Genomic DNA, 57,671 nt, shown 5'->3' on the forward strand with positions numbered 1-57,671 from the left:
GATGACGCCGCCAGTGCCTTCGATTTTCGAAATGACCGCTGTCCCATCGTGATCGATATCGGCAAAAGGAAAGCCCAGCTCTGCCAGTCCGGCCACCTCTTTTTTCCCCGGGTCAGCAAAATACCCGCCCGTGATTTGCCCCGCGCACTCTAGCAGATGACCTATTACCGTACCTTGCGCCAGCTTGTCCTTCTCCTCCCATGACCAGCCGTAATGATGCATCATGGGTGCCAAAAACAGCGAGGGGTCGGCCACCCGCCCTGCCACGATGATATCCGCACCTGTCTCAAGCGCCGGTAACAGGGCTGCGGCTCCGATGTACGCGTTGGCGGAAATCAGCGGACCGTACGAAGACAACGGTTCGTTCGATTCCAGGGTGCGCTGCTCTGGATGCAGCTTCTCCAGCACATCGTCCCCCGTCACCGCTGCCACTTTAATAGATAAACCTTGCCGCCGGGCGATCTCGATGATCTTTTCAGCAGCCGCTACGGGGTTGGCTGCCCCCATATTGGTCACGAGCCGCACGCGATTTTTCTTCAGGATCGGCAGCAGAAGCTCCATTCTTTTCTCCAACAAGGCATCGTAGCCGAGAGCAGGATTTTCCAGCTTCCTCCTCTGCGCCAATGCGATCGTGCGCTCCGCCAGACATTCCAGCACCAGGTAATCCAGCTTTCCTTGCTCCGCCAATAAGACAGCGGGCTCCAATCTGTCACCGGCGAAACCGGCTCCAGAGCCAATTCTCAACATGTCATCACCTCATCATGTAATAGCACCTGTGGCGAGGGCGACAATGGTCATGACGATCGTCGTGCCAAATGCCCATTTAAAAATAAAGCGTTGATGCTCGCCAAGCGTAACACCCGCGAGACCCACCAAAATAAACGTCGAAGCCGTCAATGGACTGAGTGGGAAGCCCGTGGTCATCTGGCCCAAAATCGCCGCCCGTCCTACCGCCAGCGGGTCCATTCCAAAATTGCTGGCTGTCTCACTGAGAATCGGCAAAACCCCAAAATAATAAGCATCCGGAGTAAAGACCAAGCTGAGCGGCATGCTCGTAATCGCCACGAGGATGGGTAAGGAACTTGCGAGCGAATCCGGAATAATGGAGACAAGCGCCGCAGCCATCGCTTCAATCATTTTCGTTCCCGTCAGAATTCCCGTGAAAATACCTGCTGCAAAGATCATGGTGATCACCATAACCACGTTTCCAGCGTGACTAACCAGACGCTCTTGCTGCTCCTGAGGCTTTGGGTAGTTGATCAGGAGAGCAATCGCAAAGGCAATCATGAACAGAACGGGAAGCGGCAGCAGCACTTTGACCAGCGAGACGACCAGCACAATCGTCAAAATCAGATTGAACCAGAAGAGCTGCGGTCGCTTCGTATGCTCCGCCCCCAGCTCGACTTTCCCCTCTGCCTCACTCAGCTGGATAATCCCGAGGCGGCTACGCTCCTTTTTACCGAGCCAGTAAGACGCGAACAGCACCCAGACCATCCCCGCAATCATCGCCGGAATGACTGGATTGAACAGCTGTGCCGAGTCGGTATGCAGGACGGTCATGGCTCTCGCAGTAGGTCCACCCCAGGGTGCGATATTCATCACACCTGCACCAAGACAGACAATCCCTGAAAGGACGAGCGGGCTCATATCCAATCGCTTGTAGAGCGGCAGCAGGGCCGAAATCGTAATCATGAACGTCGAAGCCCCATCCCCATCCAATGCCACGATCATCGTGAGGACGGCCGTACCGATCGCGACCTTGATCGGATCTCCCTTCACCAGCCGGATCATTTTTGAAATAAAGGGATCAAACAGACCCGTATCGATCATCAAGCCAAAGTACAGAACGGCAAAGCCTACCATGATGCCCGTCGGCGCTACTTTCGTTATTCCATCGAGCATCATCTTGCCCATCTCGGGAGCAAATCCGCCGATGATCGCGAACACAAGAGGAACGAGAATCAAGGAAACCATCACAGAAACACGCTTTGTCATAATCAATGCAAGAAAGAGTCCAACCGTCAGAAAACCAAACAAGGCTAACATTGCTACCCCCCTAACAAATTTGATCACACTCCTCGTTATGCAAGTCGTATACCAAAAAAGAAAACGCTTTTATAAAGCGCTTTCTTTTTTGCTGCCATTCTATTTTTTTAAAACGGTTCCTCGCGACACATGCCCGAAAGTGCGTAGCGGCCGTGCAGCCTTCACCATTACACCTTTTTAGAACGTTATTCTAAAGATTTAGAATCCTTGGAGGTGTGGAGCAGCCGATATTTGCGCATCTTGTTATAGAGTGTAGCCAAGGAAATGCCCAAGCGCTTTGCGGCCTTTTTCCGTTCTTCTACATCTTCACCGAACTGGCAGAGCGTCTCCCGTATCCACCTGCGCTCCGCATCATCCACTACCTCTCGCAGTGACGAATGCGATGCTGCGTGAGAAAAGTCCGGATAGGCCCGATTCATCTGTTGCAAATAAGCTGGCAAATGATTCAATTGGATATGCGTTCCTTCTGCCATGCACATGCTGTAATCAACCGTATTTTTCAGTTCGCGGATGTTCCCCGGCCAATCGTATTGCTGCAAAAGCTGGAGAGCTTCCTTCTCAATGGTGAAAGGATGATCAGCGGAGGTTCGCAGAAAAGAGGCAACGAGCTCAGGGATATCTCCCCGCCGTTCGCGCAAAGCGGGAATATGAATCGAAAGGACATGGAGCCGGTAGTACAAATCCTCGCGAAAAAGCTTCTTTTCTACCAGCTGCGTAAGATCTCTATTGGTAGCGGCAATCACACGGACATCGATCGTGCGCTCCCTGACTTCCCCTACCTTGCGAATGGAACGCTCCTGCAGGACACGCAGCAGCTTGGCCTGCAAATCGTACGGAAGCTCCCCGATTTCATCCAAAAAGAGAGTGCCCCCATGAGCAATTTCAAACAACCCCATTTTCCCGCCTTTTTTCGCATTGGTAAAAGAGCCTTCCTCGTAGCCAAACAGCTCACTTTCCAGCAATGCAGCCGGGATGGCAGCACAGTTCACCGGTATGAAGGGACGATTAGCCCTCTTACTCTCGTTGTGGATGGACTGAGCAAACAGCTCCTTTCCCGTCCCGCTCTCCCCGGTAATCAGCACGGGCAGCTGGGAGTCTGCCGCTTTTTTGGCAATATGAACGATGGCCCCCAGTCCATTCCCTGCTCCGACTACATGGCCAAAGGTATACTTGGTCTGGTAAAGAGAACCCATCGCCTTCTCTAGCTGAAGCAGCTTTTCTTTATTTTTCTCCAGCTCCAAAGAGAGCTTGTGGACTTCCGTCAATCCTTTGCAGATCGAAACAGCCCCTACGATCTCCCCATGCAGCAAGATCGGAGCCATATCCACGACGTATTCCGTGGTTCCTTCTTTGCGATAGATACCAGCTCGGGTCTTCCCATCCCGCAGGGTGTCTACCAACTGGGCTCCGGGCCGCACGGATCGCAGCGGCTGTCCCAAAATGACTTCAGGCCGAACTCCCGTGATTCTCGTATATTCCGGGTTGATCAGACGGACGATCTCATCCCGATCAATGACAAGAACGCCATCGTGGATAGAATGGATGATAGCTTGGAACCATTCCAGCTCTTGGTTGAGGTTGTGCTGCAGCATTCCATCCTCTCCTTTCTACTCTCTTACTCCCATTGTAGCCGATCCGGCAAAACCTTTCTTCTGCAAATAAAGTCTAGTATCGAAGGCAAAAACCACATACTATCATAGTAAGAGGATCGACCATATGCAGACAGCCAATCTGAAGGAGGAACCCGCCCATGAAAGAGTTAGTAATCGCAGGAGCCCTTGCTGCAGCTATTTCCTCGATTGTACTGGGGGCATCTTTAGCATCCCCGATGGACACTCCAGACGGCATGCTTGCGCTACACGACGAAGTAGACGGGGTATTCGTCAGCCACGGAATGCTGCTCGACTATCACTAAAAAGCACCGTTTCTGTTAGGCCGCACTTCTTCCATTCGATGTAAAAAAACAAGCTGGCATCGGTTCGCAGCTTGTTTTTCTTCTTTTCCTATGATCAGGACAATTCTATGAGGACATCTCCTTCATTGACGAAATCGGCTTCGGCTACTTTCACTTCCTTGACGATCCCGTCGCTTTCGGCTGCGATCGGAATTTCCATCTTCATGGATTCCAGGATGACGACATCCTGCCCCTCTACGACTGCGTCTCCCGGCTTCACCAGCACCTTCCACACACTTCCTGCCATACTCGCTACCACTTTACTCACAGGAATCCCTCCCCCAGTCTCGTCTCCTAGCTTTATCAGGGCATCGGCAATCTTTACATGCATATACATTTTCGTCGCCCATGATGATCTTTTCCTACTTTCTGTCGCACAATTGAGAAAGGACTTGCGCGATAGGGACGATAAAAAGGACTCCGACAGACTGGAGTCCTTTCCCATACGCCAAGCTATGCGGTTAAAATGATCGGCTGCCCACCCGTTACGACAACCGTATGCTCGTACTGGGCTACCAGGCTTTTGTCTGGCGTGATCAGCGCCCAGCCGTCCCGTCCGTCGTCTACGTACTCTGCGCCTGTCGAAATGAAAGTCTCGACTGCGATTACCATACCATCTGTGAGCAATCTTTTATCCCACTTGTCATAGTAATTCAGAATATGAGTAGGTTCCTCATGGAGGCTTCTCCCAATCCCATGGCCGGTCAGGTTTTTCACCACGGTAAAGCCGTTTCGACGCGCTTCATTCTGGACAATCCGCCCGATCTGGCTCAGTTTGGAGCCTGCCTTGGCGGATGCCAGCGCCTTGTACAGCGACTCCTCCGCACACTTGCACAGCGCCTGCTTGCGTTCATCACTTGCGCCGACCACGATCGATGCCCCCGTATCTGCATAATAGCCATCGAGCTCCGCAGATACGTCGACATTGATCAGATCACCGTCCTTCAGCTGATAATCATCGGGTATGCCATGTGCGACTACATGATTGACACTGATGCACGTGTATCCCGGAAATTCGTACTCTTTCTTCGGGGCAGATTGGGCGCCGTATTTCGTCAACACGGCCCTTCCGATCTCGTCCAGATCTTTTGTCGACACACCTCGCCTGACTGCCTGCAGCATGGCTTCTCTCGCCTCAGCCACGATCCTGCCGATTCGCTTCAGACCGATCAAATCTAATTCGTTTTGAATGGACATGCAACTATCCTCCTGCGTAAAAGAATACCTTCATTATATCCTATTTACGGAAAGCTCTCATGCGAATCGGCTGAGCGCAAATGGCGACAAATCAAAGTTCGTCTTTCCCTGCAAGGTCAACTGCGCAGATATCTCCCCCACCACGCTGGCAAATTTGAAGCCGTGCGCCGAGCAGGCCGATACGATCAGGACGTGATCGTGGCTGGGATGCCGGTCGATGATGAAATCGTGATCCGGCGTCCAGGTGACCAGGCAGACTTGGCCGCGTACCAGTTTGCCTCCGACATGCGGGAAGAACCGCTTTGCTACGGTAAACAAATCGCCGTCATCACCGGGTTCGCTGCCAAATTGGCGGTTCACCTCATCAGGATTCACATTCACCCCAGCATCATGACTGCCAAGCTTAAGTCCAGATCCCTGGATGCTCGGGAAGCCGTAGAAGCGGTCACCTGGCAAGTCCACGAAATATGATGGGAACTTCCCTAACCCGTACGCGGCTTCATCCGCTTCGTACCAGACGACGGTCTTGCGGAATGGCTGCAGCGGAATCTCCAGCTCCTGGAGAAGCTGACCTGTCCACGCCCCTGCTGTCACGATCAGCTTGTCCGCATGGTAATCTCCTTGGAGGGTGTGCACCGTGACGCCATCTGCATGATACGTGATAGACTTGGCTCGGGTATTCGTGAACAGGGCCGCGTCATGCTGCAAAGCCAGCTGCCGGTATGCACGAATGCACTCTTCGCTGTACAAAAGTCCCGAATTTGGCTCGAATGCGCCCATGATCTCTTCCGTCACGGCAATGCCCGGCCAGCGCTTTCTCACTTCCTCCGGCTGCAGGAGTTCCAACGGCAAGTCAAATTGTTTGGCGCTGTTGATTTCTTCCTCCAAAAAGGCGGAACCGATATTCGCCAGCCCGAGCACTCCGGTGCGTTCAAAAAGATGCTTCCCCGTTTCTCGCTCGAGGTCTTCCCACAGCTCCTGCGCGCGCAGCACCATCGGAACGTATTTTTTGCCTTCCCCGTAGGCGTGGCGGATCATTCGCGTATCTCCGTGATGACTCCCCTTCGTGTGCGGAGGATCGAAGGCATCGATCAGCAGTACCTTGGCATGCTGCTTCGCTAAAAAGGCTCCAGCAGCCATTCCCATGGAGCCCGCCCCCAAAACAATGACATCATAGGTGTTTTTCATACGCCACTTCCTTTCTCTAAATGCACGATTCTATGAGCAAGGTCCCCTCCTAAAAGGAAGAGACCTGTTCACCAGAGAATGCATCGATTTCGCTTACCAAGCAGGAACCATCGAATCTCCGTATTTATCCGTCACCAGTTTTTTCACTTCGTCAGAATGGAAGGCTTTGACCAGCTTCTGGAACACTGGCTTGTCTTTGTCTCCTGCACGAACTGCGATAATATTTACCCATGGTGAATCTTTCGGTTCCATGTAGATCGCATCTTTCGTAGGCACCAGACCGCTTTCGATGGCAAAGTTGCTGTTGATGACAGCAGCTGTCAAATCATCCAGCGCTTTTGTGAGGAAAGCGGCATCCATCTCTTTGAACTCGAGTTTCTTCGGATTGTCGATGATGTCACGCACAGTCGCTTTGACGCCGACGCCTTCTTTCAGTCTGATCAGGCCCGCTTGTTCAAACAGGATCAGCGCACGCGCCCCGTTGGTCGGGTCGTTTGGCAAGCCGATCAGGTCCCCTTCTTTCAGCTCGGAAACATCCTTGATCTTTTTGGAGTACATGCCGATCGGATAGTTGATCGTATCCGCGAGCTTGGCGATGTGGGTTCCTTGACCTGCATTGAATTCTTCGAGGTACGGCACGTGTTGGAATGCGTTCGCGTCCAGCTGCCCGTCTTCCAATACTTTGTTTGGCTGTACGTAGTCGCTGAATACAACCAGTTCCACATCCAGACCGTCTTTTGCCGCTACTTCCTTCACGACTTTCCAAATGTCTTCTTCCGGACCGGACATGATGCCGACCTTCAGATGTTCGGCTTGACCTGCCCCAGCATTTCCTGTGTTCGATTCTCCTCCTGCTTGCGGGGCTTGTCCCTGCCCTCCTCCGCAACCAGCTACCGCAAGTGCAACTACAAGCGAAAGGAATAGGGATACATACGACTTTTTCATGGTGACCTCCCTTTCAATACAAAGTTTTCCGATATAAATAATACGAATTAGATCGTACGCTTTTTTGTTCGTCCCGTCAAGTCTCTGTTTTCTCCCGTTCTCCTACAGCACGCAGGCAAATTGCTTGCGCGTGATGCTCTGGGGCTGTCGATCCAAATACAGGACGACCTCATCGCCCTCTTCCTTCACCTCGTACATCTTGATCGAAACCGCAGGCGAGAACATCGCTTTCCCCGTCTTCAGGCTGAATTCCCAGCCGTGCAGCGGGCAGCGAATGATTTCGTTGTGCAGCCCGTAGACGTATTCCTGCGGCTGTGAAGGCAGCATCGTGCCTACGACTGATCCGTACAGCATCGGGACGCCTTGATGGGGGCAGCTGTTGCGAAAAGCGTAGCATGTCCCCTCGGCACGCAGCAGTCCGATCTCTACTCCGTCCAACTCAATCAGCCTGCGATCTCCCTCCCGCAGCTCTTCGGCGGAACACACGACCAAACGATGTTTTTCCTGTGCGCTCATGATACTCGTGCTCCTTTCCTATGGCTGGATTCTGAACGAAGCCAGAGGGTTTTCGTAAAAGACTTTGTGCCGAAGCTCCCCCGGAAAATGCAGGAAGGCCCGCTCCAGCTCATCCCCGTCCCAATGCGGGTAATCGCTGCAGAACAAAAGCATGTGCTCGGCACCGATCATCTGGATCAGCTCGACCAGATCCTTGGGACGCGCAGGCTCCTCGATCGGCTGTGTGCCAAACCGGATGTTGCGGCGGATATACTCGCTCGGCAGCATCTTGACCCATGGGACTTCATGTCGGAGTGCCTTCCAGTTCTTATCCATGCGCCACATCGTCGGTGCGATCCAGGAGAAGCCGTACTCGATGAAATTGACTTTGAGGTTCGGGAACCGCTCAAAGACTCCCTCGCATACCAGGCTGATGACATTGCGCTGCCCGATCAATCCGAGAGAGGTATGCCACTCCATATAAGTAGAAGCCGGTCCTACTCCAAAGCTGGCAGCATATTCCCCTGTTCCCTCGGTATCAGGATGCAGCACGATGGGCAGATCATACGCTTCGGCGATTTCGTAGATCGGCCAGTAGTGACGCTTGCCAAGAGGAATGTTCACACAGTGCATGTTGATCCCGACGATTTCAGGCCGTTTGCCGATTCGCTCGATTTCCTGGACAGCCTGAGCCGGGTCGAGCGGGGTAATTTCCATCGTCATCCGATAACGCGGGTCGCTCTTCACCCATTTGCCGTACAGCCAGTCATTTGCTGCAGACGTGTACTTCGCTGCGACTTCGACATTGTGAAAGGCAGACATCGTTCCGTGCCCAATATTCAAAATCGCAAAATCGGTCTGGCAACGGTCGAGTAAATCGCTCGCCAGAAAAGCAGGGTCGCTTCCCGGAATATCTCCATTTGGCGGGAAAGCGTCTGCCCGCAAAGGAACAGGCAGCGGGTTTGCATAAGCAGAAGACGGAAATTTGAAAGAACCGCTGTTTTGCTTGGCCAAAGCTCCTTTGGCAAATTTGCCGATGTTCATGTACTGCTGGATCGATTCATCCAAATACGGAACCAATTCGTTAAAATCGCTCAAGACCGGATGCACATCGCAGTCGATCAGCCCGTTATGCTTGACTCTAGTTGTCATGCCAACCCCACCTTTATCAAAACGATATTGTTAATAAGTTCAATATATGAACGCGTTCATAATTCACGATAAACCTATTATGCGCCCATGAAAAACAGGGGTCAAGGCGAAAATGCTTGCTTGCTAGCTTGCCCCCTGTTCCATCGCTTTCATCAAATTGCGGATGTACTTCATCGTTTTTTCGGCTGCCTGCCCTGGATCCATGTCTCTTCGCTTGTTCAGGACGGTCGTCATCATCCCCTCCCAGATCAGCACCGACATTTCATTGACTTCCTCGATGGTCTGGTCATCGATGTCTTGTTCCCGTTTGGCCAGCTCCAGCAATGCTTTGCTGCGGGAAGTCAGGTCCGGGTTGTAGAGCATTGGCTTGATTTCATCCGTGAAGCCGATCAGGTCGCTCGAATATATGGAAAAGTAATGATTCACCATCTCGTCTGCCTTTTTCCCTAAATCGGCTATGTACAGAGCATGGTAGATCTGCGGTTTTTCAAAAGAATGCTTGCAAAAACACTCCCAGCTGAGGATGTACTTCTCCACGTACGTCTGCCCCCGCTCCAGATACTCCGGCAGCTCTTGCAAATATTCTTTCACAAAACGCATGGAAGCAAAGTAAATCAAATGGGACAGCTCGTCAAAGTAGTTGTAGATCGTCGAGCTGGTGTAGCCGGCTCTCTCCCCGATTTTGCGCGCGCTGACTTTTTCAATCCCTTCCTCCTCGATCAGTTGCACAGTCGCGTCCACAAAATATTGCAGCATTCGCTTCACTTGAATTTCTCTTCTTGCCATTCCCTTACCGTCCTTTGTTCATTTTCGCCTTCCCAAAAGCGAGCTGATGGATTCCTTTCCTATTATAACGAGATTCTCCAAAGAAAAAACCAACCTGTTCACGGTTGGTTTTTTCAAACGCTATGCTTTTCTCTTGCGGCGCAGCTGGTAGTACGTCACAGCCAGTGCGAGTGCCAGCACGACCCCTTTGATGATATCGTAGGCGTAGTACGGCAGGTTGAGCATGGTCATCCCGTTCAGCAGCACGCCGATCAGGATCGCCCCGACAAAAGTGCCAAAGACGTTCGGTTTCCCGGCACCAAAGACAGAAAAGCCCACAAATGCTGCAGCAACCGCATCCATCAGCATCGAGCTCCCGCTGCTGACCTGACCGGTGCCGATCCTTGCAGCGAGAAGCATTCCGCCCAGACCAGCAAACAGAGCGGAAAGTACATAAGCCAGCGTCCGATAACGGTTAACCGGGATACCGGAGAGTCGTGCCGCTTCCAGATTCCCACCCGTCATGTAGAGCATCCGCCCCTGACGCGTATAGGTCAGATAGATGTGGGTGATCACCACGAGCAGGAATGTCAAAATAACCGGCACGGGAACCGAAGCAATCTCGCCTTGGCCAAGCCAAAGGAACCACTCCTGGAATTTGCCCGGCGCTGTCGTTCCATCCTCCATCGGCATATTCGCGTAAATGGAGTACCCTTTGGAATACGTCATATGAATGCCGTTTACGATATAGAGCATCGCCAATGTCGCGAGCAGGTCCGGAATGCGAATCTTCACCACCAGGAACGCATTGATCAGCCCGACCAACAAACTGAGCGCGATTGGAACAATCAGCGTCAGCAAGGGACCTTGCTCATGCCAAACCATCATGGAAGCTGCCACGACAGTTGTCAAGGAAACGGTCGACCCTACGGACAGGTCAAAGCCGCCGACGATCAAGGAAAACGTCACACCGATCGCGACAAAGGTCACAATCGAGATGGAACGCAAAATATCGGTAATGTTGTCATAAGTAAAGAAATACGGGTTCGTCAAGCTGAAGATGAGCATGACAATGACGATGACCGCTACTGTACCGTACTTGTACACAAAATCAAACAGACTGAATTTCTTTCCTTCCACATTACTCACCTCCGCTTGCATAATACATGATTAATTCTTGGGTTGCCCCTTCAGGGCTCAATTCCTTCACGATCCTGCCCTCAAACATGACGAGAATCCGGTCCGATATCCCGATGACCTCCTGAAACTCGCAAGAGAAGTAGAGGATCCCTTTCTTTTGCTTGGCCAAGTTCCCGATTAATCGGTAAATATCGCTTTTCGCTCCGATGTCCACGCCCTTGGTCGGCTCATCGAACATGAAGATGCTCGCATCGGTATCCAGCCATTTTCCGATCGCCACCTTTTGCTGGTTTCCCCCGCTGAGATAACCGACCAGCTGGCTGATATCCGCCGTCTTGACCCCCAGACGTTGGACGAGCTCCTTTGCCTGTCCCGCTTCTACTCCTCTACGGATAAATCCGAGTGGTGACCACTTGGAAATCGTCGCCACAGAAAGGTTGTTTTTTACCGATTCTTCGACGAAAATGCCTTCCTTGCGTCGTTCTTCCGGCACGAGGACGATCCCGGCGTCAACCGCATCTTTCGGGTCGCGGATTCGCAGCGTTGACCCATTCAGCTTGATCTCCCCAGCTTCCGCCGCATCTGCTCCGAACAGCAAGCGCGCCAGCTCGGTTTTCCCAGCGCCGACCAGGCCAACGACTCCTACGATTTCCCCTTCATGCACCGTCAGATCGGCACTGCGCACCTTACCGCCCTTGGCCCCTTTTACTTCGAGGACCGGCTGACCGATAGGGACGATTTCTTTCGGAAATTCCTCCGCAAAGCTTTTCCCGAGCATATGGCCGATGACTTCATCCATGCTGGTCTGCGCTGTCTCTGTCGTAATCACATGCTGACCGTCTCGCATGATGGTGATGCGGTCACAGATTTCAAAGATTTCGGGCAGGCGGTGGGAAATGTAAATGATGCCGACCCCTGCTTTCTTCAACTGATCAATGATCTGAAACAGCCGCTCGCTTTCCTTGGTGCTGAGCGGCGCTGTCGGTTCGTCAAAGATCACGTACTTGGCTTTTTGCACAGTAGCACGCGCAATCAAAATCAGCTGTTTCTCCGACAGGGAGCATTCCTCGACGGTCATTTTGACGGGAATGGAAAATCCGAACCCGCGCAGCAGCTCCTCCGATTCGGTGTACAGTCGCTGCCAGTTGATCAGTCCCGAGCCTTTTGCCTGAACGAGCCGATCCAGCAAAATGTTTTCCGCCACGCTCAGATAGGGAATCAGTGCCGTATCGACTTCCTGATACACACATTGGATCCCGAGTGCCTTGGCATCCTGCGGAGATTCGATCGACACCTGCTGTCCATCGATTGTAATGGTTCCTCCGTCCAGCTGATAGGCTCCTGTGAGAATTTTCATCAAGGTGCTTTTCCCGGCCCCGTTTGCCCCCAGCAAGGCGTGTACCTCTCCAGCCTTCACTTCAAAATTCACCGTTCTCAGGGCAGGCACACCGGAAAATTGCTTCTCGATTCCTTGCATTTGTAAGGTTGCCAATCTTTACACCCCCTAGATAAGGAAGATTCCCGTTGAGCGTTCAACGGGAATCGCCTGCCATTCTATCCGATCTTACTTGCCCCACTCTTTCACGTATTGGGAAAGATCGCCCATCGTCACTTTTTTGTCCTTAGGCAGATCATCTTGTTTCACGAGAACAGGTGTCAGGTTGACGTTGTCCGGAACCTCTTCCCCTTTGATTTTCTTGAACACGGTCTCCGCCTGGATGCGGCCGATGTTGGACGGGTCAACTGCAGCAGTCGCTACCCAAGGAGAGTTTGGCTCCTGAATCATTTGCAGGTCCTCATCGCTCAGGTCGATGGAGTACACTTTGATTTCGGTGCGTCCTGCTTGCTGGATCGCACGTGTAGCACCTTTACCGAACTCATCCCATGCTGCCCATACTGCCGTGATGTCGCCTTTGTTCGGATATTTCTTCAGGATCGCTTCCATCTGAGATTGCGTATCCAGAGCGGTATTGTTGGTCGCGGAACCGAAAGCCGCTACTTCTTTGATATCCGGATATTTCTTCAAGAATGCATCGTACGTGATTTGACGTTTTTCCATAGGCGCAAAGCCTGCCACCCAAATCTTCACGATGTTTCCTTTGTTGCCATTGTCCGCAGCCAGCTTCTCGAGGCTCAGGTCAGCCAGCTTTTGGTCGTCCTGCGCTACAATCGGCACGCCCGGAATTTTGATGTCCGTGTCGAACAGGACGACAGGAATCTTCTTGTCTACCGCTTTTTGCGTTCCTTGCTGCAGCGCTTCTGCTGTACCGTGGTCGATCAGGATGCCGTCAAAGTGCTGGTTGACCGCTGCATCGAGATTGGAAGCCATTTTCGCCAGATCGGTGTCCGCATTGAATACCGTCAGCTCGCCGCCGTTTTTCTCCACTTCTTTTTTGACCCCGTTGATGTATTGCGCCGAAAAAGTCCCAACATTTTGACGCATAATCAACGCAATTTTCTTAGTTTTCTCGCCAGACGCGCCGTTTGGAGCAGCCGTGCCAGCTCCACCGCCGTTGCCGCACGCTGTCAAAGCGAGAGAAGCTGTCAGTGCCAGCGTGACCAGAAGACCCAATTTCTTTTTCATGGATGTTCCCCCTTGTGTATAGACTCGTCGCAGAAAAGGTCAAGCAGAAAAGCCTCTTTCAACAGAAAGAGGCTAAAATCAGCGATTTCCCGCCTCTCATCTGTCAGGTATCGTTACCTGTTGGAGTTAGCACCTTGGCGCGCAAGAGTCCTCTCGCGTGCTAGGTTGCCGGGCTTCATAGGGCCATTCCCTCAGCCTTCTCTGGATAAGAGTAGTTATTATTTTCGAAACGTTTGCTTTAATATATACAGACTATAATCAATGCATTCGCACCTGTCAACTGGGTCTTTTAAAAATTTGCGTTCATCTGACAAAAGACACCCACAATTTGGGAGGGATTATGCAAGGGCGTGTCGAAATATCGGGAAATGATAGTTAGTCAGTCTGCGGTGGAGATGCCCGATGAGCCTAATAAAAGAAGTCATCCTTCAATTTTTCTTTGTATTAATTCCCTTTGTGATGTTCAATATCTACTGCCGAGACAAGATGAGAAATTTCAGCAGGAGCTTCATCCTCTTCACCAGTTCGATCAGCTTGTTCCTCGCGATGACCTTTGCCTCCAGTGTCATTGACGGGGTCATTTTTGACACTCGGTATGTCATCATGTTTTTTGGGCTTGTTTACGGAGGTATCCAGACAGGTCTCATTTTGCTTGGAGAATTTGTCATTTATCGATTGTATTTGGGTGGCGAAGGATCGATCGTCGCCATGCTGATTGCCGTTTTTTCCTTCGTGGTGTCCCTGCTTATGTACAGATCGTATAAAACAACTCACCGGAAAACGATTTTCACCATTTCGGCAGGCATGGTGTTTTCCATTGTTGCCCTGACCCTTACCTATTTCTATTTCCCCCACTACTTTGTTGAAAATCTTACCTATCACTTTCTTGTGATTCCGCTGCAGAATTCACTCGGTATCTGGATATTGATGTCCCTTTTCAGCAAATCGGTATCGGACAAGGAAATTTTTATCAAGCATGCACAGAATGAAAAGATCGAGACAATGAGCCACGTGGCCGCTTCCCTTGCCCACGAGGTGCGCAATCCGCTTACGGCCGTCAAAGGATTTCTGCGATTAATGCAGGAAAACCCCACGGATTTGACCAAAAACGCCCAGTACATGAACATCTGTATGGACGAAATTCAACGGACGGAAATGATCCTCTCGGAATATCTCGCGATCTCAAAGCCGCTGACAAACCGGTATGAGCCCGTTAACGTCGCGGAAATGCTGAAGGTCATGCGCGCCGTGATGTCGCCCTTTGCGATCCTGCACAATGTGGAGTTGGAGGTCCGTACACCGGAAACGTCTGTCACCATCATGGCCAATCCGGATGAGATCAAGCAGGTGCTCGTCAACTTCATCAAAAATGCGATCGAGGCCTGCGCCAATGTGAGAAAAGGAAGAGTGTTCCTGTCCCTGATGGTGGAGGAAGGCAAAGCGATCCTGGTCATCAAGGACAACGGCGTGGGGATGGATGAAGGGCAAATGAAGCGGCTGGGGTCCATTTACTTTTCCACCAAATCCAGCGGCACCGGCTTGGGTCTTACGTATTCCTATCACGTCATCCATACGTTTGGCGGCACCGTCACCGTAAACAGCAAACCGAACGTAGGCACGAAATTCTCCATCACTTTTCCTTATCAAGAGTAAATCCCCAGATCCTTAGAGCGGATGTGGGGATTTTCACTTCGACACCGGCTTCATCAAATTTCGTTTCCAGCTGGGGGAATGCTCTGAGGGTAATGAAAAAAGTTAGTAGGGTCATATTTAGCTTTCACGCGTGTCAGTCGCTCGAAGTTACTGCCATAGTATTCTTCGGGCCAGTTCTTTATTGAGAGATCTGGGGTATTGACGTATATGCCCTCGGTAAAAGGACGTAACGCCAGACGCAAGCCCTCCACCCAGCGAATACCTTTAGCAGCCCCTTCCGGCTTACTCCAAGTAGAAAAAAGAGTCACGTTCGACAATGCCTTGCGGTAGAAGTACGCAGTAGCATGACTCGGTATTTCGGCTACTTCCCCGCCCACTCCATGGAAGAAGACGGAGGCTGTATTATCGGGAGGATGCTCATTAACAAATCGCTCAATCTTATCGATTCCTTTATCTGTAAGCAGACGGTAAACATAAGGTCCGACACTCTTGAATGGCAAAGGTGTCGCCGGCTGTCTAGCGTATACTAAGGCTGCAGCTTCTAGCCAAGGGATTTCATCGATGGTGACTTTCAGAGGAGTGCCAGCTTGTAGCAACGGTTTCAATAAGGTTCGCAGCTCTTTAGCCGGTCCGAGAAAGACCCCTTGCATTAAAACTGGCGGCTGTACTCCGGAAGACATGAAAAGGGTGGGTGTAAGTCGCCTGTCAGCGGAAAGAAGGGTATAGTTCTGCCAGACTCGCAGCACCGATTTCAGATCGCGTAAATCCCAGCTTATTTCGGCATACCCAACCGTCTCAATGCGATGTGTTCGAAAGCGGAAGGAAGTGCAGATGCCAAAGTTGCCGCCTCCCCCCCCACGCGAAGCCCAAAAGAGATCGGGATTGGTATCGGCATTAGCGCGCAGAACGCGACCATTTGCATCGACCATCTCTACCTCGAGCAGATGATCTTGCGTCAACCCCCATGGGCGAGTGAGAATGCTGTGACCTCCACCCAAAGTGACACCGGCAATGCCAGGGGTAGGACAGACCCCTGTTGGTACAACGAGTCCTTCTGATCCGAGTTTCTCGGTTAAAGCAACGTTCCTCCAGCCGGTCCCCACTGTAGCTATGCCTCGTTTGCGGTCTACTTCCAACTGGGTCATTTCGCTAACATCAATTACCATGCCACCATTCATGACCGATAAGCCTTCATAGTTATGGCGTCCGGACCGCATACGGATTGGCACTTTCTTTTTTGACGCCCATCGCACGGCGTTAACCACGTCTTGCGTTTTTTGAGCGAAAACAATGACCAACGGATATTTATTGAAGAATGTGTTAAATTCCTGACGTGCCGAATCATATTGCTGGTCCCCCGGCACAACAATACGCCCTGTCAGTTCCGTTTTTTATTTGCCATCCATCACCCTCCCACGGAAGAACTGAATGCCACCTGCTGCAAAGCGTGCCTTTTTACTTTCAGACTAACCAGACAAACTCCCCTGCAGCCTCGGCCGATGTCGATAGCCACCTACCGGAATTTGAATCAAGCTTCCCTTTCCTTTGTCACCCAGCAGATAGAGCTCATCGATGCTTCCTCCATCATATCCGAGCAGCGGATGTCCTCCCATCCCCAGGGCGCCCGCCGCCAAGAGCATGCGCTGCACGAGCATTCCTGCCTCCATCTGCTGCACGCGATAGCCCCGGTAGCCTAATGTCGAGAGGAGATGGCCGTGATCTCCCGCTACATGGAAGCACAGGGGAACCTGAGTCACATTCACGTTCCCAAGCGTCAGGGCATATTGCAGCCAGAGCCGATGATCTCCAGGCCGTATTGACTGCAAGCTGTGCGAAGCGCCGTCGTAGCGATAAGCCCCGTTTTCGATTCCCTCCACGTTGTACAAGCATCCGTACAAGGAAACGCGAGGATGGGGATTCGTTGTCTTACCATCCAGGTCATTGCGATAAGGGAAGGAGACTGCCGTTTCGTGCAAAAGAGCTGCTAGCTGTTCTTGATTCACTTTTCCCATCACGAAGTCGAGCTCCGGGGAATACCGCTTCTTGCAGACAGAAGCGAAGTCATAAGACAGCCTGCGAACCATAGGGAGAGCGATCGTCGCATCAGTCTCACTGTCCATGCTCTCTTTCCCAATCATCCGGAACTGCTGCACAGACTCCAGGCGGGACGCTTCGCTCATGCTGATCAAGAGCGGATACTCTTTGACCCTGCGCGACCGGATTTCGTGCTCATGGATAACAGCCGGGAGTTCTGCACATAACTGAGCGGCAGTGAGATTCCCCTCCCCTGGGGCGCAGTCTGCAAACCAGCTCATCTGCGGCTCCACCGACAGGGGGATGATCGCGTACACGCCCTCCTCTTTTTCTGGCACCCCTAGCAGATGGTGAACGGCGCGATCCAAAAACTGATAGTATACCCCTGCCTCATAACCAAACCGTTTGGCTACCTCCAGCAGCTGCCCGACCACGATCCCTGCGTCCAAGCCTTGCAGACGATACGCGAAGTTGTGGTATTTAAAAAAGTTTTTCCAATACATCGTCGATACGAAAACACAGGCAAAGCAGCTCGTCATTTCACACCGATGGCCCAGTGCGGCAGCCAGATAGGAATCAAAGTTTCCCCCTCGCAGAAGCACCAACCGATGATGAGCCACATCATAATGGTAAATGCCGCACGTCTGCTCTTCCGTCTTCAGATAGACGTACAATTCACTCGGGTACAGCCCGCCGCCGGAGGGGACAAACCTTCGTAACGACTGCAGAAGCATACTGCCTGTGTCACCGACTCCCAATTCTGTGACAGTCTGGCTGAATTGCGCCAGGCCGTACACGTACCAAAGGAAGTGCCCAATCTCTTCCAGGTCAGGCTTTTTGCTCCGAGCTCGATCTTCTAGCGTCAGCGGCACTTCCGAGGAAAGGGAAATGACAGGCAAGCCTTTGTAGAGCTTATACGGCAAGGGTGAATCGCCCCAGTCCACCTCGTGCTCCATTGGTTTTGTCTTATCGGTGTAATGCAATTCATGTAAAAATGCCTCCAGGCTCATCCTATCCCTCCTCGCCTCCTACGGAAATGGATGCGGGTGTGAATTGAGCTGATCGTACCTTAACGGCTTTGTCGTATAGCCCAGCTCCATAGGCACGCGCAATACCCGTTCCAGTCCGGAGACACGAGTCAGTTGTTGTCCAAATGTCATCGGCAGCATGCCGGGAATCAACACCTTCACGCAATGCAGTCCGTTCCGTAAAATTTCGGGCGTCGTCTGATCCACCACAATGACATCGAGATGCAATTGACGGAATTTCTGCAGGAACCCCCTGAGGTCATCCGTCAAATCGTGATTCCACTCTTGCTCTTTGAATTCTTCCGCAAATGTTCGCAGCGGCCGCGCATCATCGAGCAGAAAATGCAGGCGCTCCTCTGCTTCCGGCAGCCCGTACAGCATGGAATGGTCATCCATCTTCCGTACCTTGAACGGGTCATGGAACATTTGCAGGTACTCTTCCCGATTGGCTTCAAACTTATCGTTTAGCGTCAATAGCATGGCAGCTGCTTCGTAAATGGAGCTCTTCACTGCCCGGACCGGGTCTGGATGGGCACCTCCCGCACAAATCAGGTTAATCCCCTGTTCCTTGCGATTCTTCGCTATCGTCCAGACACTCGGAATCCCGTTTTCCATCGTCGCGTTAAACAAATGAATCTCATATCCTGCCACAGCCCGCAGCCTGTCGAGCATCAGCCGCAGCTCCCGATCTGGCGCGGAGTACGGATCCAGGCGTGGGAGCTGTAAATTCGCATACCAGGTCATCAGGAAGGAATCGCGCTCGACGACCTCCAGAATGCCGTAGAAAATAGCCTCTTCCAAGCTTCCGCCAAGTGCGCAGCCATTCGAAGTCTCAAAGACAAACCCATCTCCATAGCCCAGGCTGTAATAGGCCAGCAGCTCCGGCACCAGGATCGGGCGTTCCCGCAAAAAGGAGTAACCCCATACCCAGCTGAGGGTGCGGTCCGGATCAAAGGGCTTGAAAGGATAACCTGGCTGCTCATACTGCTCCTTTGCGTGCAGCCCGACGGTGACAGGATCAAGCGCCTGATCCCCCAGGTTGCGGAGCGTATCACGAACCACCGTCCGTTTTCCGCGAGGAGCCATTCCGCAATACCGCTCCAATCCCTCCAGGATCGCCGTCATTTCGCTGATTTCAAAGGAGCTCGTTCGTCCGGCTGTCGGCTCGTCTCCCCGAAACAGCGGCAGATTCACACTGACATCTGCAAACGGAGAGACCAGGTCCCGCATTTTTCCATTCAAAAAGCCGGTTCGGTAATCCAGATAGTCCGGGCTCAATACTTTTTTCAGGTCATCAACGGGAATGCACCGATAGCTGTTCGCGCCAGTCTTTGGACTCGGTTGCAGCGAAATCTGTGCTGCCTCTGCCGTGTCATCTGGATAATGACCGCACACTTTGCACGTAGGATCAGGCAGGATAAAATGCCGAGAGCTTTTCAAGGTCTTCAGGTTCATGATGTACACATGACCTTCCGTTTGCGCCTTGTCTCCCCCCAAGAATTTCCGGGTCTGTGCCACGATCAGATAGGACATTTGCAAAAATCCGCTCGGCGTGGCCCATGCGTCTTTCGTCATCTCGCCGTGTTCGATTCGCCTCGAATACAGCTCCACCATCTCTTTACGGTCATGTCCTGCCATGAGCATACGCAGGTCCGCACATTGCGAGCAACCCGGTTTTTCAGGAAGCACTAGCGGACCTATGACGCCTTCGCCAAAGGAAACAAACCCCCGGAGCCATGGAATGCCAGATGACTGCAATCTTTTTTCTGCCTCCAGGTGTGCAGCAGGCTGCCAGGAATCGTGCAAAACGAGAGCCAGATCCGTCTCTTTGGGTATCCCTGTTCCCCATTCGGACTGACGTACGACGATGTACTGACCAGCCAGCTCCTTGCATACGAGGTCGGCAAGCTGCCCGTTGCCTACTACGGTTACCACCGCACTCACTGAGATTCCTCCTCTCGCAGCCGCACCCCAAATACTCCCGCCAGCTCCTCGCGCAAAAAGGACTCGTGCGCCAGATCGCATAGATCCATGTGTTTGCCGTTTTGACCTAAAATTTCCAGGCAGGATGCCAGCAACTTCTCGTCATCCTCCTCTTCCAGCAGCGGAATGACGAGGTCTTTCCCGTTTTCCAGCACCTGTACGGAAGTTACCTTCAGAGCAGGGCCAGTACGGAGCTCATTTTGATTTTGGACATGAAGCAATGCTGTTTCCAGCGACTTCCTCAAGGCCAAGGTGACATGCAGGCCAACACTTCCATACCAGTCCTGCTCGATTCCGACCCAGACTACGGGAAAACCATGCACACTTGCCCCCAGTCCCACCCTCGGCTCTCCCTGTGTAGCGGACAAAACCTGGAGGTAATACTGGCATCGTTGATCTTCTACTTGACTCCATGCCACGGTTGTAATAGAAGGGGTGTGGTCCTGCAGCTGCCTCTCCAGCACCTTGGACAAGCATGATTGGAGCGCCCGGCAAATCCCCTCCGCTGCAGATTCTCCCGCTCCGACTCCGACTACCCCCGTCAGACGTGAGACATACGCCTCGATTCCCGTAAGACCCGCTTCCTTTCGAGCCTCCTCATGCGTCAGACCCGTGCAGACCATCTGTGGCAAAAGCTGCGCCGGGCCATCCGACAGCGGGTCGGCGATCTGGATAAAGCATTGCGAGAGCGGAAGCTGTATCAAGTCCTCCTCCTCCCACCGGTGAAAAATCCCTGTTGCGGGCGAGCTCAGTGTGCTGAAGTACGACAACAGTCCGCTGCCCGCCTGCCTCTTCTCCTTTGGGTTCAGATAGGGCTCCAGATCATCTGTCCAGTTCACTTGCGATGATCCCATCACGGCAGGGTGCGGCTCGTAGGAGTGCCAATTTCCCTCCATCGTCTCCGTCTTCAGCAAATAGACTTGATTCTCCGAGGCAGGGTCAGTCACTCCCGTCACCGCTTTGAACCATTCGAAGACGATGACATTGGCCAGCATCGCGCCTGCGGTAGCGCAGTACGGCTGATTTCCCAGATCCTCACCGAGCGATTGCTGGTGGATTCGCCGCCAAGCCGATTCCCAGCATCCAGCCGAATCAGGACCCTCGAGAGGTCCCGCAAGACCGACCTGACCCATCAGGATGGCAGGCAAGAACGACTTTCCTGCCTCTTTGCATACAGAACGGAGCTGTCTGCACTCATCGATATTCCCCGTCTGCGATACGTACAGGACAGCCTCAAAAGCCCCAAAAGCCTCTCTCCAGAAGGCTTCGCCCTTCTGTGGCTGAGCCAGCTCCTCGATCGCTACGTCCGGGTCCTTTTTCCGGGCATGCGCAGCCAGCTCTTCAATCCGTTGCCGATTGGTAGGCACTTCATCCGTAATCAGCATGTGGAACTTGGGCAGACCAGATTCCAGCAGCGCCCCTATCATAGACACAAAGAAGGGGCCAGACCCTACAGCTACGATGTTGGACTGGCGATAGCCCATGAAGCGATGAGCTCCCGAGCCTGCCAGATGGCTCAAGAATTCGATTTGCGTGCCATACTGGGCGAGAATCTTTTCCGGCAACTGATGGGGGATCTCCTGGCTCACATCCTGAACAAATCCGTTCTGGTATAAGCTCCTTGCAATCTCAAACACCTGATCGCGGTACTCATCCGGCAGTCCGTCCGTCAGCTCTTCCAAGGTATGCTCTCCATTAAACATGGGCAAAAGCTGCTCTACCCACCGGTCGATCATCGCTCCTTCCATGCGAAATGAGCCTACGTTGTTCCGGAAATACACACTGCCCTTGGGATCAGGGAGAAAAAAGGCATCCCTCTTCACCTTCAGACGCATTGAAGAGTCCAAATTCTCCATGTCACTCCTCCTAACCGTAAGCCGTTTCTCCCACTTTGCTCGATCGCTTTCAACGTATCTTATGTTCAGCTATTTGTCCGTCATTCCAGCTCATAAAGAGAAAGCCCCCGCCGGCAGATTGCCTGGCAGGGGCTGGCTGATTCTTAGACAAAGCAAACGAAGAAGCAAGGGAAGAAACAGCTGCAGGAGCAACTGCAGGAGCAAGAGCAAGAGCAAGAGCAAGAGCAGCTGCAGGAACAACTGCAGGAACAACTGCAGGAACAGCTGGAGCACCTGTGACAGCCGCCGCAGCGCCCACCACAGCGCCCGCGAACCATCATCGTGTCATTTTGGTTGGCGCTATCCCAGGGCGTTACTTCTCCACTTCTCACCTTTTCGACCTTTAACTTTTTCAGCTCATTTTTAAATTCGTCCATTTTTCTACCTCCAGCATCAACAGACGAGACATTCGCCCGTTTAGACGAATACCTATCGTCGTTATACCTTAGGTGTATGAAACATAGGCTGCCTCAGGTTCCTACTGTCTAAGCCTATTTTTTCAACAGACGATTTGCTTCAATCGCTCCAAGGAAATACGGTTGACGAACTTGCTGAATTTTTCTTTCCCCTTCGCATGCTGCTTGTAATGATCAATCATTTTGGTCAAGACTGGCACCAGCTCTTCCTCTGTCAGCCCGGCGACGAGCAATGCTGCCAGGGACGCCTTCAGGCCCTTTGGCTCGCCTCCTACGTAAAGGTCGAAGGTATCCCGCATTTTCACGATCCCGATGTCCTTTAACAACGGCTCGCTCGTGCCCAGAGCACAGCCCGCGTACCCGACCTTCAGCGGAGTGGGGGTTTCCAGTCCGGCGATCGCCTGATTGATTCTGCGTGCCGTCTCCAGGCCTGCTTCCTCCGCCCCTTTGCAAAATTGACAGGCAATCAAGCTTTTGGTCACAAAGCCTGCCGGGTATACCTCGAGTCCAGCACGCTCGAGTTCTTCCTTGATGACCTCAACTCGCTCTGCGGGAATCTCCAGATACCATTGTTTGAACGAAGTCACTTCGATTTTTGCATCTGCATCCGACACCCTGCCGATGACCGCAAGCTGCTCTGGTGTAAAAAGACTTCCCCCGACCTGTATCGCTGGGGCAACCGCTATCTTTCTCTTCTCTCCCATGTGCTTCCCCGCTCCATTCGATTGTTATTTGATTTCCACGACGAAAGGCACCGTGAATACTTCTCCTTTGTGCTGGAATTGTCCCCAAATCTTATAGATGCCGCTATGCGGGAACGTGGTGGCAAACTCGGCTTTGGGTCCGGTCGCCTTTTCATCCAAGGGGTGGACGTGCAGGTATTGCTCGGCATCCTGTGAAAGAATGACCACATGCCCTACAGCTCCCAGATAAGGCTCCAGGTTTTGAATGCCTTCCTTGGTCTTCGCATCGCGGATGTCGTAGGACAAGGTCACTTCCTCGTTTGCCTTGGTGCCGCTAAGAGAAAGCTCGATTTCCTTGTCGCCTACTTCTTTCACCAGCTTCGCATCCGGTGCGATAGCTGCGCTGGGCTGTGCCGCTTCGCCCTCCACATGGACCCATTCACTCAGCGTAGTTCCAGAACCGCCCGCTGGCTTGAAGTCTGCAAACATCTTGTATTTTCCGCCGTTCAAAAAAGTGGTTGGCACCGTAAAGGTACCCTCTCCCTTGAACTCAGGGTGTATGTGGCTGAACGACGAGAGGTCCTCGCTAACCACAATCAGATGCATCAGCTTCTCATGATTGACCTCGAAATCGTTGACGGGCGAGCCATCCTTATCCGAGATTCGCACCTTAATTTCCGTTTTCTCGTTCGCCTTCGCGCTACCGGACGCAAAGGCAAACGAGGCTTTGAGGTGATCAGCGGGAGCCGCCGATTCTGCATTGTGCCCACCGTGGGTGTCCCCTTGGGCGTGATTGGCTCCGTGGCCGCTGTCATTGTTGGCGGCTAACTCGGTATTCCCGCATCCTGCCAGCAATAGGGCAATCGACATGGCACCGGCAAGCATCGTTCTTCTTTTCATCATCCAGATCTCTCCATTCATTTTTTTGGAACGTTGACACGCTGCAAGCGAAGCGCGTTTAACACGACGGACACGGAGCTTAGCGCCATAGCTGCTCCTGCTACCCACGGAGCCAAGAGCCCGATAGCCGCGATCGGAATCCCGAGTGTATTGTACCCGAGAGCCCAGAACAAATTTTGTTTGATGTAGCTCATCGTTTTGCGGCTCATATAGATCGCGTCAGGAATACTGAGCAGATCACCGCGCATCAGGGTCACATCGGCTGCTTCCATGGCAATGTCAGTACCCGTGCCGATTGCCATTCCGATGTCAGCTGTTGCCAGTGCAGGCGCATCATTGATTCCATCGCCGACCATCGCTACCTTTTTGCCTTGTGCCTGCAGCTTCTTCACTTCTTCCGCTTTGCCTTCTGGCAGCGCCTCTGCCAGCACATGATCGATTCCGACTTGTGCCGCGATGGCTTTTGCCGTCCGCTCGTTGTCCCCGGTGATCATGACGACCTGAATACCCATTTCCTTCAAGCGGCTGACCGCTTCTTTGGAGGTTTCTTTGATCGTATCCGCTACTGCTACTATACCCATGTACCGTTTATTTATCGCAACAAGCATGGCCGTTTTACCGGCTTCCTCCAGACGTGACATCAATTCATACGCGCTTTTTGCATCTACCTCGTATGTCTGCATCAAACGCCGCGTGCCGATTAACAGCTCATGTCCTTCCACCACTGCCTTGATTCCAAATCCAGGGATGGCTTCAAACGATTGCGCCGTGGGAAGGGAAATGCCTTTTGCCTGAATGCCAGCCACGATTGCTTCTGCGAGCGGATGCTCCGAATTTTTTTCGGCAGCTCCCACAAGTCTGAGAAATTCAGCTTCGTCGCCTTCGACGAAAACATCCGTGAGCTCTGGCTTTCCTTTGGTGACGGTTCCTGTTTTGTCTAGGATAATCGCGTCGATCTTGTGGGTCATCTCCAGGTGTTCTCCGCCTTTGAACAGGATCCCCAGCTCAGCGGCACGGCCCGATCCCGCCATGATGGAGGTCGGTGTGGCCAATCCCAGTGCACAAGGGCAAGCGATGACCAAAATCGCAATGGCAATTTCCAAAGCGTCAGCCACACTACCGGGTGTGACGAAGAAGTACCAGATCAGGAACGAGACGATGGCGATACCGACAACGATCGGAACAAAAATTCCGGAAATGACATCCGCCACCCGTTGGATCGGTGCTTTCGAGCCTTGTGCTTCTTCCACCACTTTGATGATTTGTGCGAGTGCTGTTTCTTTTCCGACCTTGGTCGCCTTGATTTTCAGCACGCCGTTTTTGTTGATCGTCGCACCGATGACGGCGTCGCCCGGCTTCTTGGACACAGGAATGCTCTCGCCCGTCAGCATCGACTCGTCTACGGAAGACATCCCTTCCGCGACTTCACCATCGACCGGCACTTTATCCCCGGGACGTACCATGACGAGGTCTCCTACGACCACTTCATCCACCGGGATCGTCATCTCTTGACCATTTCGCACGACCAGAGCCGTCTTGGCTTGCAGTCCCATGAGAGACTTGATCGCTTCGGACGACCGGCCTTTTGCCAGCGATTCAAACAATTTTCCCATGATCACGAGCGTAATCAGAACCGCACTGGTCTCATAGTACAAGGAGGGACCGTGGTGGACGCTGCCGCCATTGGCGTACCAGTCGAGTGTCAGGTAGAGGCTGTAAAAATAAGCCGCGGAAGTTCCGAGTGACACCAACACATCCATATTGGCGCTTCCATTGCGCAATGCTTTGTATGCCCCGATGTAAAACTGTTTGCCCACGTAAAATTGCACCGGAGTGGCCAGCAGCAGCTGAACCCAAGGATTCATCAGGATCTTTGGCATGTAGATCCAGGAGGTGAACGAGAAGTGTCCCACCATGCTCCACAAAAGCGGGAGAGAGAAGATGACAGAGAGCAAAAGTTTGCGCTTCTGGTGGTTCAGCTCGATTTCCCGATGATCGACTGCATTTGCTTCATCGCCTGTCTTCAAGATCGCTTTATATCCGAGCTGCTCGACTTTCTTCTGCATATCTGCCACGGACACTTCACTGGCAGAGTACTCGACGTGAGCCGTCTCCATTGCGAAATTGACCGTGGCCTTCGTGACTCCAGGCAGCTTATTCAATCCCTTTTCAATCCGGTTCGCACAGGCAGCACAGGTCATCCCCTCCAGCTGAAAATCCACTGTCTCTTTTGCCGTACCATAGCCTAGCTTTTTAATGCTTTGCTCCAGCTGATTGACATCGACTTTGGCCGGATCGAAAGTGACGCTGGCTTTTTCCATCGCGAAATTTACGTTTGCCGCAGATACCCCTTCCACTTTGTTCAAGCCTTTTTCGATCCGAATCGCGCAAGCCGCACACGTCATCCCTGTAATTTGCAAATTGACCTGCTTGTTTTCATTCGTTGCCGTCGCCTGCATCTCCATTCACTCCTTCCTTGTTGTCGATGATCGCTACGACTTCGTAGCCTTGTTCCTCGATTGCCTCTTTTACAGCTTCCAGAGAAAGAAGGCCGTCTGTCCATGTGACTTCTACGGTATGTGCCGCAAGATTGACTTTTCCGTTTGCACCTATTGCCTGTAGGGCACCTTCAATTGAATTCACGCAGTGTTGGCAGCTCATGCCTTCTACTTGCAGCGTAAGATTTGTCATTGTCGCTCGCTCCTTTTTTGTGGGATTCATTCCCAACGATCTGTTGGATATAATATACCCCCCTAGACTATATTGTGTCAACAATTATTTTAGGATACCCCTGTACCCTATATTATAGACCGAGAAAAAAGCAGCCTTCCGCTGCCATCTTCTGCGCTATTCGTTATTTCATCAGCTTGTTCATCGTCGTCAAGAGCTCAGTTAGAACTTCCTCATCGCCTTCCTGAATGCGCTCGATGACACAGCTTTTCATGTGATGCTCAAGCAGGAGCTTTCCCACTCCGTTCAGGGCCGATTGAACAGACGCGATTTGATTCAGCACGTCATCGCAGTATACGTCTTTTTCAATCATTCCTTTGATGCCTCGAACTTGGCCTTCGATCCGATTCAGTCGACTGATCAGCGTATTTTTCTCTTTATCAGAGTGATGGCTTTTGCGCTCAGTCCCTCCTGTCGAACAACAAGCCGATTCAGCAGCCGTCGGGGTTTCCATTTGTTCTACGTTCATGCTCATTCCTCTCATCTCCTTTATGGCTCCATTATACTCCCACCCCCTATTTTGCACAATAGCGGCAAATGCTCCCTAGCCCTTTTGTACGCCGTTCCCGTTGCTCGCAGCAAAAAACCTCCCCCTGAATCAGGAGGAGGCTTGCAGCGGATTAAACAGAGACATTTGTCCCCGCTTTTGGATTCGGACCGTATTGGTTATCTTCCTTGCTGTCTTGGCACATGAACACCAAGAGGATAATCGTACCGATGACAGGGATAAACGCAAGCAGGAACCACCAGCCGCTTCTTCCCGTATCGTGCAGACGACGTACCAGTACACCCAAAGAAGGCAGTAAAACAGCTAAGGAATAAATGCTGGTCAAAACCTGAGGAATCCCGATCAAATTTTCCACCAATGAAAGGACTAAACTAATAATGACGCTGAACAATACAAACATCCAATATTCCTTGCGTCTTGCCCTTCCCGAAAATGCAACGTACTTCTTCAGTACATCAAAATACCAATGCATGCCGTAAACCTCCATTCCTATTTTTGTAAACACACGTTATTTTATCATCAAAGGGACAGAATAAAAACCATAATTTGTTATTTTTTCTATATTACAATAGATCTTCATTGTTCCGGCTCTAATAAAGACTACTCCAGCAGTCGTGAAAGTATTATTGACAGAATATTGCCATTATCATAATTTAAGAATTGGACAGACTGTATGTAAAGCCATTTGGTTGCCCATTCCACTCGTACCTGCATGTCTGTGCAGGTAGACAAAGGAGCCTGCTATGTTAGTGACAACGATTGGTTTCTCCAAAAAATCCCTTCGCTCTTTCGCCACGGCCCTGCAGCAGCACAACGTCGATCGCGTCATTGATACCCGTCTGCAAAATACGTCCCAGCTCGCTGGGTTCGCTAAAAAGGAGGACCTTTCTTACGTATTGGAACTCCTGAACATCGACTACCTCCATGAGCTTTCCTTGGCCCCGACGGAAGAGCTGCTAAAGGCAATCAAACAAAAGGAAATCCCTTGGGCTGAATTTGAAAAAATTTTCGTAGATTTGCTCGCCGAGCGCAAAGTAGAAGCAAAGCTGGATGATTGGCTGGGCGACAAGGTTCCGTGCTTCCTGTGCAGCGAAGAAAAGCCCCACCATTGCCATCGAAAGCTGGTTGTGGAGTATTTGAAAGAATTCGATAATCGGATCGAAATTGTACACTTGTAAAATAGCAAGCAAACGAAAAGAGGAGTCTCGCCTGGTTTATCACCTGGGAGACTCCTCTTCCTGCTATCTAGCGCTTTTTCACCTTCACGGTGGTGGTCGCGCTTGCGAGGTATTTATAACCAAGCCTTTTTTAAGAGCTTCACGCCCAGCTGGATTTCATCACTTGATAAATTACTGAAACCAAGCTTAATAATGGGTTTATCGGTTTTGTTCGTAATGAAGTAGAGGGAAGTCGGATAGACTTTAACCCCCTGAATGGAAGCTTGTTCAATGAGCCATTCTTCAGAACGCTCCAAGTGTACTTTGATTAATAAGTACAAACCAGACTGCTCGCCAATGATAGAGATCGTTCGCTTGAAATGATTTCTCAATTCTGAAACGAAGAGCTGCATTTTTCGTTTATATACCAGACGCATGCGCTTGATATGGCGATTCCATTCCCCTTCTTCCATAAATTTCGCCATGGCGAATTGGCTAAGTAATGAAGTGGTGCTCTCGAAATGCGCGAATTGCTTTTTATAACAGGTGACAAGTGGCTGTGGCAGCACCATATAGCTTAAACGAATGCCTGGAAGAAAGCATTTTGAGAAATTCCCGAGATAAATCACTCTCGTCGAATCTATGGAAGCGAGAGCGGGAAATGGTTGCTGGGTATAGCGAAATTCACTGTCATAATCGTCTTCGATAATATATCCCTGCGTCTTGTTTGCCCAATGGATAAGCGCATGCCTTTGGCCGATGGACATGCTTACCCCGTATGGACTGTGATGGGACGGCGCAACATAAATTAATCGTGATTTCATATCTTGTAAGTGTGAAAAATCAGCACCGCTCTCATAAACGGGCAGCGTTTCAAGAATAAAGCCATTTAATTGAAAAGCTTCTCTGGCGCCGTCATAACCTGGATCCTCCACAATCATGCTGGAAAAATCACGTTTCAGGACCAGACCGAGATACACAAGCATTTGCTGAGTGCTGCTTCCGATTATGATCGCATCTGGATCTGTCCTCACCCCGCGAGACTGGAGTAGATAGGCTGCGATTTGTTCGCGTAAGCACAATTCTCCAAACGGTTCCCCGTATCGGAAGCTGTCCTTTACGGTTAATACTTGATTCGAGATCCTCCTCCACGCTTTTAAAGGAAAATGCGATTGATCGACGACGTCTGCTCGGAAATCAATGCGAACAGACGGCATTTTCTCTGTTTGGTTGTGGAGTGAAGAGATGCGAGCCTCTTGAAATAAAAGAGGCTCCAACTCATTTACAAAATATCCTTTTCGGCCCTCTCCACGAATATACCCTTCAGCCACTAACTGTTCATATGCCATTAATGTTGTATTCCGGCTTACATGTAAGGAATCTGCAAGTTGACGGATGGAGGGCAGTGGCTCATCCGCCTTAATGTCGCCCTGCTCAATAAAGGATTTAAATTTCTCGTAGATTTGTTTGTATTTTGGAGAGTGATCATTGAAGGTAAAAATGGTATTTTTCATTTCCATTCCCTCTGACATGTATATTTGTTTGCTATTGTATCTTTTTTTATGTCAGTTTGTATCATACCATTTTTTTATTGGTTTTCTATTTTCGATGTTGAAAGGATGATCATGGTGTACATTCCGAAGCAATATCGCATGAGTCGTGATGAGGCCGTTCAAATGATGAAGGCTTACCCGTTTGCCTTATTGATTACGGTTGATGAACATCGCCCGATGGCTACTCACATTCCGTTGGAAATTCGTGAAGAGGAAGGGAAAATCTTTGCAACCGGGCACCTTGCATACGGAAACATGCAGAAAAAAACGTTGGATGGTAATCGTGATGTGCTGCTTATTTTCCAAGGACCGCACGCTTACATTTCATCGAGTTGGTATGAGTCCGAAGAGGTTCCCACATGGGACTACCTCGCTGTACATGCGTATGGAACAGCACGTGTACTCACTCGGGATGAGCTGATATCGGCTTTGGATACGATGCTTACTCATTATGAATCTCACCGGGAAAATGGCCGCCTCTGGGATACGTTTGATCCTGAGCTGCTTGAGAGCGAAATGAAAGGAATCGTTGGTTTTGAAATCGAAATCACCTCTATTCAAGCTGCAGCCAAAATGAGCCAGAATCGCAACGACACCGATTATACATCGATTGTTACCGAGCTTGAAAAATCAGATGATCAAGGGGAAATTCAGGTTGCTCAGTGGATGCGCGAGCAACGGAAGGGGCTTTTTAAATAGGCCAATATCGTACCGTCTAATGGATAACTGCTGTATGTCAAAACGAGGATGGAGGAGTCTTCACATGTATATCCCGGAGCATTTCGCGATGAAAGATGTTACTGCTGCCTACGATGTCATACAGGAAAACAGCTTTGCGACCTTGTTTTCCATTCATGACGGAATGCCCTTCGCTACACATCTACCTCTGATGTTGAATGAGGAAAAAACCTATTTGTACGGTCATTTCGCCCGTCCAAACCCACAGTGGAAGGATATTCTGGGTCAGACGGTCCTTAGCATTTTCCACGGCCCTCATTGCTATATCTCCCCCTCCTGGTATGAGACCAACAAAGCAGTGCCGACGTGGAATTATGTGACCGTTCATGTTTACGGCGTAGTTGAGCTATTCCAGGATGAGCACGAGCTAATGAATTCCTTGAATGACTTGGTAGTAAAGTATGAGGCTCCTGACAGTTCCTATAGATTGCAGGATGTAGATGCTGATTTTCTCGCTGGTATGAACAAGGGCGTTCAAGGATTCAAAATAAAAATCGATAAGATTGAAGGGAAAGCGAAGGTAAGTCAAAACCATTCCTCGCACAGACAAGAGCTCGTGATCAAGCAGTTGGAACAGTTTCCATCTTCAGACGAGCAACAAATTGCCTCCTTGATGAAAGCGAACCTCTTAAAAAATGGGTAGTCTTTCACCAATCAAGAGTTGCCCATCATGTGCAAAAATACAACAAGGAGTTGACTATCATGGAGTTTTCAACGATTTGGCTATTTGTAGTTGCCGCTGCCACATTGCTAATCATCCCTGGACCCGCTGTGTTCTACATCATGGCTAGAAGTATTGATCAAGGGAAAAAAGCGGGTCTGGTATCCGTTCTTGGCGTATCAGTCGGTGGGTCTGTTCACGTTTTAGCTGGGGCCGTCGGAGTTTCTGCGATCCTCATGACATCGGCAACGGCCTTTCATATCGTTAAATATCTGGGTGCTGCTTATCTCATCTATTTGGGGTGCAAGACTTTATTTTCCAGATCCGATCATACGACTTCAGAAATGCCAGAAGTCCCTCGCAAAAATTTACGAAAGATTTTTTTCGAATCAGCGCTCGTAGAAGTAATGAATCCTAAGACGGCCCTCTTTTTCCTAGCCTTCTTTCCGCAATTCATCACGCCTTCTGCTGGATCAGTCACGTTGCAATTTTTGCTTTTAGGCGCGATATTTACTATCCTAGCTTTACTTAGTGATGGTATGTATGCAGTTCTTGCAGCACATATTCGAAAGCGGATGAATGTGAGTTCAAAACTGCAGAATCGGATCACTGGTTATCTCTATATTGCTCTAGGGGTATTCTCCGCTTTTGCCAGCCCCTCCAAAACATAATGACAAAAGTTTAATGAAATGGAGAGATCGATTTTGCCTAGATTTATCATTGAAGATGATTTTTGGTCGTTATTCCCTCATGCAAAAATAGGCACTGTTATTTGCCAAGGAATTGATAATTCAATAAAGGACGTTGACCTCTACGCGAAGCTGCTGCAGGAGGCAGAGAAAGAAGCACATCAATTCTTACGCCAGGAGGAATTCAGTAGTAATCCAGTCATATCCGTTTGGCGTGAAGCCTTTCAGAAATTCAAGACCAAAAAAGGAGCAAGGTGTTCCATTGAAGCCTTATTAAAAAGAGTGAAAAATGGCAATCCGATCGGAACCATAAACCCTCTCGTTGACATCTATAATTCCATATCCTTGCGTTATGGGCTTCCGTGTGGAGGAGAAGATATCGACACTTTTGCAGGCGATATTCGGCTTACGAAAGCAACTGGCAACGAACCGTTTATCCCATTGGGAAGTGATGAAAATGCTTCGCCACATGAAGGTGAAATTGTTTATAAAGATGATGCCGGTGCAATATGCCGATGCTGGAATTGGCGTGAAGCACTGAGGACGATGCTGACAGAAAATACGAAGAATGCATTCCTCTGTATTGAATTGATCGATGAAACAAGAACGGATGAGTTTCATATGGCGCTCAAAGAACTGGCTGATGCAGTGTCCCATCATCTTGGTGGAACGGTGAAAATTGAAGTGTTGGATCGTGATCATAGGGAAATGACCATCTTTGGCTAAGACGATTTCAAAAAGCCACCTTTATCAGGTGGCTTTCTGCCTGGAAGAACGACTGCTGTGCTTTTTTCCTTTTATCGATCGCTTCATGAACGATCAGTTAATCAAGCGTGAAATCTCCAGAACCCGTATACACTTTGAGCATGGTATCACCGCTGCCAAACTTGCCTTTGATCATTCTGTCGTCTTCCGCGCGCTCCGTCACCTGGAAGCCATCCCATCTGATATGGCCGGCTCCTGAGCCACCGCTGTAATCGACCGTCAACGATTTCGGCTCCTGCTCCAGAGTGATCTTCACATCGCCGCTTTTGGTAGATACATCGGTGTCGTGCAGCAATTCTACAAAGTCGATCGTGATATCTCCGGATTCCGCATCGCCTTTCACTATTGCTTCCCCTTCCTTGAGAGAGATGTCTCCGCTGTCCGAATGAAATTTCAATGTATCCGCCTTGAATTGCTCTGCCTGAATATCGCCAGAATTCGTATCCAACAGGATCGCCGAAGCATTGCTTTCTTCCAGTTTTACATCTCCGCTGCTCGTAAAGAGATCGATCGTTTTTCCCTCCACATTTTCTACCTCAATATCTCCGCTGCCAACTTTCACTTTTAGCTCATCCCATTGTTTCTCCGGAAGCTCGACCGTCATATCGACGCTCTCGTAACGAAATATCCGAAACCCCTCCTGCTTTTCCAAGCCGATCTGAAGCCGATTGCCCTTGTTTTCGCCCTTCAAGCGAAATTGATCCGCAATTTTTGGGCTTGCTTCACCGTGGAGCCTCACTTGGACTTTATCCGAGCTTCCACGCACCACATGAACATCCGTGCTCGAAACGTCTACCACGATCTCCTTTATGCTGCTTGCATCAAAGGATTGTTCGAGGTTGACCTCCTTCGTCTCGGTAAAAGGCAGGCTCCACGCGAATCCTTTGCCAGAGTCGAATGCCGATACTCCCCACCAAATTCCCAAGGCAATCAACACGACGCCGATAAGTCCATTCTTATTCATGTCTTCATTACTCCTTATAGATATAGGTACTTTGTTCCCTTTCCACAATGAACATTTCTGAAAAAAGTGTAACACTGAGAAGAAATGGATATCAAAGGGCCGCCGGCTGATCGTATGTAAGCCCTAAGGTCAATTGACAAGGAAGTTGGAATATGATCTTTTCGGCGATCAAGAAGCTGGAAAGTTGCATGCATTCAAACTTCGATAAAAAAGCCACCCTTTTCAGGTGGCTTGTGTTTTATGTATGGGGAAGGCGGTCCTACTCTAACGTAGGAGTGTGGTCAATCCAGTTCATAAATTGCTGCAAATAACGCTGAAGATACCTTTTTGTTTTTTCATCCGTAAGCTCCTGCTGTTCGGAATCAATCTTTTCATGTACTTGTGAAATGAGTACTTTTTGAAACGGAAGCACATGAGCTTGCATGGCTTCGAGTATTTGCCTGGTTTGCATTTGAGCAAAGGCGGTGCCCATTCCCCCCGGGGTTGCTCCGATTATGCCAACTGGCTTTTTGCTGAGAACCGAAGATTTCGCTGGTCTTGAAGCCCAATCCAATGCGTTCTTTAAAACCCCCGGAATTCCGGAATTGTACTCGGGGCTTACGATCATAATACCATCGACATCTCGAATCGCCGATTTAAACGAGGTTACCGATTCTGGGTCACCGCCCATTTCGAGGTCTTCGTTAAATAAAGGAAGGCCGTTAATCTCGATCCAGCGAAACTCAACCGAATTATCCATCTCAGTCAATGCTTGTGCAATGATGCGATTATAAGAATTCTTTCGTAAACTGCCACAAATGATGCCAATGGTTTTGGTCATGCATACGCCTCCTTGTTCCCTAAGTTTTTCCATCATAACATCCCCTCCCAAGTAGAAGGGAAAGTATTTTTTCGCTATTTGCATCAGGTCTATCACGAAAAGGAATGGTACACTTAGGATTATTTGCTCGAAAGAAAGGATGATAGCATGTCGATCCGTATTTATTCCATTGATCAACAAGTATATGGCCAGTTTGACGAAGGCAGACTTGTAGAGCAAAAGCCTATCGGATTTCCGGGTGAGGGGTCTGCAGTAGAAAGAGTCGGAACCTTATTTTATTGGGCGTGGTTCCAAGCGAAAGAAGATGCCTTTCTCCCTCCGCATCCTCATCGGGGTTTTGAGATCATTTCTTATCTTTTGAACGGGCACATCAACCATCAGGATACCCTTGGGAATGAACGCTCCCTCAAAACCGGTGGTTTACAGGTCATGCAAACCGGCAGCGGGGTTCAGCACTCCGAAAAGTATGAAAAAGGTACTTCCGGCTTTCAAATTTGGTTTGAGCCCTTTCTTGGTGAAGCCAACTACGCTACCCCTGCCTATTCTGACTATCAGGCACAGGACTTTCCCGTTGAAACAAAAGATGGCTGCACCATCAAATCGATAGTGGGTGGCACTTCTCCCGTTCAATTGGTAGCAGACGCAAAAATGTGGGATGTTACGATAGTTGCCGGAGAATCCTTCGAAATGATGGTGCCCGATGGATATTCCATCGCTGGGCTCGTGATCGAGGGCCAATCCAATTGGCAAATTCATAACGAAACAAGATCGGTGGAGCCGCAAGAGTTTGTGGTTTGCGAGGGAGATGCAATTGGTTTACTAAGAGTTGGCGCAGGTGTCGGTGGAGATTCTAGGCTTATCCTTATTCAAGTCCCAAGTGTACTCCCCTATCCTTCCTATAAAGAGGTGAAGATTCGGTTAAAAGTGAATAAAGAAAAGTAGACCAAGCTACTGATCATTAAAAAAGCACCCATAAAGGGTGCCTATTTTTTTATGGTGAAGGCGGTGAATTCGCCCCCCATGCCACATTGCCCATACAGTGGTCAAACCTCACTGGTCATACTCATTTTCATGGAAGGTTCCCGCTAGGAACCTCCAATCGGCGATAAAATGCTGCCAAAGGTTCGGCCGTCTGCGTACCGCCAACGGATGGTACGAAACCGCCGTTTTAACCCCTCTGGGAGAATGCCACTCTTGCCGAAGCTTTTTTACTTCCGCCTCTTTGTCAGCAAAAAAAGATTGTGCAGCGACATTTCCTAAGCAAAAGACAAACCGAGGGGACTTGCTCCGTAACTGATCGAATAAATGTCGGATACATGCCTCTCGCGCTGCTGGCTTGTCGTAGGCCTTTTTAGGACGTCGCTTTAATACATAAGTGACGTATAAATCATTGTCATGAAAACCAGCCTCATGTGCCGCCTTTTGTAAAGTTTGCCTCGTCCCGCATATAAATGGGTTTCCATCGCCGTCTTCCCTTGCTCCCGGATTATCCAACAGGATCATGATCGGTGCATTTGGATTCCCCTCTCCCCAGATCAACCGGGATCCGTGTGTGTATAGACCGCAGTCGGTGCAATTCTCCACACCAGTGGGAGGCTCTTCCTCTGGCCAGACTTTTAAGCAATTCCCCTCATCGACATCCATGCCTGTCACTCCCGCCCTATATAACCTGTCCTCCCTTAGCATGGGATAGAGATACCGGTTCCAAACTTGAAATTAGATAAATAACCATCCCAAATGTAGAATGGTTTCATTTGTGATACTGTCCCTTCCCGTGCGCAAAAAAGCCACCGTCATCAGGTGGCTTGGCTTTTATGTATGGTGGAAGCCTCCGGCGTAGTCCGTTACAGTTGAGCCCATCCACGACACCGGCCGATGTTGTGAGAGAGCCTCACGAGTAAACTGTTTCTTTCAATATGTCACGAAGAAACCTCCAGACTTCTTCAAAATCTTGTATTTCTTCCGGTCTGCCCAAATAGTCCCGATTTTCATGATCAATCCTTCTGTACATTTCCCAGTCCCATGAATCCTTTTCCGCATCAGTAAGCTCACGAGTCTGGATGGACAACCCTTTCCCGCGGCCATTATAACGCGCTTGCTCTGCCAATCGCTTCGCCAATCTATATCCTACATTCTGTGTTTCCTTATCAGAGCTATTTTTGAAATGCCGGAAATCAATATTAAACTTTAGACCCAATTCTCCTGGCAATCGATTTTCAATTGAGAAGCTTGCATCGAAATCCACCCATCCCAGATGAATGCGAATCGGTACGCTGTATTTCGTCGGCAAATCCACGATAAAGGCTTTCGAGTTAGATTTGGATATACCGCACCATCCCGAATCCCGTAATTGATCCAGACATTTCCTATACAGAGATTGTACCTGCGGAGTCAAAAAAGTGCCGACTGTCTCCGGGGTTGGCTTCACTTTCTTCTTTTCATTTACGACCTCGGTCCAACTCGTTGCTCGTGAATCATAATGTTGGTCAGTTACATGTTCCAATCGGTCTGAATGAACGATAGCGGTAGCATGGAATGCCTCCCCTGTTCCTTCTACTACAATGTATCCGTATGGCTTTTCGTCAATTGGTCGTCCTTCCCATACTTCCTTTCGAAATTCATCAGCCATGACAGCACAGATAACCGTTTCTTCATATATTTGCTTCAAGGTTAGATTATACAGCTGGTTTCCAAACTCAGCTCCCTCCCCTTGATAAACAGCCCAATTGCGAAAAGCATCAAGCAAACTGTCACACCCGTCTGAGATGTATGGATGGCTGAGCCCGCCCGCCCCTTTGTTCAGCAAAAATCTCCTGGTTTTCAGCGAAATTTCCTCCTGTGTACGGCGACCAAGAGCTCGGCGATAGTTCATGATTTGGTTCTCCCAGATATGACTGGACAGTTCAGGATTGCCGCTTTGCTTCGCTTCAATCAGCCACACGTTGCCCCTATCATCTGTAGCAAGCAAATCGATTGCTCCTGTATATCCTCTCTTTCCGCCCTCGGGCAACCAGAATTCATATCCCCAGACAAACAAAGCACATTCTTTACCGCTAGCCAACACAAGCTTGTTTTGAAGTGTATATTGGATAAACTCTGTTACCAAATGGTTTTCATTTGCATATTCGCTGATAATCATTTCCACCAAACCGCCCTTCAGCAGATTCATTTGCTTTCTCACTCAAATGTATCTTTTCATTAGGCAGTATGTCGTCAGTTTAAAAAATTTTGCCTCATTGCGTCAACTTCTTCAAACAACTCCTTCTTTAAAGAAGCCGGCTCCACAACCTGAACCTCTCGCCCCATTCCTAATATCCATCGCTTAATATCTTCTTTTCCCTTCATTCTCGCAGAAAAGATGACTCCTTCACCGCTTGGGCAAGGTCCAACAAGATAATTTTCCACCAAGGTTTGTTCAAAGATCGCCCGTGCCTCCCAACCAGTCAATCTAAGTTTGAGATCGAATACCTCATCGTCAGAGACTCCTATGCGGTACGAGATATCCTCTAACGGATTATAGGATGAAAGCCGCTCAAAGGGCTGTTCTAAGCATTCCATTTGTAATATCCTGTTCAATTTAAATGTTAACAATCGATTCGCATTTTCACAAAATGCTCGAACATAGGTCATATGTTGATGCTTCCAAATCGCGTACGGATGAATCACGCGCCAGTTCTTTTTCTGGCTTACCGGATTGTAATAGATGTTTACTTTCCTCTTTTCCACGATTGCTTTGTAGATTTGCCAATAGTTGTGTTTATCTTCATCCGTTAATCTTTCTGCAATCCCCAATTGAAACATGATATGGCGATCATCTCCGTTATACCCCAAGCTGTTCATCAAACCGGCTGTGCCCAGTATTTTCTCAAATGATTGCTCAATTTCTCTACTATAGTCCACCTTGTTTGCAGACAACTCATGTTTGGCTACATACAATGCCAGTTGTTCCTCTTGTGATAGGCCAATGATCGGCAGCAATCGATGATACTTGGAATCGGAAGCCAAAAAGTATCCGCCGTATCTGCCACGCTTGGATTCGATCTCCCAACCCTCATCCTGAAGAATGCGGATATATTCCCGTATCATTCGTGGTCTGATTTCTAATTCTCGGCTTAATTTATTTATGCCAACCGGATTTTGTTCTGAATGATTCTTCAAGATCATCCATAGCCTCAGCATATTGCCCAGTCGCCCCATCATTTCCTCCATGTTCGTTCATATCCGTACCATAAATATTACATTACAACAAAAAACCACCCTCATCAGGTGGTTGTTGTCTATGTATGGTGGAGGCGGGGGGATTCGAACCCCCGTCCGAAAACAGCGATACATGAGCATCTCCGAGCGCAGTCACTCATTTAGATTTCGGTGACAGATTCGCGGAGTGACGCGCTGACCTGGCACCTAGCCTGATTCATCTTCTTCCTTCGGCTCCAGGCGGAAGCCTCCGGCGTATCCCACTAAAGTTGAGCGCTAGTCACGCCACATGGGCGATGGAGTGGTAGCGCCTCACTGGTTATTAAGCAGCGAGAGAAAGTTGTTTGTTGCCAGTTAATGGCGTATGCGTTGATGACGAGGTCCGCAACCCCCCGGCTCGCTTCTCATGCTCTACCATCCCCGTCGAATCCAGAACGCCCCCAGGATAAGAGGTGACAAAAAGTCTAGGTGAAGAGACAACCATCATGTTCCGCACCTAGACTGTGTGTTTAACAGTGTACTGTTTACTGCTCCTTAACTATAGCACACAGGCCATGTAAAACTCAACGTTGATTCCTGCCAGCCGTGCCATCGGGAACCAGTTTGAAAAACCAGCCTAAGCCTTCTGCCGCTCACGCAAAGCGCGTTCCACTTCACGCGCAGATTCCTTCTTCTTGAGATCCTCGCGCTTGTCGTAGTTCTTCTTCCCTTTGACCAGCGCCAGCTCTACCTTGGCCCAGCCGCCCTTCAGATAAATGCTGAGCGGTACGAGCGAGTAGCCTCTCTCGCGAATCAGTCCGTTGAGCTTCAGGATTTCCAGACGTCTCATCAGCAGCTTGCGCGTCCGCTCCGGCTCATGGTTGAAGCGGTTGCCCTGCTCGTACGGACTGATGTGTACATTGTACAGCAGCAGTTCGCCGTTTTGCACGCGGGCAAAGCTGTCTTTGAGCTGGACGCGGGCGGCTCGCACGGATTTGATCTCGGTTCCGGTCAATTCAATGCCCGCTTCGAATACTTGCTCGATATGGTAATCGTGGCGTGCTTTTCGGTTTTGGGCGACTGTTTTGGTGCCGGCTTTGTCTTTTGACATGGAGATCACCTCGCTTGCGAATTTCCTGCGTTTCGTATGAGTAAGTCTAGCAAATTTTAACCAGGGTGGCAAGCCATTTTACCCGGTAAATGCCTCACATCCAGCTCTTACACAACTGTTTAACGACGTTTCCGCTTGGCGCTGCTCGCCACGTTCTTGCGGCTCTTTTTCTTGGAGCGGACGAGGTCCTCCCAGAAGCCCTTTTGGCCCTTCGTGGATGACTCGCCATTTTCTCCCGTACCGATTGTCACGACTTCCTCACTTGTATTAGAGGCAGAGGCAGAACGCTGACCTGGACGGCGCGGAGGCTTGTTACCCTCGTTTTTCCGACGCTCCTTGTACTTTTGACGGATGGCTGCAGGATGGGTTTTATCCTTATCCTTTTGACGGTCCGGTCGATCTGAACGAGAACCAGCTTGCTTGCCACGAGCACCGCCTCTGCGCTCGCTTCCGCGTCCGTCGATGACTTTCGGGGTGCGTTCCCGGCTACCGCGGAAGCCTCCTGCCTTGGTCATGCCGACAATTTCAAAATCGATGGTCCGCTCGTCTACATTGACATTCGCCACGCGCACTTGCACCAAATCCCCGATGCGGAACTGTTTTCCGGTCCGTTCGCCGATCAGTGCGTACATCTTCTCATGGTAGTGGTAGTAGTCGTCCGTCAAGAAGCTGACGTGAACCAATCCCTCGATCGTGTTTGGCAGCTCCACGAAGATCCCGAACGAAGTGACGCCCGAAATGACGCCCTCGAACTCTTCACCTACTCGCTCCTTCATGAACTCTGCCTTTTTCAGGTCGTCTGTCTCACGCTCGGCATCCACAGCCAGGCGTTCACGCTGGGACGCATGCTCCGCGATCAGCGGCATATGCTCGGCCCAGTACGCCATCCGTTTTTCTGAAAGCTGCTCTCCTGATTCGATCCAATCGCGGATACGACGGTGAACGATCAGGTCGGGATAACGGCGGATCGGAGATGTAAAGTGCGTGTAAAACTCCGTGGAAAGTCCGTAGTGACCGAGGCTTTCCGCGTCGTAGCGCGCTTGCTTCATCGAACGCAGCATCACTGTGCTGATGATGATCTCTTCCGGTTTTCCTTTGACCTCTTCCAGCAGCTGCTGCAAAGCGCGCGGATGCACGGAATTTCCTTTTCCGCGAATCGAATAGCCGAAATTCGTGATGAACTCCATGAACGCCATCAGCTTTTCCGCATTCGGATCTTCGTGGACCCGATACATGAACGGCTGCTTCATCCAGTGGAAATGCTCAGCCACGGTCTCGTTGGCTGCCAGCATGAACTCTTCGATGATCTGCTCGGCTATGGAGCGCGTACGGAACCCGATGTCTGTCGGAGTCCCCTCTTCGTTGACGTAAATCTTTGCTTCACGGAAGTCAAAGTCGATAGCACCGCGCTTCATCCGCTGCTCGCGTCGTTTGACCGCCAGCTTCTCCATCTCCTGGAACATCGGGACGAGCTCGCTGTACTTCTCGATCAAGGCTTCATCTTTATCTTCCAAAATGCTGCGCACGTCGGCGTACGTCATTCTCTCATTGGTGCGGATTACACTGAGGAAAATATCGTACTTCACGACTTTTGCCTCTTTGTCCATTTCCATATCGCAGGAGATCGTCAGCCGATCCACTTTTGGATTCAGGCTGCAGATTCCATTGGACAAACGATGCGGGATCATCGGGATCACGCGGTCGACCAAGTAGACGCTCGTGCCGCGTCGATACGCTTCATTATCCAATGCCGATTTTTCTTTGACGTAGTAGCTTACATCCGCGATGTGGACGCCCAGTCGCACGTTGCCATTCGGGAGAACCTCCAGAGAAACGGCATCGTCCAGGTCTTTGGCATCCGCACCATCGATGGTGACCATCATTCGGTCCCGCAAATCACGGCGTCCCTTGATTTCCTCTTCGGAGATTTCTCCAGGCGCCGCTTCGGCCTCTGCCAGTACGTCTTCCGGGAAAGCCTCCGGCAAGTTGAACTTGCGGATGATCGACAGGATATCGACCCCCGGATCGTTCTTGTGCCCCAGGATTTCCACGACTTCTCCCTCGGGATTGACGCGCCCTTCCGGATAGCGGACGATGTTGACGACGACTTTATGGCCGTCTACCGCTCCGTTATAAGCATTCTTGGGAATGAACACGTCTTTGCCGATCCGCTTTTCATCCGGAATGACAAATGCATAGTGCTGCTCGTCCTTGAACGTACCTACGACCTGCTTGATGCCTCGCTCCACGACGCGAATGATGCGGCCCTCCAGGCGATTGCCGCCCGGCTCCTTTTCTACACGCACGAATACCGTATCGCCGTGCAAAGCGCCGCTCATGTCATTTGCGTGCACGTAGACATCTTCCATCTCCGGCGTTTCCGGAATGACAAATCCAAAGCCTTTCGGATGGCTTTGCAAGCGCCCTCGCACCAAATTCATTTTCTCAGGTACACCATAGCGATTGGCTCTTGTCCGTATGACTTCGCCGTTTGCTTCCAGCGTATTCAGTGTTTTCACCAATTCTTTAAATGTGCCGGCGTCCTGGATCCCGAACGCCTCTTCCAGTTCCTTTACGGTCATCGGGTGGTATGCTTGCTCCCGCATGAACGCCAGGATATCTTGATCCTTCATTCACAAACCTCCTTTTCGCGTGGTTCATTACCGCGCTTCCTTTTCACTCTTTACTATGTAGTATTCACCGCTCGGACGCGTCGCAATCGGAATAGAGAAAAAGGCAGCAAGTCGCACTTGCTGCCTTTTGGCCATTCGTTTATTACGCTCCTGTTTTCAAGAAATAACCGAGCAAAATCGCAAAGATCATGAAAGCTACCGCAAATACAACGGTCAGCTTACCCAAAAGTGCGTCAATCCCACGAGCTTTTTGTTTACCCATGAGTTGCTCAGCACCGCCACCAATCGCACCCGAAAGGCCGGCACTTTTACCAGATTGTAACAAAACGACGATAATTAAGCCAATACTTGCAATCACAAGTAAAATTTTCGCAGCCAATGCCATCTTCATTCACCTCAAAACGTATTTCCAAGGCGGAAAAAAACCAATACATCTACTTTAGCATATTTAATAGCTATCAGCAAGCAGCCATCCCTGTCATATTCAGAGAAGTTCTACCAGAATTGTCCGGACGTATGCAGGGGAATAATATATAGAAGAAAAGAAGATTCTATGTGTATAAAATGGAAATTGTGTACTTTCTTTGTCGGTTCTTGAGTCTCCTTGCAACTGTCAAGATTTTGCCGTAAAATTGCAGTTGTACCTTTATAACTTGCCTTGGGAGGTCTTTGTCAGATGGCTGGGTCCAACAAAAAAGACATGAATCAAAACGACGTAATTGATTCCGCGAAGGCCTTTTTTACTTCGTTTGGTATCTTGTTTCTAGTTTTTCTCATTGCACTTGTAGGATCAATCATTTTCCCACCAAAACATGGGGAAGAAGCTGCTGGCGGCGCTGGTGCACCTACTGCTAACATCGACGCAGCTGCTATTTTCAAACAAAATTGCTCTTCCTGTCACGGTCAAAACTTGGAAGGGATCGTCGGACCAAACTTGACAAAAATTGGCGCGCAACTCAGCAAGGACGACATCGCCAAGATCATCAAAGAAGGTAAAGGCGGAATGCCTCCAGGAATGCTGAAAAAACAACCGGAAATCCAAGCGGTTGCCCAATGGCTGTCTGAACACAAATAAGTACATAGATGGCCCGAACGTATGAACACCGGAGACTCGTCCTCTTCGGTGTTTTCGGCATTATAAGGAGGAAAAGGACAACATATGACGATGCGGCTCGAACTTGAAAACGTGGGCAAAAAGCTCTCCCCCCTCCCAGAGCAGTGGCTATTTCGCGATTTTACGGCGAGTATCACCGAACCTGAGATCATCGGCATCCTCGGCAAATCAGGCCAAGGCAAAAGCACCTTGCTCCGAATATTGGGACGACTGACAAAAGCGGATTGCGGAGCCATTCGCCTTCAGAGCAAAGATATGAGTCTATGGGAGCCTGAAGCGTGGCGGATGACGATGAGCTACGTGGCACAGCAGCCGGTAATGCTCTCTGGGAGTGTAGAAGACAATCTGCGAATCACAAGCACCCTTCACCAACGCCCCTTTGATGAAAAGCTGGCCCGCGATTATATGGAGCAATTGGCGATGAGCCATATCGATTGGGGGAAAAACGCCGTGCAGCTCTCAGGGGGAGAAAAACAGCGCCTGGCCCTCATCCGAAGCTTGCTCCTGAGACCCTCTATCCTCTTGTTGGATGAAGTCACCTCTTCCTTGGATACGGTCAGTAAACAAGCTGCGGAACGACTGCTCGTCCAGCTTCACACACGCCTAGGCACGACACTGCTTTGGATCACCCACGATTTGGACGAAGCCAGAAGCGCATGCAATCGTATCTGGTTTATGGCAAACGGACACCTCGAAGAAGACTCCCCAAGCCAGGCTTTTTTCCGCTCGCCGCAAACGCTGGCTGCCCGGGATTTTCTGAACCGTCAGGCATCTCATGCACCCGTTTATCAGGAGGAGCAATCATGACCTACTATTCCATGTGGTTTGCGTTTGCCTTTGTACTCATCGCCCTCTTGCTGTCACTTTGGCAAAAGCTCGGCTTGGAAAAGGAAATTGCCATTGGCACCATCCGCTCCACCATCCAGCTCTTGGTGATCGGATATGTGCTGCAGTTTATTTTCCACTCCGAAAACATCTGGTTCATCCTGCTCGTCATCATCATGATGGTGAGCGTCGCTTCGTGGAATGCCGCCAGCCGTGGAGAACGCCTGCCCGGCATTTTCTGGCGGATCGCATTCGCTCTCACGGTAACAGAAGTCATTACGATGGGGCTGCTCGTTTCACTTCGATTGGTCTCGCCTACTCCTCAATACTTGATCCCACTGAGCGGCATGATCATTGGCAGCTCGATGATTGTCTGCGGGCTCTTTCTGAATCATATGAACCGCGAGACAGACAGCTCACGTGGAGAAATCGAAGCATTGCTCAGCCTGGGGGCAACTCCGCGCCAAGCCATTCAGAGCGTACTCAAGCGTGCAGTCAAAGCGAGCATGATTCCCACCTTTGATACCATGAAAACCATCGGACTCGTCCAGCTGCCCGGCATGATGACCGGCATGATTGTCGCAGGCGCCAGCCCGATCGAAGCAGTACGCTACCAAATCCTCATCATGCTAAGCTTCTCCTCCTCCGCAGCCATCTCGGCGGTTCTGATCAGCCTCTTGAGCTATCGCCTTTGGTTCACACACGAATCCTATCTGCGCTCTTAATCCCTTTCCATCCGGCTGCCGGGCATCTCGGCAGTTTTTTTTTCGTCCACTGTAATGAAATCTAGCTCGAATCGTCAAATTAGAAGGAGAAAGGGCAAAGGTGGTTCAGCTATGGACAAAAACGACTTGATCGAGCAATGGTTTCTGCGCTATGGCGATGATATTTACAAGTTTCTGGTCTATTACACAGGCAGCCGAGACGTAGATGATCTGGTTCAGGACGTTTTTCTCAAAGCGCTCGGCGCTGCCGGAACATTCGAAGGAAGATCCCAGCCCAAGACATGGCTCCTGACAATTGCCCGTCATACAGCCATCGATCACGCACGAAAAAAACGCTTGCGCAGCTGGCTGCCAGACATGTGGCTGACGAATCTGATATCCGCTGAAAAGACGCCGGAGGAGCTGATCGACTTGCAAGAAGAGCAGCAAGCCCTCTATCGCGCGATCCAGCAAGTTAGACCCGCTTATCGCGAGGTGCTCATCCTCAGAGGCATCAAAGGTCTGTCTGCTAAGGAAACGGCCCAAATCCTGAATTGGTCGGAAAACAAGGTCAATGTCACCTTGCACCGGGCCATGAAAGCAGTCAAAGACAAATTGGAGCTGGAGGGAAAGGAGCTGATCGGAAATGCCATTTAAGTCAGATGAGCAATTGATGGAAGAACTGGGCAAAATGCCTGATATTGCAATGCCGGCAGAAACCAAGCGCAACATTCTTACGACGATACGATCCAAGGAGGCACAAAACATGCAGCATTCACTCAAAGCACGCCGCTTCAGCCATGTAGGAAAAGGACTCGCGATCTGCTCCATCCTGGTCGCTACTTGCTGGATGGGAGCCACGCTCATTGAAACGAATCAGCCAACTGCTTTGCCAGGGGTTTCACACGGTTCTTCCCCTGCACCCTCTACACCACAGCCTGCTCCACAGCCAAGCAATGGCGTGACTCCTACTGCGCCTATGGCACCAAAGGAACAGGCGCTGCTTGACTCCATTCGCAAGCAAGCTGAAAAAGGTGCAGTCATCAATGCTCCTTATACCGTAGAGACGACCGTTTTTGACGATGTAGAAAAGGCATGGGGTGCTCCCGACCGAACAGACTATGTCAACGGTCTCTCCTACGCAACGTATGAAAAGCGCGGTGTGGTCATCGGCTACAACAAAGGCATGCAGATCGCGAATATCCGTTCCCTCGATCCAAAGATTCAGCAGCTCACTCTGTCCGAGATCGAACAAAAATGGGGAAAACCGGATCGGATCGGCGAATTTGGCGGCCAAAAAATCTACACCTACGACGTGACAGACAAATACCAAGTCAAATTTGTCTTTGAGCCTTCTGCATCTGATCCGAACAAGCTCACTCTCGTACGGTACAGCGTCTACTATCCCCAAGGGAACCGAAATCTGATGGCAGACATGAACACCACGGAGCTTCTTACCACCATTCGTGATCTTGCCAAGAACGGCCAAACCTTGGGCAGTGAGTTCCGTGTGGAGAAAGACGTTGATACGGTAGAAAAACAATGGGGAAAACCGGACATTGTTTCTTATGTCAATGGGATTACCTACAATACGTATCGTGATCGCGGTCTGGTCTTTGGCTTCAATAAAGGCATGCAAATCGTGGATATCCGCTCCTACAACTACCAGCTGCAATACGTTTCGCTGGCGGACGTCGTGAAGACACTGGGCAAACCGCAAAGCACAGCCAATGTGGGCGGCCAAACCATTTACACTTACAAGGTCAACGACAAGTATGAGCTGAAAATCGTCTTCTCCGGTATCGCAGACGGAAGCAATGACAGCAAATTGTTTATCGATCACGTCAACGTCTTTTACCCGAGAGGCACAATCAACAATATGGCAGGGTAACATCCACCTGAATCGTGTTTCGGACAAATAAAAAAAGACGACTGGAGCCCATGCGATCCAGTCGTCTTTTCTTTGGTGATCTTATTTACCGATGATGTAGCCTTCCAGCTCATCCAGTACTTTGTTTGCTGCGATTACGCCACCGGATGTGTTCCAGATGGTGTCATCCACTTTGAACGCTTTGCCTGCCTTCACTACATTCAGGTTTTTCCAGAGGGAGTCGTTGGTCCATTCTTGTTCCAGCTTGGACGCTTCGCCTTTGCCTGTTTCGTAAGTGAAGTAGAACATGATGTCGCCATCCATTTCAGGAATGCGTTCTTTGGTTACTTCTGCTGCGAACTCTTCTTTATCTTGCGCTGCCGGACGAGCAAGTCCGAGGTCTTTGAAGATCGCACCTGTAAAGGTATCTTTGTAGTAAATACGAACTTTACCTGGCATGAAACGAACAACGGATACTTGCGTTTTCAGCTTGTCGCCTGCTTTTGCTTTGAAGTCTTCTACACGTTTGTTCCAATCAGCAATGATTTTCTCGCCTTCCGCTTTCTTGTTCACCGCTTCTGCGTACAGGGAGAAATTTGCTTTCCAGTCGCCGCGAGGTTCTTCTACAAATACGGTAGGAGCAATCGCAGAAAGCTGTTGATAGATTTTTTCATGACGGAATTTCATACCCAAGATCAGGTCTGGTTTCAATGCAGCGATCGCTTCCAGATTCGGTTGACCTTCAGTACCAACCAGTTTTACGCCTTCCATGTCTTTGCTGATGAAGTCAAAGAATTTTGTAGGGTCAACGGTAGAGCCAACAGCCCCTACTGGTTTCACGCCCAAAGCGACCAGTGTTTCTTCCCCTTGGTTTGTGAGCATGACAACACGTTGAGGTGTGCCTTTAATGGTAGTTTCGCCCATTGCGTGTTTCACTGTGTAGGATTGATCCGAAGAGTTGGATGTGCCTGCAGCTTGTTCGGCTGGTTTTTGTTCAGCAGGCTTTTGCTCGCTGGCTTGCTGTCCGCCGCCACCGCAACCGGTGACTACGAGTAACAGGGCCATCAGGACAGCAAAAAATGCCTTACCGCCCGTGGTCCGATATGTACGAGAAAACATGATGAAAAGACCCCTTTCAAAAAATCATATCGTAATGAGAGTGAGAATTACAATCAATATCAATGATTATCCTACATTCATGCGGATGAGAAGTCAACAACAAATTGATAATGACTATCAACGTCATTGACACTTCCCCCTCCTCCATCTAAACTTAACTGTGTAGCAATCATTACTCTAATGAAAACACAGAAAAATAAGGATGTAGGCCAAATGAATTCATTATTGTCTAGCAACTTCCTTAGGGTTATCGGGGTAGTTGCAGCTTTTGCGCTTCTCGTTTACCTCAGCTATGCGAGTTTGATCTTTGGCGTTATTGATACGAGCTGGCAAACAGCTATTGACGCTTATACCCATTTCAATGGGACCAACGAGCACATCGTTATCAAGGAAGTCCGCGTGCCTCGTGTGCTCAACGCCCTCTCGGTGGGCTTTTGTCTAGGCATGGCAGGTACACTGCTGCAGTCCTTGACGAGAAACCCCGTTGCCGACGTAGAGCTGTTTGGTCTAAACGCTGGTGCTTCCCTCTTTGTCGTGTTTGCAGTCACCTTCATTGGGATCAGTTCGCTGACTGAGTTTACGTGGATTTCATTTCTCGGTGCTGCCGTAGCGGGATGCATCGTCTACATGCTAGGCTCATTGGGCAGAGATGGACTGACGCCCGTCAAGCTCGTTCTCGCAGGTGCAGCTATCACCGCTCTGGCTTCGTCCATCCGACACGGCATGATGGTATTGAATGAAAAAGCAACGGACGAAGTTCTTTTCTGGCTCTCCGGCTCAGTCGGTGGAAGAAAGCTGGAGTATCTGGACACGGTCTTTCCATACATGGTCATCGCCTGGATCGCAGCCTTTGCTTTGGCACGCCCGATCCAAACGCTCCTCATGGGAGATGATGTCGCCAAGGGATTAGGCCAGCGAACCCTTTTGGTGAAAATCGCTACAGGAGCTGTCATCGTCTTACTCTCCGGATGCTCCGTTGCTGTTGCCGGCCCCATTGGCTTCGTTGGACTGGTGACCCCTCATCTGGCTCGTTATCTCGTCGGGATCGACACGCGTTGGATTTTGCTATACAGCGGTCTGCTCGGTTCCATATTACTTCTGATGGCAGACATCGCCGCTCGCTTTATCGCCATGCCTGCTGAAGTACCTATTGGTGTCATGACCGCCCTGATCGGCATCCCGTTCTTCATCTATGTCGCGCGAAAGGGGCTGGATAAAGGATGAAAGAGTATCTTTCTCTGCGAATTGGCAAACGACTTACTTCGTACCAGCTACATAAGAAAACCCTGGTCTTTAGTCTGGTCGCGTTTCTTTTGACCATCGTCGTGGCCATTGTCAGTTTGGGCATGGGCGAAATGAAGATTGCGCCTTGGGACGTTCTCAAAGCTCTTCTGGGCATTGGCTCCGAGCAAGATGCCCTGATCGTTCAGCAATTCCGTCTACCTCGCATTCTCGTCGCGATCTTGGTAGGAGCCGCTCTTGCCGCTGCAGGCGCCATCATGCAAGGGATTGTCCGCAATCCACTAGCTGCTCCCGACATTCTCGGCGTATCTGGCGGAGCCTCGATTGCGGCTGTCGGCTTCTTGCTTTTATTTGAAACGGCGAGCATTAAATGGCTGCCTCCCATCGCTTTTCTGGGCGCGATGCTGACTACGCTGCTCTTGTACGCTTTGGCTTGGAAGCAGGGCGTAACACCGCTTCGACTCGTGATGATCGGGGTCGGGATCAAGATTGCCGCGGGAGCGATCGTTACCATCCTCATCATGTTCAGCCCGTTCCTCTTGCAAAACAAGGCGTTGCTCTGGCTCACGGGCAGTATTTATGGAGTCGACTGGAACGATGTAACCATGATTCTCCCTTGGGTAATCATTCTGATTCTGGTTGCCGCTGTACTCGCTCGGCGCGTGAACATCCAGCAGCTGGGGGATGATATCGCTACCAGTCTCGGAAGCTTCCTTCAGTGGGACCGCTTTGCTCTACTGATGATCTGCGCCGCGTTGACAGGAACAGCCGTTTCGGTCGGTGGCGACATCAGTTTCGTAGCCTTACTGGCGCCACACATCGCCAAACAGTTGATCGGACCGTCCTTTGGAGGAGCTTTGCCCCTCTCGGCCTTTGTCGGAGCATTGATCGTATTGAGCGCAGATTTAGTTGCCCGAATCGCTTTTACACCCATTGAAGTACCGGTCGGAGTCTTCACCTCAGCAATCGGCGCACCGTTCTTCATTTATCTTCTTTACAAAAATCGAAATCGTTAACGGAAGGAGACGTACGAACCATGCAAGCTCTGGAAACCCGCCAGCTCACGTTGTCCTATGGAGATCGCAATATCATCGAGGCACTGGACCTGAATATCCCGCGCGGAAAAATTACCGTCTTTATCGGAAGCAATGGATGCGGTAAATCGACGCTGCTTCGTTCTTTGGCCCGCCTGCTCAAACCGAAAGAAGGCGCGATCCTGCTAGAGGGAGAGTCGATCGCCAAGCGTTCGACCAAAGAAGTGGCAAAACGACTCGCCATCCTGCCGCAAGGGCCGACAGCTCCAGAGGGCTTGACCGTTCTGCAGCTCGTCAAACAAGGTCGTTATCCGTATCAGAACTGGCTCCAGCAATGGTCGGAGGAAGATGAGAAAATGGTGAGCAGAGCGCTCGAAGCCACTCAGCTCACCTCCCTCTCCAATCGTCCGGTCGACTCTCTCTCGGGTGGTCAGCGGCAACGGGCTTGGATCGCCATGACACTGGCACAGGGGACAGAGACCATCTTGCTGGACGAACCGACTACCTATCTCGACATGTCGCATCAGATTGAAATTCTGGATTTGCTCTTTGAATTGAATGAAACCGAGCAACGAACGATCGTCATGGTGCTGCATGATCTCAATCTGGCTTGCCGCTATGCGCACCATATTGTCGCAGTCCACAATCAGACCGTCGTGGCTGAGGGTGCACCTGATGACGTGTTGACGACAGATCTCGTGCGCACGGTGTTCGATATGGATTGCCAGATCACGCTGGACCCGCTGTACGGCACACCGATGTGCATCCCTTACAGCAAGAGCCGCTTGGCTGCCGCTGTTCTGGAACGCAAGCCAGCCGCATTACTCTCTTGATCGCAAAAACTGCCCCTCGCATGGGAGCAGTTTTTTTGTTTGCATCAACCGTCACATCGGTGGAGTTGATAGGCACTTTCCGGCATTCCCCCATACACTGTACTATCTGTTGGATCACCCTCGGAAAGGGAAAGGAGAGCTCGTGATGCAGCCAGAAACAACATCCATCAAAGAAAACCAGCACTCGCTGATGCCGAACGTTCCTCCCTTGTTAGACAATCTCCTGCGCGAGGTGGGCATCTGTGTCCCAAAGGTGTATGATTGGCTGCTTGCGACCAGCTGGGAGCGTTTTAAGCTATCCCTGCCCGTTCATTTCCGCCCGCTGATACAGGCCGAAGAGATCAGCGTACATTGCCTGGATCCCTTTTCCCCTATGCGTTCCACCGACCGCTCCTGCTGTGTTCTTGCCGAGCCTCGCAAACTCAACCTCCTGGTAAAAGGCAATGTCGTTCCGTCTGCCATCATCCGAACACTATTCCAGACCAGCGTAGCCCTTTATTTCTTTGCGGGTCATCGGCTTCTGTTCGACTATTATGCGCCCATACATATGGTAACGGAAAGTGTCGTTTGCCTGCCGGAGCCACTGAACGAGAAAAACGTTCGGTGCCGTATCGCTGCTGGAGAGTGTACCCCCTTTACCGGATTTTTGCGGAGCGGCATGATCGAGCTGGAGCTGTTTTTGATTCAAGAAATCAGCGTGGAGACACAGGCGATCCTGGAGGTCACTGCCAAAGCCTGTACCCCTCGCATCGACCGCATTCCATCCCTGTAAATAAAAGGGCTGTATCCACGCTCGAAAGCTTCGTGGATACAGCCCTTGTCTTATGTCAGCATTCTTATTTTTTCAGGTTGTAGAAAGCTGCACGGCCGCCAAAACGGGAAGTGTCGCCCAGCTCGTCCTCGATGCGGAGCAATTGGTTGTACTTCGCTACGCGGTCGGTACGGGAAGGGGCACCTGTCTTGATTTGGCCAGCGTTTGTCGCTACCGCAATATCAGAGATGGTGGAGTCTTCGGTTTCACCGGAACGGTGGGAGATGACCGCTGTGTAGCCTGCGCGCTTCGCCATTTCGATTGCTTCGAAGGTCTCTGTGAGCGTACCGATTTGGTTTACTTTCACCAGGATGGAGTTTCCTGTTGCAGTCTCAATACCACGTGCCAGGCGCTCTGTGTTGGTTACGAACAGGTCGTCCCCTACGAGCTGCACTTTGCTGCCCAGTTTGTCAGTCAGCGCTTTCCAGCCATCCCAGTCATCTTCGGACAGACCGTCTTCGATGGAGATGATTGGGTATTTGCTTACCAGATCTTCGTAGAACGCGATCATTTCTTCGGTTGTTTTCACAACGCCTTCGCCTTCGAAGTGGTATTTGCCGTCTTTGTACATCTCAGTAGCCGCTACGTCGAGCGCGAGGAATACGTCTTTGCCCGGCTCGTAGCCAGCTGCTTGGATCGCAGCCAGAATTGTAGTGATCGCTTCTTCGTTGGATTTCAGGTTTGGTGCAAAACCGCCCTCATCCCCTACTGCCGTGCTCAGTCCTTTTTCGGACAGCACTTTTTTCAGGGAGTGGAAGATTTCCGCGCCTGTGCGCAGAGCTTCTTTAAAGGATTCTGCCCCTACCGGCATCACCATGAATTCTTGAATGTCGACAGTGTTGTCCGCATGCTTACCACCGTTGAGGATGTTCATCATCGGTACTGGCAGTGTTCTTGCGTTGAATCCGCCCAGGTAGTTGTACAGTGGCAGACCCAGAGAATCCGCTGCGGCACGAGCTACAGCCATGGATACGCCCAGGATTGCATTTGCACCCAGCTTGCCTTTGTTATCGGTACCATCGAGTTGGAGCATCGCCATATCTACGCCGACTTGATCCAGCGCATCCATGCCGATCAGCTCAGGAGCGATGATTTCGTTTACGTTTTCGACTGCTTTCAGTACACCTTTGCCCAGATAGCGGGATTTGTCGCCATCGCGCAGCTCAACGGCTTCATAAGCGCCAGTGGAAGCGCCCGATGGAACAGCGGCGCGGCCCATAGAACCGTCTTCCAAATATACTTCCACTTCCACGGTCGGGTTACCGCGGGAATCCATAATTTCGCGTGCATAGATGTCAGTAATCATCGCCATTTCTCATCCATCTCCTTTGTTTTCGAGCGGTCCCCCGCATTTATTTACAGCTTACACTCATACACCATTTCAGTTTGTGCCAGAGCGAGCTATTTTGCAAGTAACGATTTGCCTGACATTTCCGTAGGTTGCGGGACACCCAAGAGGGCCAGCAGCGTAGGTGAGAGATCAGCCAAAATGCCGTCTTCCCGGAGCGCTACACCTTCTTTGGTCACGATGACAGGCACAGGATACGTACTGTGCGACGTGATCGGACGACCGGCCGGATCCAGCATCAGATCAGCGTTGCCGTGGTCGGCAGTGATGACCGCAACTCCACCTTTAGCCGTGATTGCCTCTACCACACGTCCCAGGCATGCATCCACGGTTTCCACCGCCTTGATGGTCGGCTCCATGAGTCCGGAGTGCCCCACCATGTCGCAGTTGGCGAAGTTGAGAATGATTGCGTCAAAGTTCTCCGCTTCGATTTCCGCTACGACCGCATCCGTCAGCTCGTTCGCGCTCATCTCCGGCTGCAGATCGTAGGTTGCTACTTTTGGCGATGGGATCAAAATGCGAGTCTCACCTGGATACTCCTGTTCACGTCCGCCGCTAAAGAAGAACGTCACGTGCGGGTATTTTTCCGTTTCCGCGATTCGCAGCTGTTTGAGACCTTGCTGGGACAGAACTTCCCCGAGCGTATTGTCCAGGTTGGAAGGCTTGTAAGCCACATATCCGTCTACGGACTCGGAGAAATGCGTCAGGCAGACGAAGTGCAGATGGCGAGGATGATTTTCTCCCCGATCGAATCCGCGGAAGTCCTCGTTGGTAAACGCCTGTGAGATCTGGATCGCACGGTCTGGACGGAAATTGTAAAAGATGATGGCATCTTCGTCTTGAATGGTCGAAACAGGGGCACCCTGCTCATCCACAATGACGGTTGGCATGACGAATTCGTCCATGATCGACCTCTCATAGGATTCCTTCACAGCCTCGATCGGATCCTGGTATTGCGGCGCATCCGCGTACACCATGGCGCGGTACGCTTTCTCGATCCGCTCCCAGCGCTTGTCACGGTCCATCGCGTAGTAACGGCCTTGCACCGTGGCGATTTGTCCAACCCCGATTTCCTCAATCTTGGCTTGAAGCTGCTCGATATACCCCACAGCACTGTCCGGCGATACATCTCGTCCGTCCAGAAAGCCGTGAATGAATACCCGATCAAAGTTTTGCTTCTTCGCCATTTCGAGAATCGCAAACAAATGCGCAATATGGCTGTGCACGCCACCGTCTGACAGAAGTCCGAACAGGTGCATCTGCTTGTTCTTTTCCTTTACGTGACGGAACGCATCCAGCAGCGTCTCGTTTTCAAAGAACTCGCCTTCCCGAATCGATTTGGTGATGCGCGTGAGATCCTGATACACCACGCGTCCTGCTCCGATGTTCAGATGACCCACTTCAGAGTTGCCCATCTGCCCCTCTGGCAATCCGACAGCGAGCCCGCTCGCTTCCAGAGTGGCATGGGGATATTGATTCCAGTAACGGTCAAAATTCGGTTTTTTCGCTTGCGCTACCGCATTGCCATACGTCTCGTCCCGCAGGGCAAAGCCATCCAAGATCAGCAGCGCAACCGGTTTCGGCCGGTTTGCCATCTGTTTCTCCTCCTATTCTTGCGATGCTCCGTTTACGAGCTGCAAGTAACTTTCAGGGGCCAAGCTAGCTCCTCCTACCAACGCTCCGTCGATATCCGGCTGAGCCATGTAGCTGGCGATGTTCTCCGGCTTGACACTTCCGCCGTATTGAATCCGTACTTTCTCAGCCGTCTCTTGGCCGAAGAGCTCCGCGATTGCCTGGCGAATGATCGCAATCGTCTCATTGGCATCCTCCGCCGTGGAAGACTTGCCGGTGCCAATCGCCCAGATCGGTTCGTAGGCGATGACAACATTCGCGAGCTGTGCTGCTGTAAGGCCTGCCAAAGCGCCCCCGGTCTGCGTACGGACGACACTTGCCGTCTCGCCTGCTTCGCGCTGCTCCAGACTCTCCCCTACACATACGATCGGAATCAGCTCATGCTTCAGGGCAGCATGCACTTTTTTATTCACGGTCTCATCCGTCTCATTGAAGTATTGACGGCGCTCGGAATGGCCGAGAATGACATACTTCACGCCGATTTCCTTCAGCATGCTCGCGCTGATCTCACCGGTGAATGCCCCTTGCTCTTCAAAATGCATGTTTTGTGCGCCGAGCGCGATGTCCGTGCCGTCAAAGATTTGACCCAGTGCAGGCAGAGCGGTGAAAGGAGCGCAAACGACTTTCTCCACTCCGGCCTTTGTGCTGCCAGCCTTGGCTTCCTGCGCAAACGCCGTCGCCTCGGCAATCGTCTTGAACATCTTCCAGTTTCCCGCGATAATTGGTGTTCTCAAGAGATCTCCCCCTATTCGTGATCCGCAAGCACCGCTACGCCCGGCAATTCTTTTCCTTCCATGAATTCCAGGGAAGCACCGCCGCCTGTGGAAATGTGCGTCATTTGTTCCGCGACGCCTGCTTTTTCTACCGCTGCCACGGAGTCACCGCCACCGATGATGGTCGTACCGGAGCATTCGGCCATCGCCTTTGCTACACCGATCGTTCCCTGTGCAAAGGAATCCATTTCAAACACTCCCATCGGTCCGTTCCACACAACGGTTTTGGAATCAACAATCACCCGATGGTATTCTTCCACGGTTTTCGGTCCAATATCGAGTGCCATCCACCCTTCCGGAATCTCATCGATGGACACGGTCTTTTTGTCAGCATCCGCTGCAAAACGGTCTGCCACGACTACGTCGACTGGCATGAGCAGCTGCACACCGCGTTCCTTTGCCTGTGCCATCAGCGTGCGTGCCAGATCCAGCTTGTCTTCCTCACACAAAGAAGCACCGATGCCAAAGCCCTGTGCTTTGAGGAACGTATTTGCCATCCCGCCGCCGATGATCAGATGATCGACTTTGGTCAGCAAGTTTTCGATGACGGCAATTTTATCTTTAACCTTCGCACCGCCGACAATCGCCGTAAACGGACGGTCTGGATGGGAAAGTGCGCCGCCCATGAAGCGGATTTCCTTCTCCATCAAGAGTCCTGCCACAGCTGGTATGTACTGAGCGATTCCCGCTGTAGAGGCATGCGCGCGATGGGCTGCCCCGAATGCATCGTTTACGAACAAATCAGCAAGTGCTGCAAAGCTTTTCGCTAGTTCCGGATCGTTCTTTTCTTCTCCCGCATGGAAGCGCACGTTTTCAAGCAGGATGACGTCCCCTGCTTCCATGTTTTTCACTGCCTCTTCCACTTCTGCTCCGATGGAATCATCCAGTTTTTTCACGTCTTTCCCCAGAAGGGAAGACAAATGAGCAGCGACCGGGGTCAGACGCATCTCTTCCACTACTTGCCCTTTAGGACGGCCAAAATGGCTTGCCAGGATTACTTTTGCCCCTGCTTCCACCAGGAATCGAATGGTCGGCACGGCAGCACGGATGCGCGTATCATCGGTGATAATCCCGTCCTGCATTGGCACGTTGAAGTCGACTCGGCAGAAAACACGCTTGCCTGCCAGCTCAACATCGCGGATAGATTTCTTGTTCATGAACGATCCTCCCAAATCATTGGCATTTTATTCGGAAAAAAGATATGGGAAAAGGGAGATTGCTCTCCCTTTTTTTCCACAACAGTTCTATTTTACGTGTTACATGCCGCGCTGCGCAACATAATGGCACAAGTCTACGACACGATTTGAGTAACCCCACTCATTATCGTACCAAGATACTACTTTCACCATGTTTCCTTCTAGGACCATGGTCGACAGTGCATCGATCGTAGAGGAAGCTGGGTTGCCATTATAGTCGGAGGATACCAGCGGAGCTTCGGAATATCCCAGGATGCCTTTCAGTGGTCCCTCAGCCGCTTCCTTCAGCGCTTGGTTCAGATCTTCAACGGTGACGTCGGCTTTCAGCTCAGCAACCAGGTCGACTACCGATACGTTTGGCGTTGGCACGCGCATCGCAAAACCGTTCAGTTTGCCTTTCAGCTCAGGCAGTACGAGTGCCACTGCTTTTGCCGCACCAGTGGAAGTAGGAATGATGTTCTCTGCTGCTGCACGAGCACGACGCAGGTCTTTGTGCGGCAGGTCGAGAATTTGCTGGTCGTTGGTGTAGGAGTGAACCGTGGTCATCAAGCCGCGCACGATACCGAATTTATCGTTCAACACTTTTGCAAATGGCGCCAGACAGTTG

General features: G+C 50.7%; 56 protein-coding genes, 1 other RNA gene and 1 riboswitch (2 of these 58 only partly in view). Of the genes, 17 read left to right on the forward strand and 40 right to left on the reverse strand.

Going from position 1 to position 57,671, the window contains the following annotated elements; translation table 11 throughout:
* The 3 genes from JNE38_RS27605 to JNE38_RS27615 all read right to left on the reverse strand — a co-directional run.
* Positions 1–747: the 5' portion of an acyclic terpene utilization AtuA family protein gene (locus JNE38_RS27605; RefSeq protein ID WP_203354238.1), read on the reverse strand. The gene continues 570 nt to the left of window position 1, outside the view; the window shows 747 of its 1,317 coding nt (coding positions 1–747); its start codon is at positions 745–747; its stop codon lies off the left edge, out of view.
* 12 nt (positions 748–759) lie between these two features.
* Positions 760–2,046 carry a CitMHS family transporter gene (locus JNE38_RS27610; protein ID WP_203354239.1) on the reverse strand — a complete coding sequence of 429 codons (1,287 nt, stop codon included), beginning with the start codon at positions 2,044–2,046 and terminating at the stop codon, positions 760–762.
* 185 nt (positions 2,047–2,231) lie between these two features.
* On the reverse strand, positions 2,232–3,638 hold the full coding sequence (locus tag JNE38_RS27615) for a sigma-54 interaction domain-containing protein (protein ID WP_203354240.1): 1,407 nt from the start codon (positions 3,636–3,638) through the stop codon (positions 2,232–2,234).
* Positions 3,639–3,796: 158 nt separating this feature from the next.
* Here JNE38_RS27615 and JNE38_RS27620 point away from each other — a divergent pair, with 158 nt between their 5' ends.
* A complete protein-coding gene (locus tag JNE38_RS27620; protein ID WP_203354241.1) occupies positions 3,797–3,961 on the forward strand; it encodes a hypothetical protein in 165 nt (54 codons plus the stop codon).
* A 94-nt stretch (positions 3,962–4,055) separates the two neighbouring features.
* Here JNE38_RS27620 and JNE38_RS27625 read toward each other — a convergent pair whose 3' ends face one another.
* The 10 genes from JNE38_RS27625 to JNE38_RS27670 form a co-directional block, all read right to left on the reverse strand.
* Positions 4,056–4,268: an acetyl-CoA carboxylase biotin carboxyl carrier protein subunit gene (locus tag JNE38_RS27625; RefSeq protein WP_203354242.1), complete on the reverse strand. Its 213-nt coding sequence runs from the start codon at positions 4,266–4,268 to the stop codon at positions 4,056–4,058.
* Positions 4,269–4,453: 185 nt separating this feature from the next.
* On the reverse strand, positions 4,454–5,197 hold the full coding sequence (gene map, locus JNE38_RS27630) for a type I methionyl aminopeptidase (RefSeq protein WP_203354243.1): 744 nt from the start codon (positions 5,195–5,197) through the stop codon (positions 4,454–4,456).
* Between the two features lie 57 nt (positions 5,198–5,254).
* Positions 5,255–6,385 (reverse strand): N-methyl-L-tryptophan oxidase, encoded by a 1,131-nt coding sequence (gene solA / locus JNE38_RS27635; protein WP_203354244.1) that lies wholly within the window; start codon positions 6,383–6,385, stop codon positions 5,255–5,257.
* A gap of 93 nt (positions 6,386–6,478) precedes the next feature.
* A complete protein-coding gene (locus JNE38_RS27640; RefSeq protein WP_203354245.1) occupies positions 6,479–7,330 on the reverse strand; it encodes a MetQ/NlpA family ABC transporter substrate-binding protein in 852 nt (283 codons plus the stop codon).
* A 102-nt stretch (positions 7,331–7,432) separates the two neighbouring features.
* Complete coding sequence (locus JNE38_RS27645; RefSeq protein ID WP_203354246.1) at positions 7,433–7,846, reverse strand: Rieske (2Fe-2S) protein; 414 nt, start codon at positions 7,844–7,846, stop codon at positions 7,433–7,435.
* Between the two features lie 18 nt (positions 7,847–7,864).
* On the reverse strand, positions 7,865–8,977 hold the full coding sequence (locus JNE38_RS27650) for an amidohydrolase family protein (protein ID WP_203354247.1): 1,113 nt from the start codon (positions 8,975–8,977) through the stop codon (positions 7,865–7,867).
* Positions 8,978–9,100: 123 nt separating this feature from the next.
* Positions 9,101–9,763 carry a TetR/AcrR family transcriptional regulator gene (locus tag JNE38_RS27655; RefSeq protein ID WP_203354248.1) on the reverse strand — a complete coding sequence of 221 codons (663 nt, stop codon included), beginning with the start codon at positions 9,761–9,763 and terminating at the stop codon, positions 9,101–9,103.
* Between the two features lie 120 nt (positions 9,764–9,883).
* Complete coding sequence (locus JNE38_RS27660) at positions 9,884–10,882, reverse strand: ABC transporter permease (RefSeq protein ID WP_203354249.1); 999 nt, start codon at positions 10,880–10,882, stop codon at positions 9,884–9,886.
* A 1-nt stretch (position 10,883) separates the two neighbouring features.
* The gene (locus JNE38_RS27665) at positions 10,884–12,374 is read right to left on the reverse strand and encodes a sugar ABC transporter ATP-binding protein (protein ID WP_203354250.1); all 1,491 of its coding nucleotides are present in this window, start codon (positions 12,372–12,374) and stop codon (positions 10,884–10,886) included.
* A 72-nt stretch (positions 12,375–12,446) separates the two neighbouring features.
* On the reverse strand, positions 12,447–13,466 hold the full coding sequence (locus JNE38_RS27670; protein WP_203354251.1) for a sugar ABC transporter substrate-binding protein: 1,020 nt from the start codon (positions 13,464–13,466) through the stop codon (positions 12,447–12,449).
* A 93-nt stretch (positions 13,467–13,559) separates the two neighbouring features.
* A riboswitch (SAM riboswitch) is annotated at positions 13,560–13,678 on the reverse strand.
* A 190-nt stretch (positions 13,679–13,868) separates the two neighbouring features.
* Between JNE38_RS27670 and JNE38_RS27675 the strand changes: the two genes are divergently transcribed.
* The gene (locus JNE38_RS27675) at positions 13,869–15,119 is read left to right on the forward strand and encodes an ATP-binding protein (protein WP_203354252.1); all 1,251 of its coding nucleotides are present in this window, start codon (positions 13,869–13,871) and stop codon (positions 15,117–15,119) included.
* A gap of 53 nt (positions 15,120–15,172) precedes the next feature.
* On the opposite strand, the gene JNE38_RS27680 is transcribed toward JNE38_RS27675, so the two are convergent.
* The 11 genes from JNE38_RS27680 to JNE38_RS27730 form a co-directional block, all read right to left on the reverse strand.
* Positions 15,173–16,489: an FAD-binding oxidoreductase gene (locus tag JNE38_RS27680; protein WP_428993742.1), complete on the reverse strand. Its 1,317-nt coding sequence runs from the start codon at positions 16,487–16,489 to the stop codon at positions 15,173–15,175.
* A gap of 96 nt (positions 16,490–16,585) precedes the next feature.
* On the reverse strand, positions 16,586–18,163 hold the full coding sequence (locus tag JNE38_RS27685) for a SagB family peptide dehydrogenase (RefSeq protein WP_203354253.1): 1,578 nt from the start codon (positions 18,161–18,163) through the stop codon (positions 16,586–16,588).
* Positions 18,164–18,181: 18 nt separating this feature from the next.
* On the reverse strand, positions 18,182–20,125 hold the full coding sequence (locus JNE38_RS27690) for a TOMM precursor leader peptide-binding protein (protein ID WP_203354254.1): 1,944 nt from the start codon (positions 20,123–20,125) through the stop codon (positions 18,182–18,184).
* Positions 20,122–22,020, reverse strand: coding sequence for a putative thiazole-containing bacteriocin maturation protein (locus JNE38_RS27695; RefSeq protein ID WP_203354255.1), 1,899 nt, complete (start codon positions 22,018–22,020; stop codon positions 20,122–20,124). The genes JNE38_RS27690 and JNE38_RS27695 overlap by 4 nt, the downstream gene beginning before the upstream one ends.
* 143 nt (positions 22,021–22,163) lie before the next feature.
* Positions 22,164–22,436, reverse strand: coding sequence for a heterocycloanthracin/sonorensin family bacteriocin (locus tag JNE38_RS31260; RefSeq protein ID WP_203354256.1), 273 nt, complete (start codon positions 22,434–22,436; stop codon positions 22,164–22,166).
* A gap of 122 nt (positions 22,437–22,558) precedes the next feature.
* On the reverse strand, positions 22,559–23,179 hold the full coding sequence (locus JNE38_RS27705; protein WP_203354257.1) for an NAD(P)/FAD-dependent oxidoreductase: 621 nt from the start codon (positions 23,177–23,179) through the stop codon (positions 22,559–22,561).
* 24 nt (positions 23,180–23,203) lie between these two features.
* Positions 23,204–24,061 carry a hypothetical protein gene (locus tag JNE38_RS27710; RefSeq protein ID WP_238933485.1) on the reverse strand — a complete coding sequence of 286 codons (858 nt, stop codon included), beginning with the start codon at positions 24,059–24,061 and terminating at the stop codon, positions 23,204–23,206.
* 14 nt (positions 24,062–24,075) lie between these two features.
* Positions 24,076–26,517, reverse strand: coding sequence for a heavy metal translocating P-type ATPase (locus JNE38_RS27715; protein ID WP_203354258.1), 2,442 nt, complete (start codon positions 26,515–26,517; stop codon positions 24,076–24,078).
* Complete coding sequence (locus JNE38_RS27720) at positions 26,495–26,749, reverse strand: cation transporter (RefSeq protein WP_203354259.1); 255 nt, start codon at positions 26,747–26,749, stop codon at positions 26,495–26,497. The genes JNE38_RS27715 and JNE38_RS27720 overlap by 23 nt, the downstream gene beginning before the upstream one ends.
* Before the next feature lie 163 nt (positions 26,750–26,912).
* Complete coding sequence (locus JNE38_RS27725; protein WP_428993743.1) at positions 26,913–27,257, reverse strand: metal-sensitive transcriptional regulator; 345 nt, start codon at positions 27,255–27,257, stop codon at positions 26,913–26,915.
* Between the two features lie 151 nt (positions 27,258–27,408).
* Complete coding sequence (locus JNE38_RS27730; RefSeq protein WP_203354260.1) at positions 27,409–27,768, reverse strand: DUF805 domain-containing protein; 360 nt, start codon at positions 27,766–27,768, stop codon at positions 27,409–27,411.
* Positions 27,769–28,039: 271 nt separating this feature from the next.
* Between JNE38_RS27730 and JNE38_RS27735 the strand changes: the two genes are divergently transcribed.
* Positions 28,040–28,474 (forward strand): DUF488 domain-containing protein, encoded by a 435-nt coding sequence (locus tag JNE38_RS27735; protein WP_203354261.1) that lies wholly within the window; start codon positions 28,040–28,042, stop codon positions 28,472–28,474.
* A gap of 113 nt (positions 28,475–28,587) precedes the next feature.
* Here JNE38_RS27735 and JNE38_RS27740 read toward each other — a convergent pair whose 3' ends face one another.
* Positions 28,588–29,967: a MocR-like pyridoxine biosynthesis transcription factor PdxR gene (locus JNE38_RS27740; RefSeq protein ID WP_203354262.1), complete on the reverse strand. Its 1,380-nt coding sequence runs from the start codon at positions 29,965–29,967 to the stop codon at positions 28,588–28,590.
* 114 nt (positions 29,968–30,081) lie between these two features.
* Between JNE38_RS27740 and JNE38_RS27745 the strand changes: the two genes are divergently transcribed.
* From JNE38_RS27745 to JNE38_RS27760, 4 genes are all read left to right on the forward strand, one after another.
* Complete coding sequence (locus tag JNE38_RS27745) at positions 30,082–30,705, forward strand: FMN-binding negative transcriptional regulator (protein WP_203357777.1); 624 nt, start codon at positions 30,082–30,084, stop codon at positions 30,703–30,705.
* 64 nt (positions 30,706–30,769) lie between these two features.
* On the forward strand, positions 30,770–31,387 hold the full coding sequence (locus tag JNE38_RS27750; protein WP_203354263.1) for an FMN-binding negative transcriptional regulator: 618 nt from the start codon (positions 30,770–30,772) through the stop codon (positions 31,385–31,387).
* A 59-nt stretch (positions 31,388–31,446) separates the two neighbouring features.
* Positions 31,447–32,076, forward strand: a complete 630-nt coding sequence (locus JNE38_RS27755) for a LysE family translocator (RefSeq protein WP_203354264.1) — start codon at positions 31,447–31,449, stop codon at positions 32,074–32,076.
* Positions 32,077–32,109: 33 nt separating this feature from the next.
* Positions 32,110–32,820 (forward strand): B3/B4 domain-containing protein, encoded by a 711-nt coding sequence (locus JNE38_RS27760; protein WP_203354265.1) that lies wholly within the window; start codon positions 32,110–32,112, stop codon positions 32,818–32,820.
* Positions 32,821–32,917: 97 nt separating this feature from the next.
* Here JNE38_RS27760 and JNE38_RS27765 read toward each other — a convergent pair whose 3' ends face one another.
* Together JNE38_RS27765 and JNE38_RS27770 are read right to left on the reverse strand one after the other, a co-directional pair.
* On the reverse strand, positions 32,918–33,823 hold the full coding sequence (locus tag JNE38_RS27765) for a DUF4097 family beta strand repeat-containing protein (RefSeq protein WP_203354266.1): 906 nt from the start codon (positions 33,821–33,823) through the stop codon (positions 32,918–32,920).
* A 259-nt stretch (positions 33,824–34,082) separates the two neighbouring features.
* On the reverse strand, positions 34,083–34,643 hold the full coding sequence (locus tag JNE38_RS27770) for an NADPH-dependent FMN reductase (protein WP_203354267.1): 561 nt from the start codon (positions 34,641–34,643) through the stop codon (positions 34,083–34,085).
* Positions 34,644–34,790: 147 nt separating this feature from the next.
* Here JNE38_RS27770 and JNE38_RS27775 point away from each other — a divergent pair, with 147 nt between their 5' ends.
* The gene (locus JNE38_RS27775; protein WP_203354268.1) at positions 34,791–35,585 is read left to right on the forward strand and encodes a pirin family protein; all 795 of its coding nucleotides are present in this window, start codon (positions 34,791–34,793) and stop codon (positions 35,583–35,585) included.
* A 108-nt stretch (positions 35,586–35,693) separates the two neighbouring features.
* Here the strand turns inward: JNE38_RS27775 and JNE38_RS27780 are convergent, their stop codons facing one another.
* The 7 genes from JNE38_RS27780 to secG form a co-directional block, all read right to left on the reverse strand.
* On the reverse strand, positions 35,694–36,287 hold the full coding sequence (locus tag JNE38_RS27780) for a uracil-DNA glycosylase (protein WP_203354269.1): 594 nt from the start codon (positions 36,285–36,287) through the stop codon (positions 35,694–35,696).
* 247 nt (positions 36,288–36,534) lie between these two features.
* Positions 36,535–37,788 carry a hypothetical protein gene (locus tag JNE38_RS27785; protein WP_203354270.1) on the reverse strand — a complete coding sequence of 418 codons (1,254 nt, stop codon included), beginning with the start codon at positions 37,786–37,788 and terminating at the stop codon, positions 36,535–36,537.
* Between the two features lie 68 nt (positions 37,789–37,856).
* A complete protein-coding gene (locus JNE38_RS27790; RefSeq protein WP_203354271.1) occupies positions 37,857–38,852 on the reverse strand; it encodes a helix-turn-helix transcriptional regulator in 996 nt (331 codons plus the stop codon).
* 75 nt (positions 38,853–38,927) lie between these two features.
* Positions 38,928–39,282, reverse strand: a transfer-messenger RNA (tmRNA) gene (gene ssrA / locus JNE38_RS27795).
* Positions 39,283–39,456: 174 nt separating this feature from the next.
* A complete protein-coding gene (gene smpB / locus JNE38_RS27800) occupies positions 39,457–39,930 on the reverse strand; it encodes an SsrA-binding protein SmpB (protein WP_203354272.1) in 474 nt (157 codons plus the stop codon).
* A 119-nt stretch (positions 39,931–40,049) separates the two neighbouring features.
* The gene (gene rnr, locus JNE38_RS27805) at positions 40,050–42,563 is read right to left on the reverse strand and encodes a ribonuclease R (RefSeq protein WP_203354273.1); all 2,514 of its coding nucleotides are present in this window, start codon (positions 42,561–42,563) and stop codon (positions 40,050–40,052) included.
* A gap of 142 nt (positions 42,564–42,705) precedes the next feature.
* Positions 42,706–42,948 carry a preprotein translocase subunit SecG gene (secG, locus tag JNE38_RS27810; RefSeq protein ID WP_003843341.1) on the reverse strand — a complete coding sequence of 81 codons (243 nt, stop codon included), beginning with the start codon at positions 42,946–42,948 and terminating at the stop codon, positions 42,706–42,708.
* Positions 42,949–43,239: 291 nt separating this feature from the next.
* Between secG and JNE38_RS27815 the strand changes: the two genes are divergently transcribed.
* The 5 genes from JNE38_RS27815 (at position 43,240) to JNE38_RS27835 (ending at position 47,097) form a co-directional block, all read left to right on the forward strand.
* Positions 43,240–43,638: a YqzM family protein gene (locus JNE38_RS27815; RefSeq protein ID WP_203354274.1), complete on the forward strand. Its 399-nt coding sequence runs from the start codon at positions 43,240–43,242 to the stop codon at positions 43,636–43,638.
* A 90-nt stretch (positions 43,639–43,728) separates the two neighbouring features.
* Positions 43,729–44,484, forward strand: a complete 756-nt coding sequence (locus JNE38_RS27820) for an ABC transporter ATP-binding protein (RefSeq protein WP_203357778.1) — start codon at positions 43,729–43,731, stop codon at positions 44,482–44,484.
* A complete protein-coding gene (locus tag JNE38_RS27825; protein ID WP_203354275.1) occupies positions 44,481–45,227 on the forward strand; it encodes an ABC transporter permease in 747 nt (248 codons plus the stop codon). Before JNE38_RS27820 ends, JNE38_RS27825 begins: the two co-directional genes overlap by 4 nt.
* A 111-nt stretch (positions 45,228–45,338) precedes the next feature.
* A complete protein-coding gene (locus JNE38_RS27830; RefSeq protein WP_203354276.1) occupies positions 45,339–45,863 on the forward strand; it encodes an RNA polymerase sigma factor in 525 nt (174 codons plus the stop codon).
* The gene (locus JNE38_RS27835) at positions 45,853–47,097 is read left to right on the forward strand and encodes a YjgB family protein (RefSeq protein ID WP_203354277.1); all 1,245 of its coding nucleotides are present in this window, start codon (positions 45,853–45,855) and stop codon (positions 47,095–47,097) included. Before JNE38_RS27830 ends, JNE38_RS27835 begins: the two co-directional genes overlap by 11 nt.
* An 81-nt stretch (positions 47,098–47,178) precedes the next feature.
* On the opposite strand, the gene JNE38_RS27840 is transcribed toward JNE38_RS27835, so the two are convergent.
* Positions 47,179–48,195 carry an ABC transporter substrate-binding protein gene (locus JNE38_RS27840; RefSeq protein WP_203354278.1) on the reverse strand — a complete coding sequence of 339 codons (1,017 nt, stop codon included), beginning with the start codon at positions 48,193–48,195 and terminating at the stop codon, positions 47,179–47,181.
* 213 nt (positions 48,196–48,408) lie between these two features.
* On the opposite strand from JNE38_RS27840, the gene JNE38_RS27845 reads away from it, so the two are divergent.
* From JNE38_RS27845 to JNE38_RS27860, 4 genes are all read left to right on the forward strand, one after another.
* Positions 48,409–49,419 carry a FecCD family ABC transporter permease gene (locus JNE38_RS27845; protein ID WP_203354279.1) on the forward strand — a complete coding sequence of 337 codons (1,011 nt, stop codon included), beginning with the start codon at positions 48,409–48,411 and terminating at the stop codon, positions 49,417–49,419.
* The gene (locus JNE38_RS27850) at positions 49,416–50,453 is read left to right on the forward strand and encodes a FecCD family ABC transporter permease (RefSeq protein ID WP_203354280.1); all 1,038 of its coding nucleotides are present in this window, start codon (positions 49,416–49,418) and stop codon (positions 50,451–50,453) included. The genes JNE38_RS27845 and JNE38_RS27850 overlap by 4 nt, the downstream gene beginning before the upstream one ends.
* Before the next feature lie 20 nt (positions 50,454–50,473).
* On the forward strand, positions 50,474–51,304 hold the full coding sequence (locus JNE38_RS27855; protein WP_203354281.1) for an ABC transporter ATP-binding protein: 831 nt from the start codon (positions 50,474–50,476) through the stop codon (positions 51,302–51,304).
* A 145-nt stretch (positions 51,305–51,449) separates the two neighbouring features.
* On the forward strand, positions 51,450–52,076 hold the full coding sequence (locus tag JNE38_RS27860; protein ID WP_203354282.1) for a hypothetical protein: 627 nt from the start codon (positions 51,450–51,452) through the stop codon (positions 52,074–52,076).
* A gap of 64 nt (positions 52,077–52,140) precedes the next feature.
* Here the strand turns inward: JNE38_RS27860 and eno are convergent, their stop codons facing one another.
* From eno to gap, 5 genes are all read right to left on the reverse strand, one after another.
* Complete coding sequence (eno, locus tag JNE38_RS27865) at positions 52,141–53,427, reverse strand: phosphopyruvate hydratase (RefSeq protein ID WP_203354283.1); 1,287 nt, start codon at positions 53,425–53,427, stop codon at positions 52,141–52,143.
* Positions 53,428–53,516: 89 nt separating this feature from the next.
* The gene (gene gpmI / locus JNE38_RS27870; RefSeq protein ID WP_203354284.1) at positions 53,517–55,058 is read right to left on the reverse strand and encodes a 2,3-bisphosphoglycerate-independent phosphoglycerate mutase; all 1,542 of its coding nucleotides are present in this window, start codon (positions 55,056–55,058) and stop codon (positions 53,517–53,519) included.
* Positions 55,059–55,070: 12 nt separating this feature from the next.
* Entirely contained in the window at positions 55,071–55,829 is a 759-nt protein-coding gene (tpiA, locus tag JNE38_RS27875) for a triose-phosphate isomerase (protein WP_203354285.1), read from the reverse strand.
* 11 nt (positions 55,830–55,840) lie between these two features.
* Positions 55,841–57,025: a phosphoglycerate kinase gene (locus JNE38_RS27880; RefSeq protein ID WP_203354286.1), complete on the reverse strand. Its 1,185-nt coding sequence runs from the start codon at positions 57,023–57,025 to the stop codon at positions 55,841–55,843.
* A 99-nt stretch (positions 57,026–57,124) separates the two neighbouring features.
* Positions 57,125–57,671 carry the 3' portion of a type I glyceraldehyde-3-phosphate dehydrogenase gene (gene gap / locus JNE38_RS27885; RefSeq protein ID WP_203354287.1) on the reverse strand. It continues 458 nt past the right edge of the window, so the window shows 547 of its 1,005 coding nt (coding positions 459–1,005); its start codon lies off the right edge, out of view; its stop codon occupies positions 57,125–57,127.

The sequence above is a fragment of the Brevibacillus choshinensis genome (genome assembly GCF_016811915.1).
In the GTDB taxonomy this organism is placed as follows: Bacteria; Bacillota; Bacilli; order Brevibacillales; family Brevibacillaceae; genus Brevibacillus; species Brevibacillus choshinensis_A.

Coding starts and splice junctions, on each gene's coding strand:
- JNE38_RS27610 (WP_203354239.1), bottom strand. CDS start 2,046: ATGTTAGCCTTGTTTGGTTTTCTGACGGTTGGACTCTTTCTTGCATTG.
- JNE38_RS27615 (WP_203354240.1), bottom strand. CDS start 3,638: ATGCTGCAGCACAACCTCAACCAAGAGCTGGAATGGTTCCAAGCTATC.
- JNE38_RS27620 (WP_203354241.1), top strand. CDS start 3,797: ATGAAAGAGTTAGTAATCGCAGGAGCCCTTGCTGCAGCTATTTCCTCG.
- map (WP_203354243.1), bottom strand. CDS start 5,197: ATGTCCATTCAAAACGAATTAGATTTGATCGGTCTGAAGCGAATCGGC.
- solA (WP_203354244.1), bottom strand. CDS start 6,385: ATGAAAAACACCTATGATGTCATTGTTTTGGGGGCGGGCTCCATGGGA.
- JNE38_RS27640 (WP_203354245.1), bottom strand. CDS start 7,330: ATGAAAAAGTCGTATGTATCCCTATTCCTTTCGCTTGTAGTTGCACTT.
- JNE38_RS27645 (WP_203354246.1), bottom strand. CDS start 7,846: ATGAGCGCACAGGAAAAACATCGTTTGGTCGTGTGTTCCGCCGAAGAG.
- JNE38_RS27650 (WP_203354247.1), bottom strand. CDS start 8,977: ATGACAACTAGAGTCAAGCATAACGGGCTGATCGACTGCGATGTGCAT.
- JNE38_RS27655 (WP_203354248.1), bottom strand. CDS start 9,763: ATGGCAAGAAGAGAAATTCAAGTGAAGCGAATGCTGCAATATTTTGTG.
- JNE38_RS27670 (WP_203354251.1), bottom strand. CDS start 13,466: ATGAAAAAGAAATTGGGTCTTCTGGTCACGCTGGCACTGACAGCTTCT.
- JNE38_RS27675 (WP_203354252.1), top strand. CDS start 13,869: ATGAGCCTAATAAAAGAAGTCATCCTTCAATTTTTCTTTGTATTAATT.
- JNE38_RS27685 (WP_203354253.1), bottom strand. CDS start 18,163: ATGAGCCTGGAGGCATTTTTACATGAATTGCATTACACCGATAAGACA.
- JNE38_RS27695 (WP_203354255.1), bottom strand. CDS start 22,020: ATGGAGAATTTGGACTCTTCAATGCGTCTGAAGGTGAAGAGGGATGCC.
- JNE38_RS31260 (WP_203354256.1), bottom strand. CDS start 22,436: ATGGACGAATTTAAAAATGAGCTGAAAAAGTTAAAGGTCGAAAAGGTG.
- JNE38_RS27705 (WP_203354257.1), bottom strand. CDS start 23,179: ATGGGAGAGAAGAGAAAGATAGCGGTTGCCCCAGCGATACAGGTCGGG.
- JNE38_RS27710 (WP_238933485.1), bottom strand. CDS start 24,061: ATGATGAAAAGAAGAACGATGCTTGCCGGTGCCATGTCGATTGCCCTA.
- JNE38_RS27715 (WP_203354258.1), bottom strand. CDS start 26,517: ATGCAGGCGACGGCAACGAATGAAAACAAGCAGGTCAATTTGCAAATT.
- JNE38_RS27720 (WP_203354259.1), bottom strand. CDS start 26,749: ATGACAAATCTTACGCTGCAAGTAGAAGGCATGAGCTGCCAACACTGC.
- JNE38_RS27725 (WP_428993743.1), bottom strand. CDS start 27,257: ATGAACGTAGAACAAATGGAAACCCCGACGGCTGCTGAATCGGCTTGT.
- JNE38_RS27730 (WP_203354260.1), bottom strand. CDS start 27,768: ATGCATTGGTATTTTGATGTACTGAAGAAGTACGTTGCATTTTCGGGA.
- JNE38_RS27735 (WP_203354261.1), top strand. CDS start 28,040: ATGTTAGTGACAACGATTGGTTTCTCCAAAAAATCCCTTCGCTCTTTC.
- JNE38_RS27740 (WP_203354262.1), bottom strand. CDS start 29,967: ATGAAAAATACCATTTTTACCTTCAATGATCACTCTCCAAAATACAAA.
- JNE38_RS27750 (WP_203354263.1), top strand. CDS start 30,770: ATGTATATCCCGGAGCATTTCGCGATGAAAGATGTTACTGCTGCCTAC.
- JNE38_RS27755 (WP_203354264.1), top strand. CDS start 31,447: ATGGAGTTTTCAACGATTTGGCTATTTGTAGTTGCCGCTGCCACATTG.
- JNE38_RS27765 (WP_203354266.1), bottom strand. CDS start 33,823: ATGAATAAGAATGGACTTATCGGCGTCGTGTTGATTGCCTTGGGAATT.
- JNE38_RS27770 (WP_203354267.1), bottom strand. CDS start 34,643: ATGACCAAAACCATTGGCATCATTTGTGGCAGTTTACGAAAGAATTCT.
- JNE38_RS27775 (WP_203354268.1), top strand. CDS start 34,791: ATGTCGATCCGTATTTATTCCATTGATCAACAAGTATATGGCCAGTTT.
- JNE38_RS27780 (WP_203354269.1), bottom strand. CDS start 36,287: ATGGATGTCGATGAGGGGAATTGCTTAAAAGTCTGGCCAGAGGAAGAG.
- JNE38_RS27790 (WP_203354271.1), bottom strand. CDS start 38,852: ATGGAGGAAATGATGGGGCGACTGGGCAATATGCTGAGGCTATGGATG.
- smpB (WP_203354272.1), bottom strand. CDS start 39,930: ATGTCAAAAGACAAAGCCGGCACCAAAACAGTCGCCCAAAACCGAAAA.
- rnr (WP_203354273.1), bottom strand. CDS start 42,563: ATGAAGGATCAAGATATCCTGGCGTTCATGCGGGAGCAAGCATACCAC.
- secG (WP_003843341.1), bottom strand. CDS start 42,948: ATGGCATTGGCTGCGAAAATTTTACTTGTGATTGCAAGTATTGGCTTA.
- JNE38_RS27815 (WP_203354274.1), top strand. CDS start 43,240: ATGGCTGGGTCCAACAAAAAAGACATGAATCAAAACGACGTAATTGAT.
- JNE38_RS27820 (WP_203357778.1), top strand. CDS start 43,729: ATGCGGCTCGAACTTGAAAACGTGGGCAAAAAGCTCTCCCCCCTCCCA.
- JNE38_RS27825 (WP_203354275.1), top strand. CDS start 44,481: ATGACCTACTATTCCATGTGGTTTGCGTTTGCCTTTGTACTCATCGCC.
- JNE38_RS27830 (WP_203354276.1), top strand. CDS start 45,339: ATGGACAAAAACGACTTGATCGAGCAATGGTTTCTGCGCTATGGCGAT.
- JNE38_RS27835 (WP_203354277.1), top strand. CDS start 45,853: ATGCCATTTAAGTCAGATGAGCAATTGATGGAAGAACTGGGCAAAATG.
- JNE38_RS27840 (WP_203354278.1), bottom strand. CDS start 48,195: ATGTTTTCTCGTACATATCGGACCACGGGCGGTAAGGCATTTTTTGCT.
- JNE38_RS27845 (WP_203354279.1), top strand. CDS start 48,409: ATGAATTCATTATTGTCTAGCAACTTCCTTAGGGTTATCGGGGTAGTT.
- JNE38_RS27850 (WP_203354280.1), top strand. CDS start 49,416: ATGAAAGAGTATCTTTCTCTGCGAATTGGCAAACGACTTACTTCGTAC.
- JNE38_RS27855 (WP_203354281.1), top strand. CDS start 50,474: ATGCAAGCTCTGGAAACCCGCCAGCTCACGTTGTCCTATGGAGATCGC.
- JNE38_RS27860 (WP_203354282.1), top strand. CDS start 51,450: ATGCAGCCAGAAACAACATCCATCAAAGAAAACCAGCACTCGCTGATG.
- eno (WP_203354283.1), bottom strand. CDS start 53,427: ATGGCGATGATTACTGACATCTATGCACGCGAAATTATGGATTCCCGC.
- gpmI (WP_203354284.1), bottom strand. CDS start 55,058: ATGGCAAACCGGCCGAAACCGGTTGCGCTGCTGATCTTGGATGGCTTT.
- JNE38_RS27880 (WP_203354286.1), bottom strand. CDS start 57,025: ATGAACAAGAAATCTATCCGCGATGTTGAGCTGGCAGGCAAGCGTGTT.